50 protein-coding genes and 3 pseudogenes (2 of these 53 cut by a window edge) are annotated in these 55,092 nt (G+C 67.5%); 34 read left to right on the top strand and 19 right to left on the bottom strand.

Annotated features, from left to right (window positions below):
• Positions 1-401 carry the 5' portion of a substrate-binding periplasmic protein gene (locus AC1G9C_RS16770; protein ID WP_480408247.1) on the bottom strand. It extends 334 nt beyond the left edge of the window, so 401 of the gene's 735 nt are visible here — the first part of the coding sequence; it begins with the start codon at positions 399-401; its stop codon lies off the left edge, out of view.
• A 34-nt stretch (positions 402-435) separates the two neighbouring features.
• Here AC1G9C_RS16770 and AC1G9C_RS16765 point away from each other — a divergent pair, with 34 nt between their 5' ends.
• The 8 genes and pseudogenes from AC1G9C_RS16765 (at position 436) to AC1G9C_RS16730 (ending at position 12,005) form a co-directional block, all read left to right on the top strand.
• Positions 436-594: a hypothetical protein gene (locus tag AC1G9C_RS16765; protein ID WP_480408246.1), complete on the top strand. Its 159-nt coding sequence runs from the start codon at positions 436-438 to the stop codon at positions 592-594.
• Positions 584-2,272, top strand: a complete 1,689-nt coding sequence (gene fadD2 / locus AC1G9C_RS16760; RefSeq protein WP_021444431.1) for a long-chain-fatty-acid--CoA ligase FadD2 — start codon at positions 584-586, stop codon at positions 2,270-2,272. The genes AC1G9C_RS16765 and fadD2 overlap by 11 nt, the downstream gene beginning before the upstream one ends.
• A 403-nt stretch (positions 2,273-2,675) precedes the next feature.
• Positions 2,676-4,364, top strand: a complete 1,689-nt coding sequence (gene fadD1, locus AC1G9C_RS16755) for a long-chain-fatty-acid--CoA ligase FadD1 (RefSeq protein WP_021444432.1) — start codon at positions 2,676-2,678, stop codon at positions 4,362-4,364.
• Between the two features lie 97 nt (positions 4,365-4,461).
• Positions 4,462-5,184 (top strand): annotated as a pseudogene (locus AC1G9C_RS16750) (cache domain-containing protein); the annotation flags it as partial.
• Between the two features lie 162 nt (positions 5,185-5,346).
• Positions 5,347-6,339, top strand: a pseudogene (locus AC1G9C_RS16745) (methyl-accepting chemotaxis protein); the annotation flags it as partial.
• 97 nt (positions 6,340-6,436) lie between these two features.
• A complete protein-coding gene (hrpA, locus tag AC1G9C_RS16740; protein WP_480408245.1) occupies positions 6,437-10,474 on the top strand; it encodes an ATP-dependent RNA helicase HrpA in 4,038 nt (1,345 codons plus the stop codon).
• A gap of 47 nt (positions 10,475-10,521) precedes the next feature.
• Complete coding sequence (locus tag AC1G9C_RS16735; RefSeq protein WP_480408244.1) at positions 10,522-11,055, top strand: DUF3087 domain-containing protein; 534 nt, start codon at positions 10,522-10,524, stop codon at positions 11,053-11,055.
• A 149-nt stretch (positions 11,056-11,204) separates the two neighbouring features.
• Positions 11,205-12,005, top strand: a complete 801-nt coding sequence (locus AC1G9C_RS16730) for a substrate-binding periplasmic protein (RefSeq protein WP_480408243.1) — start codon at positions 11,205-11,207, stop codon at positions 12,003-12,005.
• 89 nt (positions 12,006-12,094) lie between these two features.
• Here AC1G9C_RS16730 and AC1G9C_RS16725 read toward each other — a convergent pair whose 3' ends face one another.
• On the bottom strand, positions 12,095-12,322 hold the full coding sequence (locus AC1G9C_RS16725; protein WP_021444438.1) for a DUF2798 domain-containing protein: 228 nt from the start codon (positions 12,320-12,322) through the stop codon (positions 12,095-12,097).
• Positions 12,323-12,384: 62 nt separating this feature from the next.
• A complete protein-coding gene (locus AC1G9C_RS16720) occupies positions 12,385-12,882 on the bottom strand; it encodes a DUF2938 domain-containing protein (protein ID WP_480408242.1) in 498 nt (165 codons plus the stop codon).
• An 82-nt stretch (positions 12,883-12,964) separates the two neighbouring features.
• On the opposite strand from AC1G9C_RS16720, the gene AC1G9C_RS16715 reads away from it, so the two are divergent.
• Positions 12,965-13,384 (top strand): helix-turn-helix domain-containing protein, encoded by a 420-nt coding sequence (locus AC1G9C_RS16715; protein WP_021444440.1) that lies wholly within the window; start codon positions 12,965-12,967, stop codon positions 13,382-13,384.
• Positions 13,385-13,450: 66 nt separating this feature from the next.
• On the opposite strand, the gene AC1G9C_RS16710 is transcribed toward AC1G9C_RS16715, so the two are convergent.
• From AC1G9C_RS16710 to AC1G9C_RS16695, 4 genes are all read right to left on the bottom strand, one after another.
• On the bottom strand, positions 13,451-13,918 hold the full coding sequence (locus AC1G9C_RS16710) for a hypothetical protein (protein WP_480408241.1): 468 nt from the start codon (positions 13,916-13,918) through the stop codon (positions 13,451-13,453).
• A 177-nt stretch (positions 13,919-14,095) separates the two neighbouring features.
• A complete protein-coding gene (locus AC1G9C_RS16705) occupies positions 14,096-14,653 on the bottom strand; it encodes a COG3904 family protein (RefSeq protein ID WP_122107494.1) in 558 nt (185 codons plus the stop codon).
• 66 nt (positions 14,654-14,719) lie between these two features.
• A complete protein-coding gene (locus AC1G9C_RS16700; protein WP_480408240.1) occupies positions 14,720-15,937 on the bottom strand; it encodes an MFS transporter in 1,218 nt (405 codons plus the stop codon).
• A gap of 110 nt (positions 15,938-16,047) precedes the next feature.
• Positions 16,048-16,752, bottom strand: coding sequence for a glutathione S-transferase N-terminal domain-containing protein (locus AC1G9C_RS16695; RefSeq protein WP_021441944.1), 705 nt, complete (start codon positions 16,750-16,752; stop codon positions 16,048-16,050).
• Positions 16,753-17,049: 297 nt separating this feature from the next.
• Between AC1G9C_RS16695 and AC1G9C_RS16690 the strand changes: the two genes are divergently transcribed.
• From AC1G9C_RS16690 to AC1G9C_RS16665, 6 genes are all read left to right on the top strand, one after another.
• Positions 17,050-17,487: an HIT family protein gene (locus tag AC1G9C_RS16690; protein ID WP_480408239.1), complete on the top strand. Its 438-nt coding sequence runs from the start codon at positions 17,050-17,052 to the stop codon at positions 17,485-17,487.
• A 103-nt stretch (positions 17,488-17,590) separates the two neighbouring features.
• Positions 17,591-18,109 (top strand): putative adhesin, encoded by a 519-nt coding sequence (locus AC1G9C_RS16685; RefSeq protein ID WP_480408238.1) that lies wholly within the window; start codon positions 17,591-17,593, stop codon positions 18,107-18,109.
• Positions 18,110-18,222: 113 nt separating this feature from the next.
• Complete coding sequence (locus tag AC1G9C_RS16680) at positions 18,223-18,648, top strand: 3-isopropylmalate dehydratase (protein ID WP_480408237.1); 426 nt, start codon at positions 18,223-18,225, stop codon at positions 18,646-18,648.
• A gap of 148 nt (positions 18,649-18,796) precedes the next feature.
• The gene (locus tag AC1G9C_RS16675; protein WP_480408236.1) at positions 18,797-19,684 is read left to right on the top strand and encodes a LysR substrate-binding domain-containing protein; all 888 of its coding nucleotides are present in this window, start codon (positions 18,797-18,799) and stop codon (positions 19,682-19,684) included.
• 95 nt (positions 19,685-19,779) lie between these two features.
• The gene (gene aguA / locus AC1G9C_RS16670; protein ID WP_480408235.1) at positions 19,780-20,898 is read left to right on the top strand and encodes an agmatine deiminase; all 1,119 of its coding nucleotides are present in this window, start codon (positions 19,780-19,782) and stop codon (positions 20,896-20,898) included.
• A gap of 2 nt (positions 20,899-20,900) precedes the next feature.
• Positions 20,901-21,986 (top strand): extracellular solute-binding protein, encoded by a 1,086-nt coding sequence (locus tag AC1G9C_RS16665; protein ID WP_480408234.1) that lies wholly within the window; start codon positions 20,901-20,903, stop codon positions 21,984-21,986.
• A gap of 7 nt (positions 21,987-21,993) precedes the next feature.
• Here the strand turns inward: AC1G9C_RS16665 and AC1G9C_RS16660 are convergent, their stop codons facing one another.
• Positions 21,994-22,605 (bottom strand): LysE family translocator, encoded by a 612-nt coding sequence (locus AC1G9C_RS16660; protein ID WP_480408233.1) that lies wholly within the window; start codon positions 22,603-22,605, stop codon positions 21,994-21,996.
• 200 nt (positions 22,606-22,805) lie between these two features.
• Between AC1G9C_RS16660 and AC1G9C_RS16655 the strand changes: the two genes are divergently transcribed.
• Entirely contained in the window at positions 22,806-24,344 is a 1,539-nt protein-coding gene (locus tag AC1G9C_RS16655; protein WP_480408232.1) for a methyl-accepting chemotaxis protein, read from the top strand.
• Positions 24,345-24,347: 3 nt separating this feature from the next.
• Here AC1G9C_RS16655 and AC1G9C_RS16650 read toward each other — a convergent pair whose 3' ends face one another.
• Both AC1G9C_RS16650 and AC1G9C_RS16645 read right to left on the bottom strand, forming a co-directional pair.
• A complete protein-coding gene (locus AC1G9C_RS16650; protein ID WP_480408231.1) occupies positions 24,348-25,958 on the bottom strand; it encodes an FMN-binding glutamate synthase family protein in 1,611 nt (536 codons plus the stop codon).
• 146 nt (positions 25,959-26,104) lie between these two features.
• Positions 26,105-27,178 (bottom strand): hypothetical protein, encoded by a 1,074-nt coding sequence (locus tag AC1G9C_RS16645; RefSeq protein WP_480408230.1) that lies wholly within the window; start codon positions 27,176-27,178, stop codon positions 26,105-26,107.
• A 322-nt stretch (positions 27,179-27,500) separates the two neighbouring features.
• Between AC1G9C_RS16645 and AC1G9C_RS16640 the strand changes: the two genes are divergently transcribed.
• From AC1G9C_RS16640 to AC1G9C_RS16630, 3 genes are read left to right on the top strand one after another with little or no spacing between them, the layout of a single operon-like run.
• Entirely contained in the window at positions 27,501-28,622 is a 1,122-nt protein-coding gene (locus tag AC1G9C_RS16640; RefSeq protein WP_031303016.1) for a beta-ketoacyl-ACP synthase III, read from the top strand.
• Positions 28,623-28,670: 48 nt separating this feature from the next.
• Positions 28,671-29,273, top strand: a complete 603-nt coding sequence (locus AC1G9C_RS16635; protein ID WP_021443647.1) for an RNA polymerase sigma factor — start codon at positions 28,671-28,673, stop codon at positions 29,271-29,273.
• Positions 29,267-29,500: an anti-sigma factor family protein gene (locus AC1G9C_RS16630; RefSeq protein ID WP_480408229.1), complete on the top strand. Its 234-nt coding sequence runs from the start codon at positions 29,267-29,269 to the stop codon at positions 29,498-29,500. Before AC1G9C_RS16635 ends, AC1G9C_RS16630 begins: the two co-directional genes overlap by 7 nt.
• A 25-nt stretch (positions 29,501-29,525) precedes the next feature.
• Here the strand turns inward: AC1G9C_RS16630 and AC1G9C_RS16625 are convergent, their stop codons facing one another.
• The 3 genes from AC1G9C_RS16625 to phhA form a co-directional block, all read right to left on the bottom strand.
• Positions 29,526-30,722: an amino acid aminotransferase gene (locus AC1G9C_RS16625; protein WP_480408228.1), complete on the bottom strand. Its 1,197-nt coding sequence runs from the start codon at positions 30,720-30,722 to the stop codon at positions 29,526-29,528.
• On the bottom strand, positions 30,719-31,072 hold the full coding sequence (locus AC1G9C_RS16620) for a 4a-hydroxytetrahydrobiopterin dehydratase (RefSeq protein WP_021443225.1): 354 nt from the start codon (positions 31,070-31,072) through the stop codon (positions 30,719-30,721). Before AC1G9C_RS16620 ends, AC1G9C_RS16625 begins: the two co-directional genes overlap by 4 nt.
• Positions 31,073-31,288: 216 nt before the next feature.
• On the bottom strand, positions 31,289-32,074 hold the full coding sequence (gene phhA, locus AC1G9C_RS16615; RefSeq protein ID WP_397496283.1) for a phenylalanine 4-monooxygenase: 786 nt from the start codon (positions 32,072-32,074) through the stop codon (positions 31,289-31,291).
• A gap of 258 nt (positions 32,075-32,332) precedes the next feature.
• Between phhA and AC1G9C_RS16610 the strand changes: the two genes are divergently transcribed.
• Positions 32,333-33,886, top strand: a complete 1,554-nt coding sequence (locus tag AC1G9C_RS16610; RefSeq protein ID WP_021443223.1) for a sigma-54-dependent phenylalanine hydroxylase transcriptional regulator PhhR — start codon at positions 32,333-32,335, stop codon at positions 33,884-33,886.
• Positions 33,887-33,997: 111 nt separating this feature from the next.
• Here the strand turns inward: AC1G9C_RS16610 and AC1G9C_RS16605 are convergent, their stop codons facing one another.
• Positions 33,998-34,558, bottom strand: a complete 561-nt coding sequence (locus AC1G9C_RS16605; RefSeq protein ID WP_480408227.1) for a nucleoside deaminase — start codon at positions 34,556-34,558, stop codon at positions 33,998-34,000.
• A 233-nt stretch (positions 34,559-34,791) separates the two neighbouring features.
• Entirely contained in the window at positions 34,792-35,679 is an 888-nt protein-coding gene (locus AC1G9C_RS16600) for a LysR family transcriptional regulator (RefSeq protein ID WP_480408226.1), read from the bottom strand.
• A 200-nt stretch (positions 35,680-35,879) separates the two neighbouring features.
• Between AC1G9C_RS16600 and AC1G9C_RS16595 the strand changes: the two genes are divergently transcribed.
• The 10 genes and pseudogenes from AC1G9C_RS16595 to AC1G9C_RS16550 all read left to right on the top strand — a co-directional run bounded on the left by AC1G9C_RS16595 (position 35,880) and on the right by AC1G9C_RS16550 (position 47,355).
• Positions 35,880-36,707 carry an HTD2 family dehydratase gene (locus AC1G9C_RS16595; RefSeq protein WP_397496364.1) on the top strand — a complete coding sequence of 276 codons (828 nt, stop codon included), beginning with the start codon at positions 35,880-35,882 and terminating at the stop codon, positions 36,705-36,707.
• Positions 36,708-36,757: 50 nt separating this feature from the next.
• On the top strand, positions 36,758-37,921 hold the full coding sequence (locus AC1G9C_RS16590) for an acyl-CoA dehydrogenase family protein (protein WP_480408225.1): 1,164 nt from the start codon (positions 36,758-36,760) through the stop codon (positions 37,919-37,921).
• A 10-nt stretch (positions 37,922-37,931) separates the two neighbouring features.
• Positions 37,932-39,284, top strand: coding sequence for an MmgE/PrpD family protein (locus tag AC1G9C_RS16585; RefSeq protein WP_480408224.1), 1,353 nt, complete (start codon positions 37,932-37,934; stop codon positions 39,282-39,284).
• A 14-nt stretch (positions 39,285-39,298) separates the two neighbouring features.
• Positions 39,299-40,501: a CaiB/BaiF CoA transferase family protein gene (locus tag AC1G9C_RS16580; RefSeq protein ID WP_480408223.1), complete on the top strand. Its 1,203-nt coding sequence runs from the start codon at positions 39,299-39,301 to the stop codon at positions 40,499-40,501.
• Positions 40,498-41,325, top strand: a complete 828-nt coding sequence (locus AC1G9C_RS16575; protein ID WP_397496368.1) for an HpcH/HpaI aldolase/citrate lyase family protein — start codon at positions 40,498-40,500, stop codon at positions 41,323-41,325. The genes AC1G9C_RS16580 and AC1G9C_RS16575 overlap by 4 nt, the downstream gene beginning before the upstream one ends.
• 74 nt (positions 41,326-41,399) lie before the next feature.
• On the top strand, positions 41,400-42,395 hold the full coding sequence (locus tag AC1G9C_RS16570; RefSeq protein ID WP_397496369.1) for a TRAP transporter substrate-binding protein: 996 nt from the start codon (positions 41,400-41,402) through the stop codon (positions 42,393-42,395).
• A gap of 123 nt (positions 42,396-42,518) precedes the next feature.
• Positions 42,519-44,480 (top strand): acetate--CoA ligase, encoded by a 1,962-nt coding sequence (gene acs, locus AC1G9C_RS16565; protein ID WP_480408222.1) that lies wholly within the window; start codon positions 42,519-42,521, stop codon positions 44,478-44,480.
• A 187-nt stretch (positions 44,481-44,667) separates the two neighbouring features.
• A pseudogene (locus tag AC1G9C_RS16560) lies at positions 44,668-45,525 on the top strand (CHASE3 domain-containing protein); the annotation flags it as partial.
• Positions 45,526-45,564: 39 nt separating this feature from the next.
• A complete protein-coding gene (locus AC1G9C_RS16555; protein ID WP_480410418.1) occupies positions 45,565-46,428 on the top strand; it encodes a methyl-accepting chemotaxis protein in 864 nt (287 codons plus the stop codon).
• A gap of 147 nt (positions 46,429-46,575) precedes the next feature.
• Positions 46,576-47,355 carry an EAL domain-containing protein gene (locus AC1G9C_RS16550; protein WP_397496371.1) on the top strand — a complete coding sequence of 260 codons (780 nt, stop codon included), beginning with the start codon at positions 46,576-46,578 and terminating at the stop codon, positions 47,353-47,355.
• Between the two features lie 67 nt (positions 47,356-47,422).
• Here AC1G9C_RS16550 and AC1G9C_RS16545 read toward each other — a convergent pair whose 3' ends face one another.
• On the bottom strand, positions 47,423-48,100 hold the full coding sequence (locus AC1G9C_RS16545) for a DUF4197 domain-containing protein (protein WP_480408221.1): 678 nt from the start codon (positions 48,098-48,100) through the stop codon (positions 47,423-47,425).
• Positions 48,101-48,159: 59 nt separating this feature from the next.
• Positions 48,160-48,552 carry a YbaY family lipoprotein gene (locus tag AC1G9C_RS16540; RefSeq protein WP_480408220.1) on the bottom strand — a complete coding sequence of 131 codons (393 nt, stop codon included), beginning with the start codon at positions 48,550-48,552 and terminating at the stop codon, positions 48,160-48,162.
• Between the two features lie 125 nt (positions 48,553-48,677).
• Between AC1G9C_RS16540 and AC1G9C_RS16535 the strand changes: the two genes are divergently transcribed.
• Entirely contained in the window at positions 48,678-49,079 is a 402-nt protein-coding gene (locus AC1G9C_RS16535; protein WP_021441952.1) for a hypothetical protein, read from the top strand.
• A gap of 225 nt (positions 49,080-49,304) precedes the next feature.
• The gene (locus AC1G9C_RS16530) at positions 49,305-49,958 is read left to right on the top strand and encodes a TIGR04211 family SH3 domain-containing protein (protein ID WP_480408219.1); all 654 of its coding nucleotides are present in this window, start codon (positions 49,305-49,307) and stop codon (positions 49,956-49,958) included.
• Between the two features lie 73 nt (positions 49,959-50,031).
• On the opposite strand, the gene mapR is transcribed toward AC1G9C_RS16530, so the two are convergent.
• Together mapR and ccoG are read right to left on the bottom strand one after the other, a co-directional pair.
• Positions 50,032-51,444, bottom strand: a complete 1,413-nt coding sequence (gene mapR / locus AC1G9C_RS16525; protein WP_480408218.1) for a GntR family transcriptional regulator MpaR — start codon at positions 51,442-51,444, stop codon at positions 50,032-50,034.
• Between the two features lie 204 nt (positions 51,445-51,648).
• Positions 51,649-53,061: a cytochrome c oxidase accessory protein CcoG gene (gene ccoG, locus AC1G9C_RS16520; protein ID WP_480408217.1), complete on the bottom strand. Its 1,413-nt coding sequence runs from the start codon at positions 53,059-53,061 to the stop codon at positions 51,649-51,651.
• A gap of 339 nt (positions 53,062-53,400) precedes the next feature.
• On the opposite strand from ccoG, the gene AC1G9C_RS16515 reads away from it, so the two are divergent.
• Together AC1G9C_RS16515 and AC1G9C_RS16510 are read left to right on the top strand one after the other, a co-directional pair.
• Positions 53,401-55,068, top strand: coding sequence for a nitrite/sulfite reductase (locus AC1G9C_RS16515; RefSeq protein WP_480408216.1), 1,668 nt, complete (start codon positions 53,401-53,403; stop codon positions 55,066-55,068).
• A protein-coding gene (locus AC1G9C_RS16510; RefSeq protein WP_397498199.1) for a DUF934 domain-containing protein crosses the window boundary here: on the top strand, positions 55,065-55,092 show its 5' end (the start). The gene runs 482 nt beyond the window's last position; only the first 28 of its 510 coding nucleotides appear in the window; its start codon is at positions 55,065-55,067; its stop codon lies beyond the right edge, outside the window. Before AC1G9C_RS16515 ends, AC1G9C_RS16510 begins: the two co-directional genes overlap by 4 nt.

The following is a 55,092-nucleotide window of genomic DNA, read 5'->3' as shown; positions in this document are numbered from 1 at the left end:
CCGCGGACGATGCCGAGCTTCTGCCCGGCCAGTTGCTGCAGGCGCTGGAAGCGCAGCTCGTGGCCCTGGCGGACGAACAGGCCGAGTTCGCTGTAGAACAGCGGGCGCGAGGCGATCAGGCCTTCTTCGCCGATCTCCCGGGGCCACAGCGCCAGCGCGCCCTGGTAGGTGCCGTTGCGCAGTTCGGCGCGCACCCGCGCCCAGGGCAAAAAATCGATGTGCGCCGCGTAGCCGCGCAGGGCGAAGGCGCGGCGGGTGAGGGCGACGATGCTGCCGCCGTCGTCCAGTTGCTGCGAGGCGTAGGGCGGGTACTCCAGGGTGGCCAGGCGCGGGCCGGGCTCGGCCTGGGCCAGGGCGCAGGTCAGCAGGAGCAGGCAGGCGAGTAGGGCGAGTGGCGGCATCGAGGTCGAGTTCGGGCTGGAGCGCTCATCATAGATGTTGCGCAACGAAAGTGCCGGGTGGGCTGCGAGATTCAGCCCATCAATGACGCCTTTGAGCTATTTGCGCAACGGCGCCGAGCTGCTACTTTCCGGGCAGTCCCGCAGCGCGGGCCAGACCATTTCAGGGGAAGAGGACAACAACAATGCAACCTGATTTCTGGAGCGACAAACGGCCGGCCGGCGTGCCCAACGACATCGACCTGGCCAGCTACAAGTCGGTCATCGAGGTGTTCGAGCGCTCGTGCAAGAGGTTCGCCGACCGCCCGGCGTTCAGCAACCTCGGTGTGACCCTGACCTACGCCGAGCTCGATCGCCTGTCCGCGGCCTTCGCCGCCTACCTGCAGAAGCACACCGACCTCAAGCCGGGCGAGCGCATCGCGGTGCAGATGCCCAACGTGCTGCAGTACCCCATCGCCGTGTTCGGCGCCATGCGCGCCGGGCTGATCGTGGTCAACACCAACCCCCTGTACACCGCGCGCGAGATGCGCCACCAGTTCAAGGACGCCGGCGTGCGTGCGCTGGTCTACCTCAACATGTTCGGCAAGCTGGTGCAGGAAGTGCTGCCGGACACCGAGATCGATTACCTGATCGAAGCCAAGATGGGCGACCTGCTGCCGAGCCTCAAGGGCTGGCTGGTCAACACCGTGGTGAAGAAGGTCAAGAAGATGGTGCCCGACTACCATCTGCCCCAGGCCATCGCCTTCAAGCAGGTGCTCAAGCAGGGCCACGGCCAGGCGCTGACCCCGGTCAAGGCCAGCCATGACGACATCGCCGTGCTGCAGTACACCGGCGGCACCACCGGGGTGGCCAAGGGCGCCATGCTCACCCACGGCAACCTGGTGGCCAACATGCTGCAGGTCGACGCCTGCCTGTCGCAGCTGGGCGACGACGGCAAGCCGCTGATGAAGCAGGGCCAGGAGATCATGATCGCGCCGCTGCCGCTATACCACATCTATGCCTTCACCGCGAACTGCATGTGCATGATGGTCAACGGCAACCACAACGTGCTGATCACCAACCCGCGCGACATTCCCGGCTTCGTCAAGGAACTGGGCAAGTGGAAGTTCTCCGCGCTGCTGGGGCTGAACACCCTGTTCGTCGCGCTGATGGATCACCCCGAGTTTAAGAACCTCGACTTCTCCAACCTCAAGGTCACCAACTCCGGCGGCACCGCCCTGGTCAAGGCCACCGCCGAGCGCTGGCAGGCGATGACCGGCTGCACCGTGGTGGAAGGTTACGGCCTCACCGAGACCTCGCCGGTGGCCAGCACCAACCCCTATGGCGACAAGGCGCGCCTGGGCACCGTGGGCATCCCGGTGCCGGGCACGGCGTTCAAGGTGATCGACGACGACGGCAACGAGATGCCGCTGGGCGAGCGCGGCGAGCTGTGCATCAAGGGCCCGCAGGTGATGAAGGGCTACTGGCAGCGCGAAGAAGCCACCGCCGAGGTGCTCGACGCCGAGGGCTGGTTCAAGACCGGCGACATCGCGGTGATCGACCCGGACGGCTTCGTGCGCATCGTCGACCGCAAGAAGGACATGATCATCGTCTCCGGCTTCAACGTGTACCCCAACGAGATCGAGGACGTGGTCATGGCCCACCCGAAAGTCGCCAGCTGCGCGGCCATCGGCGTGCCGGACGAGAAATCCGGCGAGGTGGTCAAGCTGTTCGTGGTGCCGCGCGACGGCGGCGTCACGGTCGAAGAGCTCAAGGCCTACTGCAAGGAAAACTTCACCGGCTACAAGGTGCCCAAGCACATCGTGCTCAAGGACGCCCTGCCGATGACCCCGGTGGGCAAGATCCTGCGTCGCGAACTGCGCGACATCGCCTGAGCCGCAAGCTCCTCCGTCGTTCCGGCGGAGGAGCTCCCGCCTTCCATGCCGTGACGGCATTCCATTTGTGGTGATTTGGTAACCGAGCGGATGAGGTTCGGACGCCTTTCATCGAGCGCAATCCCCCTTCGCGCCCGCCCAAGACATCGGCGATGTGCGCTGCAATAGGCGAGCTAGAGGCGCTGCCTGGTTTTCAGGCGGGGTGAACTGCTTGTGACCGGTCGGTCTATTTTAGTCACTTTTATAACTGTGCGGCCCAGGTTGGGTGCTGGTCGGCCTTTGGCAAAGCTGCTACTCTCGGCGCGCTTTCGGGGCGTCTGGCCCATGGAAAAGCGAGCTAAACACACAACAAACAACCGCCTGCGCGCGGTGAAGATCAGCTGTTGCTTAGGAGTGGGCTTCCATGACCGAAAACTTCTGGAAGGACAAGTATCCCGTTGGGGTTGCTGCCGAAATCAATCCCGACCAGTACCCGAACATCCTCGCGGTGCTGAAGGAGTCCTGCCAACGCTTCGCCGACAAGCCTGCTTTCAGCAACCTGGGCAAGACCATCACCTACGGCGAGATGTACCAGCTCTCCGGTGATTTCGCCGCCTACCTGCAAAAGCACACCGACCTCAAGCCCGGCGACCGCATCGCCGTGCAGCTGCCCAACGTGCTGCAGTACCCCGTGGTGGTGTTCGGCGCCATGCGCGCTGGCCTGGTGGTGGTCAACACCAACCCGCTGTACACCGCGCGGGAGATGGAACATCAGTTCAACGACTCCGGCGCCAAGGCGCTGATCTGCCTGGCCAACATGGCCCACCTGGCCGAGCAGGTGGTGCCCAAGACCGGCGTCAAGCACGTGATCGTCACCGAAGTCGGCGACATGCTGCCGACCTTCAAGCGCCTGCTGGTCAATGCCGTGATCAAGCACGTGAAGAAGATGGTGCCGGCCTACAACCTGCCGCAGGCGGTCAAGCTCAACGACGCCCTGGCCAAGGGCCGCGGCCAGAGCTTCAACGAAGCCAGCCCGAGCAACGCCGATATCGCCGTGCTGCAGTACACCGGCGGCACCACCGGCGTGGCCAAGGGCGCCATGCTCACCCACCGCAACCTGGTGGCCAACATGCTGCAGGTCAAGGCGCTGATGGGCGCCAACCTGGACGAAGGCTGCGAGGTGCTGATCGCGCCGCTGCCGCTGTACCACATCTACGCCTTCACCTTCCATTGCATGGCGATGATGCTGATCGGCGGCCACAACATCCTGCTGACCAATCCGCGCGACCTGCCGGCGGTGGTCAAGGACCTGGCCAAGTACCGTTTCACCGGTTTCGTTGGCCTCAACACCCTGTTCGTCGCCCTTTGCAATAACGAGGAGTTCCGCAAGCTGGACTTCTCCAGCCTGAAGGCCACCTTCTCCGGCGGCATGGCCCTGCAGCTGGCCACGGCCGAGCGCTGGAAGGAAGTCACCGGCTGCGCCATCTGCGAAGGCTTCGGCATGACCGAGACCAGCCCGGTGGCCACGGTCAACCCGTTCAGCGCCATCCAGCTCGGCACCATCGGCATTCCGCTGCCTTCGACCCTGTGCAAGATCATCAACGACGAGGGCCAGGAACTGGCCATCGGCGAGATCGGCGAGCTGTGCGTCAAGGGCCCGCAGGTGATGAAGGGCTACTGGCAGCGCCAGGAAGCCACCGACGAGATCCTCGACGCCGACGGCTGGCTGAAGACCGGCGACATCGGCCTGATCCAGGAAGACGGCTACCTGCGCATCGTCGACCGCAAGAAGGACATGATTCTGGTGTCCGGCTTCAACGTCTACCCGAACGAGCTGGAAGACGTGCTGGCGACCCTGCCGGGCGTGCTGCAGTGCGCCGCCATTGGCGTGCCGGACGAGAAATCCGGCGAGGCGATCAAGGTGTTCGTGGTGGTCAAACCGGGCGAGAGCCTGACCAAGGAGCAGGTGATGGAGCACATGCGCGCCAACCTCACCGGCTACAAGGTGCCCAAGGCCGTGGAGTTCCGCGACGTGCTGCCGACCACCAACGTCGGTAAGATCCTGCGCCGCGAGCTGCGCGACGAAGAGCTGAAGAAGCTGGGCAAGAAGTGATTCGCCCGAGCTGACCCGAAAAACCCGCTGCGGCGGGTTTTTTGTTGCCCGCCATCCCTGGCGCCCCCCTGCGAGACCGTCGCAGGCGACGCCAAAAATGGCTCCTGGCAATTGTTTGTTGCGCCCGGTAACGGCCATTCGAGGCGCGGTCACGCCGCGCCGACCTGAATCTTCCCCGACGACTTTACGGCTGGTCCGACCAGTTTTTGTGTTTCTCTATTTTTCTGACGTCAGAATATCGGCAATATGCCACTCCCTTAACCCCCTGATGTTGCAAGGTGCCGTGACCATGCTCGCCCGACTGCGTTTGCGCTCCAAAGTCCTGCTGTTGGCCCTCGGCCCTATCTGCCTGCTGACCCTGCTGCTCTCCAGCATCGCCATGGTGGTGCTCGACAACCTGGCCGCCCAGCAGGAGGCGCAGACTCGCGCCAAGCTGGTGGAGGATCGCAAGAGCGAGATCAAGCAGTACGTCGAGCTGGCACTGAATGCCATCGCCCCGCTGTACCAGGCCTCGGCCGACGGCGACCTGGCGGCTCGCGACGAGGCGGTGCAGGTGCTCAAGCGCCTGTCCTACGGCGTCGACGGCTACTTCTGGGGCTACGACACCGGCACCCGCCGGGTGCTGCAGGGCAACACCGACGACAAGATCGGCGAGGACTTCAGCGGCTACCGCGACCCCAATGGCATCTACGCCATCCGCGAGCTGGTGCGGGCGGGCATGGATAACAGCCACTACGTCGACTACAGCTTCGTGCTCGGCGACAGCCAGGAACTGGTGGCCAAGGTGGGCTATGCCCATTACCTGCCGAAGTGGAAGCTGGTGTTCGGCACCTCGGTCAACCTCGATGGCGTCGAGCGCGACGTGCAACTGGCCCGCGACGAGTTCCAGCGCAGCACCGACCGCCTGTTGCTGGTGATGATCGGCTCGGCCGTCGGCCTGCTGCTGGTGCTGACGCTACTGGCCCTGCCGCTGGCGGCGTCGATCGCCCGGCCGGTGCAGCTGATCAAGGCCAACCTCGACGACATGGCCGCCGGCGACGGCAACCTGACCCATCGCTTGCCGGTCGCCAGTCGCGACGAGCTGGGCGAGCTGTCCGCCTCGTTCAACCGCTTCGTCGAGAAGATTCACCTGCTGGTGCAACAGGTGGCCGGCACCACCGGCAGCCTGTCCGGACTGGTCGGCGCCGTGGCCAGCCAGGCGCAGCGCTCCGAGCAGGCCATGGAGCGGCAACGCCACGAGACCGATCAGGTCGCCACGGCGATCAACGAGATGTCCGCCGCTGCCCATGAAGTGGCGCAGAGCGCCCAGCGCGCGGCCGAGGCGGCGCGCGATACCGACGCCGAAGGCCAGTCGGCCAAGCGCGTGGTCGATCAGAGCGTGCAGTCCATCCATCATCTGGTGGGCGAGGTACGCGCCAGCAGCGAATCGCTGGAAACCCTGCGCCAGGACGTACAGGGCATCGTCAGCGTGCTCGAAGTGATCCGCGCCATCGCCGACCAGACCAACCTGCTGGCGCTCAATGCCGCCATCGAAGCCGCCCGCGCTGGTGAGGCGGGGCGCGGTTTCGCCGTGGTCGCCGACGAGGTGCGCGCCCTGGCCAGTCGCACCCAGCAGAGTACGGGTGAGATCCAGGGCATGATCGACCGCCTGCAGAACACCACCGACGAGGCCGTGACCACCATGCAGCGCGCCACCCAGATGGGCGACAGCACCCGCGAGCAGGCCACTCGCGCCGGCACCTCGCTGGATGCCATCGCCCAGTTGATCGGCACCATCAACTCGATGAACGCGCAGATCGCCAGTGCCGCCGAGGAGCAGACCGCGGTGGTCGAGGAGATCAACCGCAGCGTGCACCAGATCGCCGTGGCGGTGGACGGCGTGGCCAACGACGCCGTTGAGGGCGCGCAGACCTCCCGCGACCTCAACGGCCTGGGCGAACGCCTGCGGCGCCTGGTGGGGCAGTTCCAGATCTGACGCGGCTGTCCGTGGCGTCGACGGCGGTCGTCTTGGCCGGGGCAAATCTGCGACAATCCGCGGCTGCCTCCCAGACGACTCGCCCAGCACGGCCCCCATGACCGACGCCAGCCCCAGCTTCGACCAACTGCACAAAAATCTCGATCAGGCCCTGCAGGCCGACCGCCATCGCCTGCGCCGGCAACTGCACGAGCTGCAGAAAAAACCGGACGAGGCCAAGCTGGCGCAGTGGCTGGAGCGCTTCCAGGCCTCCTGCGCCAAGGTGCTGGCGCGCCAGCGGAGCGTGCCGCCGATGCGCTACGACGACGCGCTGCCGATCGCCGCCAAGCGCGACGAGATCAAGGCCGCGCTGGAAAAGAGCCAGGTGGTGGTGATCGCCGGCGAGACCGGCTCGGGCAAGACCACCCAGTTGCCGAAGATCTGCCTGGAGCTGGGCCGCGGCGTGCACGGCCTGATCGGTCACACCCAACCGCGGCGCCTGGCCGCGCGCAGCGTGGCGACAAGGGTGGCCGAGGAGATCGGCACCAAGCTGGGCGAGCTGGTCGGCTACCAGGTGCGCTTCGAGGATCAGAGCAGCGACAGCACGCTGATCAAGCTGATGACCGACGGCATCCTGCTGGCCGAGACCCAGCACGACCGCTTTCTGGAAAAGTACGACACCCTCATCGTCGACGAGGCGCACGAGCGCAGCCTCAACATCGACTTCCTCCTCGGCTATCTGAAGACCCTGCTGCCGCGTCGCCCGGATCTGAAGCTGATCATCACCTCGGCGACCATCGACCTGGAGCGCTTCTCCAAGCATTTCAACGACGCGCCGATCATCGAGGTGTCCGGCCGCACCTACCCGGTGGACACCTGGTACCGGCCGCTGGCGGCCGAGGTGGACGAGGAGGGCGAGCGCCTGCTCGACGACCTCTCCATCGACCAGGGCATCCTCGCCGCGCTGGACGAGATCGCCGCCCATGAGCGCGAGGTCGGCAAGCGCCCCGGCGACGTGCTGGTGTTCCTGCCCGGCGAGCGCGAGATCCGCGAGGCCGCCGAAGTGCTGCGCAAGGCCAACCTGCGCCACACCGAGGTGCTGCCGCTGTACGCGCGGCTGACCCCGGCCGAGCAGCAGAAGATCTTCGTGCCGATGCCGGGGCGCAAGATAGTGCTGGCCACCAACGTCGCCGAGACCTCCCTGACCGTGCCGGGCATCCGCTATGTGATCGACAGCGGCACCGCGCGTATCAGCCGCTACAGCTACCGCGCCAAGGTGCAGCGCCTGCCCATCGAACCGGTGTCGCAGGCCAGCGCCAACCAGCGCAAGGGCCGCTGCGGGCGGGTCGAGCCGGGCATCTGCATTCGCCTGTACAGCGAGGAGGATTTCCTAGGCCGCCCGGAATTCACCGACCCGGAAATCCTCCGCACCAACCTGGCGGCGGTGATCCTGCAGATGCTGCACCTGCGCCTGGGCAGCATCGAGGACTTCCCCTTTATCGAGCCGCCAGACGGCAAGGCCATCAGCGACGGCTTCAACCTCTTGCAGGAGCTGTCGGCGGTCAATCGCGAAAGCCAGCTCACGCCCATCGGCCGCCAGCTGGCGCGCCTGCCCATCGACCCGCGCCTGGGCCGCATGGTGCTCGAAGGCGCCAGGCAGGGCAGCCTGGAGGAGATCCTCATAGTCGCAAGCGCTCTATCGGTGCAGGATCCGCGCGAACGGCCGATGGACCGCCAGCAGGCCGCCGACCAGGCGCATGCGCAGTGGAAGGACGTGGACTCGGATTTCGCCGCGCTGATCAACCTCTGGCGCGGTTTCGAGGAGCAGCGTCAGGCGCTGGGCGCCAACCCGCTGCGCAGCTGGTGCAAGAAGAACTTCCTCAACTACATGCGCCTGCGCGAATGGCGCGATGCGCACCGCCAGCTGGTGCTGATCGTCCGCGAGCTGAAGCTCGAAGGCGAACGCGGCATCGGTCGGAGCGGCCTCGGCCGCGAACCACAGCCGGCGGACAGCAAGGCCCCGCAACCGACCAAGGACACCCGCGTCAACGCCATCGCCCGCCAGCAGGCCGAGGTCAGCGAGGCGGCGGTGCGGGCGAAGAACTACGCCGCCGTGCACAAGGCCATCCTCGCCGGCCTGCTCAGCCAGATCGGCCAGAAGACCGAGGACGGCGACTACCTCGGCGCGCGCCAGCGGCGCTTCTGGATTCACCCGTCCAGTGTGATCGGGCGCAAGAAGCCCAACTGGGTGATGGCCGCCGAGCTGGTGGAAACCACCAAGCTGTTCGCCCGCATGGTGGCCAAGATCGAGCCGGACTGGATCGAGCCGCTGGCTGGCCATCTGGTGAAGAAGAACTATCTGGAGCCGCACTGGGAGAAGAAGCGCGGCCAGGTGGTGGCCTTCGAGCAGGTCACTTTGTACGGCATGATCGTGGTCGCTCGCCGCCCGGTGCACTACGGCCCCATCGACCCGCAGGTTTCGCGTGAGCTGTTTATCCGCGAGGGCCTGGTGCGCGGCGAGATTAACAGCCGGGTGCGCTGCCTGACCGCCAACCGCCAGTTGCTCGAACGCCTCGACGAGCTGGAGGCCAAGTCGCGCCGCCGCGACATCCTCGCCGATGAAGAGACCTTGTTCGGCTACTACGACGCGCGCATCCCACAGGACATCTACCAGACCGCCAGTTTCGAGGCCTGGTACAAGAAGGGCAGCGCCGCCGACGCCGGGCTGCTGATCATGCGCGAGGAAGACGCCCTGGCGCGCGACGCCAAGGACGTCACCGCCGCGCAGTACCCGGACAATTTGCGCATCGGCGAGCTGCAACTGCCGCTGAGCTACCACTTCGAGCCCAACCATCCGCGCGACGGCGTGACCCTGCGCGTGCCGGCGCCGCTGCTGCCACAACTGCAACCCGAGCGCCTCGAATGGCTGGTGCCGGGGCTGCTGGAAGCCAAGTGCATCGCCCTGGTGCGCGGCCTGCCCAAGGCGCTGCGCAAGAACTTCGTGCCGGTGCCGGACTTCGTCGGCGCGGCGCTGGACAAGCTGGTGTTCGGCCAGGGCTCGCTGCCGCAGGCGCTGGGCCAGGAGCTGCTGCGCATGACCGGCGTGCGGGTCTCCGACGAGGCCTGGGCCGAGGCCGCTGCCGGGCTGGAAAACCACCTGAAGATGAACATCGAGGTGGTCGACGCCCACGGCAAGTTCCTCGGCGAAGGCCGCGACCTGGCCGAGTTGACCGCGCGTTTCGCCGAGGCCAGCCAGGCCGCGCTGGCTATCCCGCAGCAGAGCGACAAGCCGAAAGCGGTGGAGGCCAAGGCCTTCGCCGAGGTCGCCGAGAAGGCACAGCAGAAGATCGCCGGCCTCTCCATGACCGTCTATCCGGCGCTGGTGGAGGAGGCGGGTGTGGTCAAGGAAGGGCGCTTCCCGACCCAGGCCGAGGCGGATTTTCAGCATCGTCGGGCCCTGCAACGGCTGCTGCTGCAGCAACTGGCCGAGCAGGCCAAGTTCCTCCGCGGCAAGCTGCCGGGGTTGACCGAACTGGGCCTGCTTTACCGCGAGATCGGCCGCGTCGAGGCGCTGGTCGAAGACATCCTGCTGGCCAGCCTGGACGCCTGCATCCTCGACGGCGAAGCCAGCCTGCCGCGTGACGGTGCCGCCCTGGCGCAACTGGCCGAGCGCAAGCGCGGCGACTGGACCGCCCACGCCGAACGCATCGCCCGCCAGGTGCTGGAGATACTCAAGCTGCACCATGGCCTGCAGAAGCGCTTCAAGGGCAAGATCGACCTGGCCCAGGCCATGGCGCTCAACGACATCAAGCAGCAGCTGGCGAACCTGGTCTATGCCGGTTTCGTGCGCGAGACGCCGGGCGAGTGGCTCAAGGAAATCCCGCGTTACCTCAAGGCCATCGAACAGCGCCTGGACAAGGTCGGCGCCCAGGTGCAGCGCGACCGCGTATGGACCGGCGAGCTGAGCGGCTACTGGCAGCAGTACCAGGCGCGTGCGGCCAAGCACGCCCAGGAGGGCAAGCGCGACCCCGAGCTGACGCTGTATCGCTGGATGCTGGAGGAATACCGCGTGTCGCTGTTCGCCCAGCAGCTGGGCACCAAGATGGCGGTGTCGGACAAGCGCCTGAGCAAGCAGTGGAGTCAGGTCGAGGCCTGATGCCGAGAGGGCAGAGCCCGCCCAATCACAGTCGAGAATTGTCTGTCATGTTCGAAATCACCCCCATCAATCCCGAGCACTACCGCCAGCAGACCCGCCGCAGCACGCTGCTGATCGCGGTCATCTTCCTGGCGCTGGCCATGCTCTGCGCCACCGCCAGCACCCAGCTGTTCGGCACGCCCGGCGGCGACAATTTCCGCTGGAACCTGCTCGGGGTGCTGGCCGGCCTGGGCCTGACCGTCGCCTTGGTGCGCCTGCAGCTGTGGTCGCGGCCCTTGATGGCGGCGGCGGTGTACGGTTGGCGGCTCAAGCGCAGCCTGATGCGCGTGACCAATGTCATGCACCACGTAAAAGCCGGCGTGGCCCAGGGCGACGCCAGCGCGATGAAGCTGCTGCGCTTCTATCACCTGGGTCTGACCCAGATGCACCAGCTCGACGGCAACTCCAGCGAGCTGAGCCAGATGGTGCGCGAGATCGACGCGCACTGCGAAGCCATGCAGGCGCAGGGGCTGGAACTGGAGCAGAACCGCCTCGACCCGGCCTGGCTGGAGCGGGTAAAGGGCTTCGCGGCCACGCGCTAAGAGCCGCTACGGGCGTTATCCCCAGGTTCAGCCTGACGCGACGACGTCTCGTCGGCGTCGTCGCACGCGCTGGCCATGGCGCTTTGCCATCCACCCGCGCTTTCCCTAGACTCGGGCATATCGGTCCCCTGTAGTCCCGAGAGTCGCCTTTGACGCTATCTGCAGTTCGTCCCCCGCTGGCTCGCCCAGGTGCCCTGCGCCGCTTCCTGCTGCTGCTTACGCTGTTGCCGGGGCTGGCCGGGGCGAACTGCGAACTGTCGCTGCGCTGGGATCACGACCCGCCCTTCAGCATGGAGCTGGAGGACGGCTCGGTCGGCGGCATCTATATCGACCTCAATCGCGCGGTGTTCGCCCGCCTGGGCTGCCAGGCGCGCTTGGTACGCCTGCCCTGGGCCAGGGCGCTGCTGGAGCTGGAGCAGGGCCGCCTCGACGTCCTGCCCGGCACCTTCCGCAAGCCGGAACGCGAGGCCTACGCGCACTTCTCCGGCGTCATTCTCCAGCCGTCGCGCAATATCCTCTTCCTGCGCCGCGATGCGGCGCAGCGCTGGCCGCTGGATAACCTGCTGCAACTGCGCGACACGCCGCTGCGCCTCGGCGCGCAGATCGGCGTGTCCTACGGGGCGGACTACCAGACGCTGATGGCCGACGAGGCCTTCGCCAGCCGCGTGGTGCTCAACGCCACTCGTCTGAACCTATGGCAGATGGTCGCCCGGCGACGCATCGACGGCCTGATCGCCGACGAACATTCTGGCCGTTTCGAACTGCAGAGCCTGGGGCTGAGCGAGCATATCCGCCCGACCGCCGTGGTGGTGTCCAGCGACGCGGCGGAGGTGGCCTTCAGCAGGAAGAGTGTGCAGCCCGAGTTCGTGCAGAACTACGCCGCCGCCCTGCGCGGGCTGGTGGAGGACGGCAGCTACGCCCGCATCGAACGGCGCTACCTGGGCCCCTGAGTGCGCGCGGCCATCGGCGCTGCCCTGTCGGGCATGGCCCGATAAGGGCGATCACGACATCTGGCGCCGACTCTCCCGGGCGCAACCGGCTATTTGCTGGTCACCAGCACCCTGACCAGCCTCTGGGTCAGCGGCGCCACCAGCAGCACGGTAGGGAAGGCGAACAGCCAGGCCGTCAGCCAGGCGCTCAGCCAGAGTGTTGCGAACTGCGGCGCCAGTCCTGTGGCGCGCAGGGTGGCGATGCCCGAGACCAGCAGCGACATCAGGCCGGAAAGGATCAGGGCGAACAGCAGGGGGGCGTATTTCGGCGAAATCATCGAATGTTCTCCAGTGGTGGTGCCGGCACGCAGGCTCGGCGGGGTTGGGGCGAAGGTGTGGCTCAGGCTGGTAGCGCGGCCAGCAGACTGGCGCTCAGGTACAGGCCGAGGCCGAACACGCCATGGGTGGCCAGGCTTTTCAGGCAGTTCTTCAGCGGCGTCGGCGTGTGGCGCGAAACGATGCCGGCGCCCATCGCCGGCTGGATCAGCAGCAGCGGCACGGCCACGGTGACCAGGCCCAGCGCCAGGGCCGGCAGTAGTGAGGGACGCGCAGCCCAGCCCGGACCGGTGAGAATCAGCAGCAGGGCGGCGAAGACGATGCCGGTGGCGTAGTGGACGAGCCAGCCCAGCGCCAGTTCGCCGCGAACCGGCGCCGTCCTGGCGATGGCGGTGTGACGGACCCGGCCGCGCAGCAGGTGGCCGACCCAGCGACCGACCAGGGCGAAACTCAGGGTGGCGATGCCCAGGCGCCGCAGGAGCAGCAACCAGGCGTCCATCACCAGGGTGGCGCCGGCGCCTATGGCGAATATCGGCAAGAGATCGTGCAGTAACGGGTTCATTTTGGGGCCTCACTCGGGTTGACCATTGCTGGCTTCGATGTGAGGCTACAAGTTCAAGTGAACTTGAAGTCAAGGGGTGTGCATGGATATCGCCGAAGTCGCCAGGCGTTCCGGTCTGCCAGCATCGACGCTGCGTTTCTACGAGGAGAAGGGCTTGCTGCGGGTGCTCAACCGGCAGGGCGAGCGGCGCCGTTTCGCCGCGCAGGTATTGGATCAGCTGGCGCTGATCTCCCTCGGCCAGTCCGCCGGGTTCAGCTTGGACGAGATCCGCAACATGCTGACCAGCCATGGCGAACCGCAAATCGATCGCCAGGCGCTACTGGCCAAGGCCGACGAGATAGACGCCAGCATCAAGCGTCTGCGCGCCATGAGCCGGGGGCTGCGGCATGCCGCGGCCTGCCCGGCGCCGAGCCACGCCGAGTGCCCGACCTTCCAGCGCCTGCTCAAGGCTGCCGCCGCCGGCGCCCATGCGCGCAAGACCGGTAGGAAGAAAGCACGCTAGTGCGTTGTCTGCGCTGCGTCGCAGCCATGACCCCGGCGCGCCGGGCCTGGGCGTAGCGGGGCCAGCCTAGGCCGGCCCCCACAGGCTGATCTTGCTCGAGCCGGCGATGCTGCTGCCGTAGTTGCTGTCGGTTTTCTCCGAGTTGTTGGCGGCGGTGCCCCAGCTGCCGTGTTTGACGATGGCGAAGGCATGGCCGATGCCGGTGCCGCCGAAGTTGTTGGCCCCCGAGTTGACGGCGAAGTAGCGGCCATCCGCCAGCGTGCTCAGGCGTGGCTTGAGCGACAGCCAGGACTCGTCCAGGGCGACGTTGGCCAGCGGCAGCTGCGCGACGATGGTGGCGATGGCGTTGTCGTACTGCAGGGCGCTGGCGCTGCCCACCCAGCCGTTGGCGATGAACAGGTTGACCGCCGCGTTGACGCCGATGCCGAGGGTGCGGGAGAAGGCCATGGCCACGCAGTTCTGGTGGTAGGGCAGCATGCCGCCGGCCGGCGAATGGTTGTTGAGGGCGACGTTCTGAATCAGGGCTGAAACCATCGCGGGTACCTCCTTGTAGGGGGGACGGAGACAGGGCATGGGCCCGTCATGCAGCCTAGTCGCTGTCCGCGCGTTGCTCCCGGCGTGGCGATATGCGGCAGTGCGCCTCGCCTGTCCCGTCGCTGCTGGAGCGGGGCGAGTGGTCTCCCGGCCTGGGCGGCAGTGGTTTTGGGCGCCTCAGTGCAACCTGTAGCGCGCCAGGTCGTCCCTGCTCAGCAGGCGCAACTGGCCGGGGGCGGCGCGGTAGATGTCTTCGGCCAGGCCGATATCGACACCCATCTCGCGCAAGTAAGCGGCCGGGCTGAACGGCTGACTGCCGTGGGCGGCCTGCGCCTGGGCCGAGTCGCCGGCGGCGAAGGGCGGGCGACGCAGGGCGACGTGACCCTTGACGATCTTGCGCTTGCCGGCCGCCAGCAGGTAGACGCAGCTGCCCTGGCAGACCCCATCGGACGGCACCAGCGCCTCGAAGCCGGTCTCGCGCAGCAGGCGGCCCATGCGCATCGCCTCCGGGGCGCTGCCGCCGATGCTGTCGAGCAGGACGATCTTGCGGCTGTAGCTGCCCGGATGGGCACGCAGGCCCTGCAGCAGTTTCTCGTAGTCGCCGGGGGCGATCTCTTCGGAAATCTTCGCCGCCAGCAGGCCGTCCCGCGCCTCGACCTCGACCCGGGCCTGCGCGCCGAGCGCGGCGAGGGCGAGGCTGCAGAGGAGGAGGGGGCGAAGCAGGCGCGGATTCATGGGCGACTCGATGGGCAAGGGCGGTTGGCGTTGGCGACAGAAGATACCTGCCGCTGGCGCGCCGTGCTAGCTCGCCGCCGGCTCGGCGGGCGCCGTCGCGACCCGCTGCACCTGCCAGGCCCAGGCGAACAGGCCGAGGCCGAGCACGGCGGTGGCCGCGCCGATATAGCCGGTGACCGTCCAGCCCAGGCCGGCGCCGATGGCCAGGCCGCCGAGCCAGGGGCCGAGGGCGTTGGCGATGTTGAAGGCGGCGTGGTTGGAGGCCGCGGCCAGGGTCTGCGCGCCGGTGGCCACGTCCATCAGGTGGGTCTGCAGCGCCGGGCCGAGGGCGATCATGGTGCCCAGGGCGAAGATCGCCGGGGCCACGCTCCACACCGATTGCGCCGCCAGCGGCATCAACAGAAGCACCAGCGCGCTCCACAGCAGAATCCAGGCCACCGCCTTGAAGCGCAGGCGGTCGAACAGCCAGCCGCCGGCGCTGTTGCCGACGATGCAGCCGGCGCCGAAGAGCGCCATCGCCAGCGGAATCCAGCCCGGTTGCACGCCGGTCACCTGCAGCAGGGTGGGCGCCATGTAGGCGAACACGCAGAACATCCCGGCGAAGCCGATCGAACCGATGGCCATGGCCAGCCAGATCGGCGCGCGGTTGAAGGCACGCAGCTCGCCGATCGGGCTGGAGCGTTGCTCGTTGCGATCGGTCGGCAGGAAGATCGCCACCATGGCGATGGTGGTGATGGCGATCACCCCGACCAGGGCGAAGGCGTAACGCCAGCTCAGGCCCTGGCCGAGCCAGGTGGCCAGCGGGTTGCCGATCAGGATGGCGACGGTGAGACCGGCCAGCACCCGGCTCACCGCCTTGGCCCGCTTGTGCGGCGGCGCCATGTTCGCCGCCACCAGCATGGCGATGCCGAAGTAGGCGCCATGCGGCAGGCCGGCGACGAAGCGGAACAGCATCAGCGACAGGTAGTCCGGGGCCAGGGCGCTGGCGAAGTTGCCGAGGGCGAAGCAGCCCATCAGCAGCAACAGCAGGATGCGCCTGGGCAGGCGCGCACCGAGCAGGGCGAGGATCGGCGCGCCGACCATCACGCCGAGGGCGTAGGCGCTGATCACGTGGCCGACCTGCGGCTCGCTGATGCCCAGGTCGGCGGCGACGTTGGGCATCAGGCCCATGATGGCGAATTCGCCGGTGCCGATGGCGAAGCCGCCGAGGGCCAGGGCGAGTTGAATGAGAAGGATCGCGCCAGGCGACAGGTTGGTCGCGGCGCTGGCGGCGTGGTCGTTCATGAATAACCTTGGGCGGGGAGGGCAAACGGCCGGCGCATTATAGGCCCCCGACAGCGCGTCGGGGGATTGGCAATGGCTCTAGATCGGCGCTTTCGTCGAACTCGGGGGCGTCAGCCGCGCGCGGGGATGTTCAGGCCGCGCTGCACGGCGGGGCGGGCGAGGAAGGCCTCGAGCACGCGGCGCACGTTGGCGAAGCGCTCGAACTCGACCAGCTCGCCGGCCTCGTAGAAGCCCACCAGGTTGCGTATCCAGGGAAAGGTGGCGATATCGGCGATGCTGTATTCGCTGCCCATGATCCAGTCGCGGCCTTCGAGGTGCTGGTCGAGCACGCCGAGCAGGCGCTTGCTCTCCGCCACGTAGCGGTCGCGCGGACGCTTGTCCTCGTAGTCGCGGCCGGCGAAGCGGTGGAAGAAGCCGAGCTGGCCGAACATCGGGCCGACGCCGCCCATCTGCCACATCAGCCACTGGATCGCCTGATAGCGCGCACCGGCAGCCTGCGGCAGCAGCTGGCCGGTCTTCTCCGCCAGGTAGAGCAGGATGGCGCCGGACTCGAACAATGCCAGCGGCTCGCCGTTCGGACCAACGGGGTCGAGGATGGCGGGAATCTTGTTGTTCGGGTTGAGCGAGAGAAACGCTTCGCTGAACTGGTCGTTGCTGTCGAAGCTGACCAGATGCGGCTCATAGGCCAGGCCGGTTTCCTCCAGCATGATCGACACCTTGACCCCGTTGGGCGTGGGCAGCGAGTAGAGCTGTAGGCGCTCGGGGTGCTGGGCGGGCCATTTGCGGGTGATGGGGAACTGGGCGAGGTCGGTCATGTGAACTCCATGGCGGATGGGACGGCGACGGGATGCGGGCGATCAGAACACGCGGGGTGCGGGCGAGGGAAATCGATCCTGCTGCTAATGCCCATCGACCCGGGCGATGCCGGCAGGTTCCCGATGCTCGGGCCGGGTATGGGCGCCAGCGTTGCGCCGGTCAACCGCCGGTTTCCTAAGCGCCGGCGAGGCGGGACATGGGGACGCGAGCCATACGGCGGTGAAGCGCCGGTTTCCTGGGAGCGGGCTAGGCGGTATGGTGCGAGCTTTCCTCCACCCGGCACGGAGCCCATCGGCATGAGTCTGCACGGTACCTACGATCCCCAGAACATCTTCGCCCAGATCATTCGCGGCGAAGCGCCCTGCTACAAGCTCTACGAAGACGACGAGGTGCTGGCCTTCCTCGACCTGTTCCCGCAGTCCTACGGCCACAGCCTGGTGATTCCCAAGCGCGCCGCCGCGCGCAATATCCTCGAGATCGACGAGGCCAGCCTGGCCAAGGTGATGGCCGTGGTGCAGAAGCTCACCCGCGCCCTGGTCGAGGAGCTGGAGCCGGCCGGGGTGCAGGTGGCGCAGTTCAACGGCGCGCCGGCCGGGCAGACGGTGTTCCATATCCATATGCACGTGATCCCGCGCTTCCCCGGCGAGCAACTGGGCATCCACGCGGCGAACAAGGCCGATCCGGCTGAGCTGGAAGCGCTGCAGGCGCGGCTGGTCAGGCGCTTGCACGGCTGAGGCGACGGCCTGCGTGGCGCGCAGGGGAGTGGACTGCTAGCTTGACCCGGTCGCTTGCGACTGGGTTCAAGCAGTGTCATCCACTTCTTCGAGGGACCGAGCCATGAAACTGGCGGAAATGCACGACGACGTGTTCCTGCGCAACATCATGGTTTTCGCCGGACACGGCGGTTATTGCAGGGTCTACAAGCAACGGCCGAAACACATCCGGGTGCCGGAGGGCACCACCATCACCTTCTGGTGCTCGGACGGTCACGCCCAGTTCCAGGGGCTGGACACCCTGGACAACGATATCGGCAAGCTGGTCGACGTCACCAATGGCCTGTCCGGCATGTGCAAATCCATGCGTGACAAGCAACTGGCGTTGCCCGAAACCTACGAGGCGGGCGACCAGGTGCGCAACTACGTGCTGCTCGCTCCGGACAACCTGAAGCTGGGCGAGGCGCGAGCCCTGTCGCGGCTGGCCACGGTCAAGCAACCCGGCCTGGGCCAGACCAAGGGCGTGTTTCTCGAGGACCTGCTGTACAACTACCGCGGCAGGAACTGCCACTGGGCAGCCTGCCGCAACGTGATCCATATGGCCGATACGCTGCTGGACGGTGGCGAACTGCTGAGCGACTAGCCGCCGCGGTGCGGTGCCTGCCGGCGAGTAGCGGTGAGCGGGTTTTGGCACTTGAGCTGCCGCCTGCCTGCGCCAATACTCAGGCGGCATCCACCGCGCCCATGGAGGGCCTCATGCGTTCGCTTCTTATCGCTCTGCCGTTGTTGCTGCTGGCCGGCTGCTCGTCCTTTCGCGGCGACCCGGAACATGTCCGCCCGGTGCCGGCCGAGCGCCTGCTGGCCTTTCAGGAGGCCCGCGCGGGCAGCGCGCAGATCGTGGTCAATCGCGACTTCGGCATGCTGGGCGGCGGCTGCTACGTGGCCATCGAAGTGGATCGCCAGGTCGCCGCGCGCATCGGCGTCGGCGAGGTGGCGACCTTCCAGGTACGGCCCGGCACCCGCGTGGTGGGCATCACTTTGGACAAGCAGGACGACACCCTGTGCAGCATGGGCCGCCTGCTGCGCGAGCTGGCGGTGCCGGTCAAGGCCGGCGAAAGCCATGCCTTCCGTATCGTCAGCCAGAACAAGGGCGGCTTCGATATCCGCCCGGATGCGCCCTGACGGCGCTTGCGCGGGCGTGTGCATGTCGTCATCCTGGCCGCTGCTTGGGTAGGGTGCGCCCCGGGCATCGCCGCGGCTCCGCTGCGCATGGCTTGTCGGCTGTGCGCGCCTGAGCCAGGATGCCGCTTTTGCCGGAACCGGGATCGCCATGCGCCGCCTGCCTTCGCTCACCGCCCTGCGCACCTTCGAGGCCGCCGCGCGGCATGCCCATTTCGGTCGCGCCGCCGCCGAGCTGTGCGTCACCGACAGCGCGGTGAGCCACCAGATTCGCCAGCTGGAAGAGCAGCTCGGTACCGCGCTGTTCCAGCGCGAGGGCCGTCAGGTGCGGCCGACGCCGCAGGCGCGGCGTCTCTTGCACAGCCTGCAGCAGGCCTTCGAGCTGATCGGTGAGGCCTGCGACGAACTGCGCGACCCCGGCTCGCAGGCGCAGCTGCGCATCGCGGTGACCGTGGAGCTGGCGCAGAAGTGGTTGGTCGGGCGCCTGGCCGATTTCGCCGAACGCCACCCGCAGATCACCCTGCACCTGCACGAGCAGCCACTGGAGGCGTCGTTGCCCGGTGCCGAGATCGACCTGGCGATCACCTACGGCACCGGCCCCGAGGACGCCAGCGCCTACTTCGTGCGGCCGCTGCCGACCCTGCAGTTCTTCCCTGTGTGCAGCCCCGGCCTGTTCAACCAGCTGCCGCTCAAGCACCCGCGCGATCTCGCCCGCCACTGCCTGCTGCACGACGACCAGGACGGCAAGACCTGGACCGCCTGGCTGACCACCCACGCCGGCGACATCCAGCCGGCGCGCCATCTCTACCTGGGTCATGCCGGGCTGACCATGGAAGCCGCGGCGCGCGGCCAGGGCGTGGCCATCGGCGACAACCTGACCAGTGCCGAGGACCTGGCCAGCGGCCGCCTGGTGCGCCCGTTTGCCGCCCAGGTGGCCTCGCTGGGGCAGTACGCGCTGGTCTGCGAACGCCTGCGTCTGGATAAACCGGCGGTGGCCAGCTTCATCGAATGGTTCACCGATCAGCTGGTCGACCTGTGAACTGAATTCAGCTATCCCGCGATAATGGTCATTGGTCGCGGCCGCTCTGCCGCGGGTACTGTCGGGGCACTTCCAGCCAATGAGAGACCCGCACCATGGCCCGTACCCTGACCTCCCTGCCCAAGGCCGACGGCTTCCGCCTGCCCGGCGAATTCGAACCCAAGGCCCGCTGCTGGCTCGGCTGGCCGGAGCGCCCGGACGTGTGGCGCAACGGCGGCAAGCCGGCGCAGAAGGTCTGGGTGGAGATCGTCAGCGCCATCGCCAGCAGCGAGCCGGTCACCGTGTGCGCCTCGGCGGCGCAGTACGCCAACGCCCGCCGCCAGTTGCCGGCCCAGGTGCGGGTGGTCGAGATGACCTGCAACGACACCTGGTTCCGCGACAGCGGCCCGGCCTTCCTGGTCAACGACGAGTCCGGCGAAGTGCGCGGTGTGGACTTCGAGTTCAACGCCTACGGCGGCCTCGACGGCGGCCTCTACTACCCCTGGGACAAGGACGACCAGATCGCCCAGAAGATCCTCGAGATCGAAGGCCTCGAGCGCTACCGCGCGCCCTTTATCGCCGAGATGGGCGGCATCCAGAGCGACGGCCAGCGCACCCTGCTGACCACCGAGCAGTGCCTGCTCAACCGCAACCGCAACGCCCACCTGGGCAAGGACGAGATGACCCGGCGCCTGCAGAACTACCTGGGCGCCGAGCAGGTGATCTGGCTGCCGCGCGGCTGCAAGTTCGATGAAACCGACGGCCATATCGACGACCTGGCCTGCTTCGTCCGCCCCGGCGTGGTGGTGATGCAGTGGACCGACGACCGCCGCGACCCGCAGTGGGAAATCTACCAGGAGGCCTACGACATCCTGCGCAGCACCCGCGACGCCCGTGGCCGCGCGCTGGAGGTGCACAAGCTGCCGCAGCCGCGCGTACTGGAATGGACGGCGGCCGAGGCCGAGGGCCTGGACCAGGACGACGCCACCCACACCCGCCAGGCCGGCACGCAGATCTGCGCCTCCTACATCAACTACTACGCCGGCAACTCGGCCATCGTCCTGCCGCTGTTCGGCGATGCCAACGACCGCATCGCCCAGGCCACCCTGGCCGAGCTGTTCCCCAGGCACCGCATCCTCGGCATCGACAACTCGCGGGAAATCCTCCTCGGCGGCGGCAACGTGGCCTGCATCACCATGCCGCAATACGCCGCGCCCCAGCGCCAGGAGGTATAGCCATGCGTCTGTCCGCACTCTGCATTGCCCTCGGCTTGTCCGCCGCCGCGCAGGCGGCGGAGCCCGCCAAGCAGGTCAATCTGTATATCTGGAACGAGTACCTGGCGCCGGACACCCTGGCGTCCTTCGAGGCCAAGACCGGCATCCGCGTGGTGGTCGATCACTTCGATTCGCTGGAAACCGTGGAAACCAAGCTGCTCACCGGCGGCAGCGGCTACGACCTGGTGCTGACCGCCGGCCAGCACCTGAGCCGGGCCATCGCCAGCGGCGCGCTGCAGGAGCTGGACAAGTCGCGCCTGCCGCACTTCGCCGGGCTGGATGCGGAGTTCACCGCGCACATGGCCGCGTTCGATCCGGGCAACCGTTACGCCGGGCTGTACGTCTGGGGCACCACCGGCTTCGGCTACCAGCAGGAGGCCATCGCCGCGCGCATGAGCGACGCGCCGACCGGCAGCTGGGCGATGTTGATGGACCCGGCCGTGGTGGCGCGCTTCGCCGACTGCGGGGTGAGCTTGCTCAACGACCCCAACGAGGTGTTCGCCGCCGCCTTCCGCTACCTGGGGCTGGATATCAACCGGCAGAACCTCGACGACCTCAAGGCCGCCGAGGCCCACCTGGCCAAGGTCAGGCCGCATATCCGCTACTTCGACAACGACCGCAATATCAGCGACCTGGCCAACGGCAACACCTGCCTGGCGATGGCCTGGAACGGCAACGTCGCCATCGCTGCGGCGCAGGCCGAGCAGGCCGGCAAGGACTACCGACTGAGCTACCGCATCCCCCGCGAGGGCGCGCTGATCTGGTTCGACGCCATGGTCATCCCGGCGGACGCACCGCACCCCGAGGCCGGCCTGGCGCTGATGGACCACCTGATGAGCCCCGAGGTGATCGGCGCCATCAGCAACAGCATCTACTACGCCAACGCGGTGCCGGCGGCCGACGCCTTCGTCGACCCGGCGCTGCTCGCCGACCCCGGCACCTACCCGCCGGCCGAGCTGCGCGCCACGCTGTACAGCAAGAACGACAACGGCCGCGAGTTCAACCGCGCCCTGACCCGCGCCTTCAGTCGGCTGAAATCGGGCAAGTAGCGGCCCCTCAGCGGCTCAGCGGCAGGGCGGCGCCCATCAGCGCGAACAGGCCGCCGCAGCCGCGATTGAAGCCGCGGCCGCTGCGCTCCAGCCAGGGACGGATGCGCTGCGCCATGCGCGCCAGCAGGTATTCCACCAGGCCTTCGACCAGGGCGAAGGTCAGCGCCATCACCGCGAACTGCTGCCACAGGCTGCGCGCCGGGTCGAGGAACTGCGGCAGGAAGGCGCCGAAGAACAGGATCACCTTGGGGTTGGACAGCGCCGCCAGCAGGCCCTGGCGAAACAGTGCGGCGGCAGGTTTCTGCGCGCCCTGGCCGGCGACCGTCAGGTGCAGCGCCGGCGCCCGCCAGAGCTGGATGCCGAGCCAGATCAGGTAGACGCCGCCGATCCACTTGAGCACCAGCAGGGCATCGGCCGAGGCCTTGAGCAGGGCGGCCAGGCCGAACATCGACAGGGCCATCAGCAGGGCGAAGCCGAGCACGCCGCCGAACACCGTCCAGCTGGCCTTGCGGTGACCGTAGAGCGCGCCGTGGGTCAGCGCCAGCAGGCCGTTGGGACCGGGCGTCAGCGACAGGCCGATCACGGCGACGAGAAACAGCAACCAGGTATGCAGGGCCATGATGCGATCCAGGGCGGCGGGAGGGTGCTGCGAGTCTGGCTCAGCGCGCGTAGCGGGTAAAGGGAGGGCGGCGGTGCGTGAAGGTTTGCTGTAATGGCACTTTGCTCGTGTCTATCGTCGCTTTATTGCACAAGCGTGCTAGATTTCAGTCGCCAATAAGAACAAATCGCCCCATTCGCGTGCCTGCCAGGGAGGCTTCTATGTTCAGCCAATTCCATCTGCAAGCCGACCGCCTGATGCTCGGGGTGCTCTGGCTCATCACCCTGTATGCCTTCGGCCTGGCCTTCTGGCACGACACCTGGGCCGCCGCGCTGGTGATCGGCGGCGGCACGGCCTCGAGCCTGAGCCTGCTGTACCGGCTGATCGGCGGCAGCCGCGCTTACCGCTGCCTGATGGGCGTGGCCTTCATGGTGCTGGCCGCGCTGCATATCCAGCAGAGCCACGGCATGCTGGAGATGCACTTCAGCGTCTTCGTGCTGCTGGCCTTTCTGCTCTATTACCGCGACTGGCTGCCGATTCTCTGTGCGGCCGCGGTCATCGCCGTGCATCACGTGGCGTTCTTCGCCCTGCAGCAGGGCGGCGCCGGGGTCTGGGTGGTGCGCGGCGACGGCGGCTGGCCGGTGATCTTCATCCACGCCGCCTACGTGGTGGCGGAAACCCTGGTGCTGCTGGTACTGGCCGTGCACGGTGCACGCGAGGCGGCGGCCAGCGAGGACCTGCAGCGCACCTCGGCGCACCTGCTGCGCGAGGGCGAGCCGGTCGACCTGGCCTACCGCAGCGGCGCCGGCAATCGCCTGGCGCAGCGCTTCAACCGCTTTCTCGGTTTGCTCGATCAACTGGTCAGCCGGGTGGTCGCCGCCGGCGGCGAGTTGCACGACACCAGCCGTCACCTGAGCCGCTCCACCGCCGAGCTGAACCAGTGCGCCGAGGCCCTGCTGGGGGCCACCGCGCAGATGGGCGGCGCCATCGAACAGCTGACCCAGGCCGTGGTGCAGGTCTCGGCGGATGCTGAGCAGGCCGCGCACACCGCGCAGCAGGCCGACCGCGACGCCAGCGCCGGGGCGCAGGCGATCGGCGCCACGCAGACCGGCATTCTCGAGCTGGAGCGCGACCTGCAGGGCGCCGCCGAGGTGGTGCAGGCCCTGGCCGACAGCAGCCAGCAGATCGGCCGGGTGCTCGAGGTGATCGGCGCGGTGGCGGAGCAGACCAACCTGCTGGCGCTCAACGCCGCCATCGAGGCGGCGCGCGCCGGCGAACAGGGCCGCGGTTTCGCCGTGGTCGCCGACGAGGTGCGCCAGCTGGCGCGGCGCACCCAGCAGGCCACCGGCGAGATTCGCGAGCTGATCGCCAGCCTGCAGCAGGGCAGCGCGCGGGCGGTGGCGGCGATGCAGGCCAGCCACGCCGGGGTGGCGCGCTGCGTCGGCTACACCGAGCAGACCGTCGACCTGCTGGGCAACGTGCACCGCTCGATCGAGGCCATCCAGTCCATCGGCGTGTCGACCCGCGAGCAACTGGCGGCGACCAGCGAGGTGGGGCGGCTGATTCAGCAGGTGCGCAGCATCGCCGACGACACCGCGCGCGATGCCCAGGAGGTGGCGCACGACAGCCAGCGCCTGGAGCAGCTGGCCGGCAACCTGGGCCAACTGTGCAGCGAATTCCATGTCAGCGGCGCGGCGCCGGTGGTCGCCGATGTCGAGGTGGTCGCCAGCGCCGAAGACTATCGCTTACAGCCGGCCTGAGCCTCAGGCCGGCGCCGGCTCGAAGCTGTCGGCCCGCGCCATCCGCCACATGCGTTCGTAGAACTCGCCGCCGATCTGCCCGCCGAGCAGCTCGCCGGGGGCGAGGAACACGTGCTGCTGGGAAAACAGCTTGATCTCGGTGGCGGACATGCGCTGCACCAGGTGCTTGGCGTCGATCTGCGCGGGGTGCTCGAGGCCGGCGGCGGCGAGCATCTCGGCCAGCGCCTTGAGCGTGTTGCGGTGGAAGTTGTGCACCCGCTGAGCCTTGTCCTCGACCACCAGGGCGCGCTGACGCAGCGGGTCCTGGGTGGCCACGCCGGTCGGGCACTTGTTGGTGTGGCAGCTCTGGCTCTGGATGCAGCCGATGGCGAACATGAAGCCGCGCGCCGAGTTGGCCCAGTCGGCGCCGATGGCCAGCACCCGGGCGATGTCGAAGGCGCTGACGATCTTGCCGCTGGCGCCGAGCTTGATCTGGTCGCGCAGCTTGCAGCCGACCAGGGTGTTGTGGACGAACAGCAGGCCCTCGCGCAGCGGCACCCCGAGGTGATCGGTGAACTCCAGCGGCGCCGCGCCGGTGCCGCCTTCCTTGCCGTCGACCACGATGAAGTCGGGCAGGATGCCGGTCTCCAGCATGGCCTTGGCGATGGCCATGAACTCCCAGGGATGGCCCAGGCAGAACTTGAAGCCCACCGGTTTGCCGCCGGAGAGTTCGCGCAGCCTGGCGATGAACTGCAGCAGCTCGATGGGGGTGGCAAAGGCGCTGTGGCGCGACGGCGAGATGCAGTCCTGGCCCATGGGCACGCCGCGGGTGCTGGCGATTTCCGCGGTGACCTTGTGCTTGGGCAGGATGCCGCCGTGGCCGGGCTTGGCGCCCTGGCTGAGCTTGATCTCGATCATCTTCACCTGCGGATCGCAGGCTTGGGCGGCGAAGCGTTCGGGGTCGAACTGGCCGTCGTCGGTGCGGCAGCCGAAGTAGCCGCTACCGAGCTCCCACACCAGGTCGCCGCCGTGCTCGCGGTGGTAGGGGCTGATGCTGCCTTCGCCGGTGTCGTGGTAGAAGTTGCCGAGCCTGGCGCCCTGGTTCAGCGCGCGGATGGCATTGGCGCTGAGCGAGCCGAAGCTCATCGCCGAGACGTTGAACAGCGAGGCCGAGTACGGCTGGCGGCACTGCCGCCCGCCGATCGGCACGCGAAAGCTGCAGGGGTCGCTCAACGGCGCCGGGCGCATGGAGTGGCTGATGAACTCGAAGCCGTTCTGGTACACGTCGCTCAAAGTGCCGAAGGGCTTGTCGGCACCCTCGTTCTTGGCCCGCGCGTAGACCAGCGAGCGCTGCGCGCGGGAGAACGGCAGCTGCTCGCTATCGCCTTCGAGCAGGTACTGGCGGATCTCCGGGCGGATGCCCTCGACCAGGTAGCGGATATTGCCCAGGATCGGGTAGTTGCGCCGCACCGCCTGGCGCGTCTGCAGCAGGTCGCCGATGCCGATCAGGCTGAGTGTGGCGGCGAGCAGGGTGAAGGGCCACAGCCATTCGTGCTGGAGAAAGGGCAGGCTGGCCAGGGTGAACAGCGCACAGAAGGCGAAAAAGGCGTAGCGGCTGAGTAGCGAGAGATTCATGTGGGCTCCGGCGTCCTGATGGCGCAAAGCTTCACTCTAGACGCCTGGCGCCAGTCCGGGTCAAGTCCGATGTGCATCGCGGTGGCTGCGCCGGGCCATCGCGCGCGTTCCTGGCAACCCCCTGCCTGTCGGCAGGGGGCGGGGGTTCAGCGGTTGACGCTCTTGAAGTTGTCGTCCGAAGGCTCCTTGGTATAGGCGCCGAGGTCGTGCACCAGCTTCGTGCTGCCGTTCATCAAGGTGCCGATGCGGCTGTCGGCGGTGCGCGCCGAGGCGGCCTGGTTGCTGCTGCCGCTGATCGGCGGCGGGTTGAAGCTGAATGACCAGAGGTAGTGCCAGACGGCGGCATTGTGCTTCTCGGTCTGCTGGGTGGCGTTGAAGTACCAGGGCTTGAGTTCGGTGAACGCGGTCATGTTCATCAGGCCGGTATTGGCGTCGCCGACGAACACCGTGCTGGTCACCGCCGAGGTGCGGTACGCCTCGAAGATCACCCCCTTGCCTTTCAGTTCGCTGACGTAGCTGCGGCACACTTCTCCGACCCAGCGATTGTTCAGCCAGCTCTTGGCCTGATTGGAATAGAAGGGATCGAGCAGGGCCACGCGCTTCGGCAGCAGGTGGCTGTTGAGGCTGCCGGCACTGACCGCATCGCTGATTTTCTTGGTCAGGACGATGGCCAGCTGGTTGCCCAGCGAGTGGCCGAGCAGGCGGATGTTGTTGCCGCTGTAGCTGGCCAGGTTGGCCTTGTAGTGATCGAACAGCAGGTCGCCGGCCGACTTGTTCGGACCGCTGCTGTAGACCCCGCTGCTGTTGCGCCAGCGCATGCCGCGCGGGCCGCTGGCGCTCCAGATCTTGGCTTCGGCGTCCTTCACCTCGCCCTCGTCGGCGAACTGGTTCCAGTACAGGATGCCGACATTGTAGCCGGCGACGAGCCAGGCATGGGCCAGGTCCAGATCCGGGCCGCCGGCATCCTTGCGGTTGAAGGTTTCGCGGTTTTTCCTCTGGGTAGCGCCGTTCTGCCAGCCGTGGATGTAGATGACGGTGGGTTTGCTGTTGCTGAAATAGGCATTGCTCTGGCCGGGCACGGCTTTCTGCCAGCTGTCGCCGTAGCCGAACCAGTACAGACCATGATCGAGGTTCTGGAAGGTGCTGTCGGGGAAGACGCCGACGGCGGCCTGGGTCAGGGAAGAGAAGCCCAGTACGAGCAGCAAGAGGAACTGGCGCATGGCGGGACCTTTTATTGTTATGAGGTGCCAGCAGCCTATAGATTGTCGGACAATTTCGAATCGCCCAAACGGGTGAGCGCTCCGCGCTTGGCGCCGCTGTGTGCGCCATGGCCCGTTGTGCTCATCTTTGCCTCAATAGCCGTTCTATTGTCCGCTAAACGCTTGTCAGCAGAGCGGACGAAGGCCCTGTGCCTGTGGCAAACTCAGCGGCCAGTAGCAGAACGTGGCAGCGTTCGGCCAGCCTTTTTACCACTTGGCCCTGTTGGCCAAGGTTCAGCGCATAACCGGCCGCTGCTTGCGGTCGAGAACAAGAGGAATGACCGTGCATAACGTCGTGATCAGTGGTACCGGCCTGTACACCCCGGCCAACAGCATTTCCAACGACGAACTGGTGGCATCCTTCAATGCCTACGTGCAGCAATTCAATGCCGACAACGCCGAGGCCATCGCCCGCGGCGAGGTCGAGGCGCTGACCGAGTCGAGCAGTGCCTTCATCGAGAAGGCCTCCGGGATCAAGAGCCGTTTCGTCATCGACAAGGCCGGCATCCTCGACCCGCAACGCATGGTGCCGCGCATCCCCGAGCGTTCCAACGAAGACTGGGGCATCCTCTGCGAGATGTCCGTGGCCGCGGCCAAGCAGGCGCTGGAGCGCGCCGGCAAGACCGTCGCCGACATCGACGGGGTGATAGTCGCCTGCTCCAACCTGCAGCGCGCCTACCCGGCGGTAGCCATCGAAGTGCAGGCCGCGCTCGGCATCGACGGCTGGGGCTACGACATGAACGTCGCCTGCAGCTCGGCCACCTTCGGCATCCAGGCCGCCACCAACGCTGTGCAGACCGGCCAGGCGCGGGCCATCCTGATGGTCAACCCGGAAATCTGCACCGGCCACCTGAACTTCCGCGACCGCGACAGCCACTTCATCTTCGGCGACGCCGCCACCGCGGTGATCATCGAGCGGGCCGACCTGGCCACCTCCCCGTATCAGTGGGACATCCTCGGCACCAAGCTGCTGACCCAGTTTTCCAACAACATCCGCAACAACTTCGGCTTCCTCAACCGCGCCGCGGAAGAGGGCGTGGGTGCCCGCGACAAGCTGTTCGTCCAGGAAGGCCGCAAGGTGTTCAAGGACGTCTGCCCGATGGTCGCCGAGCTGATCGCCGCGCACCTGGCGGAAAACCAGCTCAACGTCGGCGACGTCAAGCGCTTCTGGCTGCACCAGGCCAACCTCAACATGAACCTGCTGATCGCGCGCAAGCTGCTCGGCCGCGACGCCGAGCCCCACGAGGCGCCGGTGATCCTCGACACCTACGCCAACACCAGCTCGGCCGGTTCGGTGATCGCCCTGCACAAGCATCAGGACGACCTGGCCAGCGGCAGCCTCGGCGTGCTCAGCTCGTTCGGCGCCGGTTATTCCATCGGCAGCGTGATCCTGCGCAAGCGCTGATCCTGCCAACGCGGCTGCGGTGCGCGCGGCGCACCCTCGGGGAGAGCCATGACGGACGGCGATCTGCTGGAGCGTCTACTGGCCGGCGAGCAGCAGGCCTATCGCGAGCTGGTCGCCACCTACCAGGGGGCGATGCGTGCGGTGGCCTACGCCATAGTCGGCAGTCGCCATGCCGACGAGGTGGTGCAGGACGCCTGGCTCGCCGTGGTGCGCAGCCTGGAGGGCTTCCAGGGCCGTGCCAGCCTGAAGACCTGGCTGCTGACCATCACCGCCAACACCGCCAAGACCCGCCTCAAGCACAATCGTCGCGAGGTGCTGCTCGACGACCTGCCGGGCCCGCACGGCAGCGTCGGCGAGGAGCGTTTCTCCGATGACGGTCACTGGCTGCTGGCGCCGCATGCCTGGCACCAGGACAGCCCGGAGGCCCTGCTGACCGAGCGCGAGCTGCGCGAGTGCCTGGACAAGACCCTGGCCAGCCTGTCCGAACTGCAGGCCAGCGTGCTGGTGCTGCGCGAGCGTCAGGGCCTGGAGCTGGAGGCGATCTGTAATCTTCTCGACATCTCGCTCTCCAATGTCCGCGTGCTGCTGCATCGTGCGCGCCTGAAAGTCTTCGCCACCCTGGAGCATTTCGAGGAGACCGGGCAATGCTGAACTGCAAGGAACTGGTGGCCCAGTCCAGCGATTTTCTCGACGGCCAGCTGAGCCTGCGCCAGCGCCTGGCGGTGCGCGCGCACCTGGCCATGTGCGTGCGCTGCCGGCGTTTCATTCGCCAGCTGAAACTGACCCAGGCGGTGCTGCGCCAGCTGCCCGAGGCTGCCGTGCCCGAACTGGAGGCCCTGGCCGCGCGTCTGGCCGAGGCGCGGCGCAGAGGCGACTGAGGGCGCTAGGCCCGCGTACCTGTGCTCAGCTGCAGACCTGCGCGATGGCGCTGGCCAACTGCTCCAGGCGGCCGGCATCCAGCCCGGCGACGTTGGCGCGCCCGCTGCCGACCATATAGACGCTGAATTCCTCGCGCAGGCGCTGCACCTGCACGGGCGTCAGGCCGGTGTAGGAGAACATGCCGCGCTGCTCGGCGATATGCGCGAAGCGCTCGCTCAACCCGTGCGGCGCCAGCGCCTCCACCAGACCGCGGCGCAGGCTGGCCACGCGCAGGCGCATGCCTTCCAGTTCGTCCTGCCACAGCTTCCTGAGCTCGGCGTCGCCGAGAATCTCCGCCACCACCGCGGCGCCGTGGGCCGGCGGCGTCGACCACAGGTTGCGGGCGAGATAGGCCAGTTGGCTGCGGATATCGACGAGCTTGCCGGCATCGCCAGCGCAGACGATCAGCGCGCCGGTGCGCTCGCGGTACAGACCGAAGTTCTTCGAGCAGGAGCTGGTGATCAGCAGCTCCGGCAGTTCGGCGGCGAACAGGCGCACCGCCCAGGCGTCCTGCTCCAGGCCGTCGCCGAAGCCCTGGTAGGCGAAGTCGATCAAGGGCAGCAGCTCGCGCGCCTTGACCACCTCCAGCACGCGCTTGAAGTCGCGCGGGCCGAGGTCGAAGCCGGTGGGGTTGTGGCAGCAGGCGTGCAGCAGCACCACGTCGCCCTTGGGCAGGTGGGCCAGCGCCGCGATCATCGCCTCCACGTCCAGGCGGTTGTCGGCGCCGACGTAGGGGTAGTGGCCGACCTTGAGCCCGGCCTCGGCGAACAGCGTCTCGTGGATCGGCCAGGTCGGGTCGCTCAGCCAGATACCGCGTCCCGGCAGGCAGTGGCGGATGAAATCGCCGGCCAGGCGCAGGGCGCCGGTGCCGCCAGGCGTCTGCGTGGCGCCGGCGCGCTGGCCGGCCAGCAGCGGCGAGTCCGTGCCCAGCACCAGCCGGCTGAGGCGCTCGCCGAAGGCCGCATCGCCATGGCCGCCGACATAGGTCTTGGTCTGTTCGCTGTCGAGCAGGCGCTGCTCGGCCAGCGTGACCGCACGCGGAATCGGCGTCAGGCCCTGGGCGTCCTTGTACACGCCGACGCCCAGGTCCAGCTTGGCCGCGTTGCGGTCCTGGCGATAGGCCTCCATCAGGCTCAGGATCGGGTCGCCCGGCACCCGGGCGACGCTGGCGAAATGGCTCACTTGCGACCCTCGGCAGCGGCGGCCAGCAGGTCGGTGCGCGCGGCCATGATGAAGTCGTTGCGGTGCAGGCCACGCATCTCGTGGCTCCACCAGGTGACGGTGACCTTGCCCCATTCGGTGAGCAGGGCCGGGTGATGGCCGACTTCCTCGGCGATGGCGCCGACCGCGTTGGTGAAGGCCAGGGCGTGGCGGAAGTTCTTGAACAGGTACACGCGCTCCAGCTCCATATGGTCGCCGCGTACCTCGATGTTCCAGTCCGGAATCTCGCGGATCAGTTCGGCCAGTTCTTCATCGGACACCTTCGGCGCATCGGCGCGGCAGGCTTCGCATTGGGCTTGGGCAAGGCTCATGGGTTTTCTCCTGATTTTTTGTAGCCCGGATGAAATCCGGGGTCATGTCTGCGGGCGATCCCGGATTTCATCCGGGCTACTCGCCCCAGAGTTCCAGGGTGAGCGTAGGTTGGGTTGAGCTTGCGAAGCCCAACAGGGAGCGCGTAGCGCTCCGCTCGACATTGCTCGGCTAACGCAATGTTGGGCTTCGCCGGCTCAACCCAACCTACAGGATGGTCAGGCCGCCTTGGGCGGAAACTTCGGCGCGTGCAGGCCCATCCGCATGGCCTGGTGCACCAGCGCCATGATGTCCTGGTGGGCCAGCTCGAACAGGCGCTTGAGCTCGGGCAGGACGAAATACAGCGGCTGCAGGATGTCGATGCGGTAGGGCGTGCGCATCGCCTCCAGCGGGTCGAAGGCCTGGTGCTCGGGCGCGTCGGACAGGGCGTAGAGGGTCTCCTTCGGCGAGGAGAGGATGCCGCCGCCGTAGATGCGCCGGCCGGCCGGGGTGTCGACCAGGCCGAACTCGATGGTCAGCCAGTACAGCCGCGCCAGGTACACGCGCTCTTCCTTGCTCGCCTGCAGGCCGAGCTTGCCGTAGGTGTGGGTGAATTCGGCGAACCAGGGGTTGGTCAGCAGCGGGCAGTGGCCGAAGATCTCGTGGAAGATGTCCGGCTCCTGCAGGTAGTCCAATTCTTCCGGGGTGCGGATAAAGGTGGCCACCGGAAACTGCTTGCTGGCCAGCAGCTCGAAGAAGGTCTGGAACGGGATCAGCGCCGGCACCCGCGCCACCCGCCAGCCGGTGCTGGCCTCGAGCACCCGGTTGATCTCGCCGAGCTGGGGGATGCGCTCCAGCGGCAGGCCGAGCTGTTCGATGCCGTCCAGGTATTCCTGGCAGGCGCGGCCTTCGATCACCTTCAACTGGCGGGTGATCAGGGTGTTCCACACCTGGTGCTCGGCGTCGGGGTAGTGGATAAAACCGCTGTCGTCCGGTTCCCGGGCCAGGTACTGCGTGCCTTTCATCGATGCCTCCTGCGGGGGCTGTTGTTCTTGTCTTGGACAAAGAAGTAACCCGAGTGCGTGGACAGGGGCAGGGGCGGGCAGGGGGAGGGGCGGCAGTGGAACGGGCTAACCCGTAAAGAATGGATTACGGTGTCGGCGAAATCGCCGACTATCGCCTTGTCGCTGCGCTAGGCTGTCACATATTCTTGACGAAAATTACGCCGCCCGCGTCGATTTTCTCGCGGGGCGGCCCATAACAAGACAGACACGAGCCTTGCCATGCGTATCAAAGTCCACTGCCAGAACCGCGTCGGCATCCTGCGCGACATCCTCAACCTGCTGGTCGACTACGGCATAAACGTCGCCCGTGGCGAGGTCGGCGGCGAGCAGGGCAACGCCATCTACCTGCACTGCCCGAACCTGATCAACCTGCAGTTCCAGTCGCTGCGGCCCAAATTCGAGGCCATCCCCGGGGTGTTCGGCGTCAAGCGCGTCGGCCTGATGCCCAGCGAACGGCGCCACCTGGAGCTCAATGCGCTGCTCGGCGCGCTGGATTTTCCGGTGCTGTCGATCGACATGGCCGGCAGCATAGTGGCGGCCAACCGCAGCGCCGCCCAACTGCTCGGCGTGCGCGTCGACGAGGTGCCGGGCATGGCGTTGTCACGCTACGCCGAGGACTTCGACCTGCCCGAGCTGGTGCGCGCCAACAAGGCGCGGATCAACGGCCTGCGGGTGAAGATCAAGGGCGACGTGTTCCTCGCCGATATCGCCCCGCTGCAGAACGAGCACGACGACAGCGAGGCGCTGGCCGGCGCGGTGCTGACCCTGCACCGCGCCGACCGGGTCGGCGAGCGCATCTACCACGTGCGCAAGCAGGAGCTGCGCGGCTTCGACAGCATCTTCCAGAGCTCGAAGGTGATGGCCGCGGTGGTCAAGGAGGCGCGGCGCATGGCGCCGCTGGACGCGCCGCTGCTGATCGAGGGCGAGACCGGCACCGGCAAGGAGCTCTTGGCCCGTGCCTGCCACCTGGCCAGCCCGCGCGGCCAGTCGCCCTTTATGGCGCTCAACTGCGCCGGGCTGCCGGAGTCCATGGCCGAGACCGAGCTGTTCGGCTACGGCCCCGGCGCCTTCGAGGGCGCGCGCCCGGAAGGCAAGCTCGGCCTGCTGGAGCTGACCGCCGGCGGCACGCTGTTTCTCGACGGTGTCGGCGAGATGAGCCCGCGCCTGCAGGCCAAGCTGCTGCGCTTTCTGCAGGACGGCTGCTTCCGCCGCGTCGGCAGCGACGAGGAGGTCTATCTGGACGTGCGGGTGATCTGCGCCACCCAGGTCGACCTGTCCGAGCTGTGCGCCCGCGGCGAGTTTCGCCAGGACCTCTATCACCGCTTGAACGTTCTCTCGCTGCATATTCCGCCGCTGCGCGAATGCCTGGATGGGCTGACGCCGCTGGTGGAGCACTTCCTCGACCAGGCCAGCCGGCAGATCGGCTGCGCGCTGCCCAAGCTGGCGCCGGCGGTGCTGGACAAGCTGGCTCACTACCATTGGCCGGGCAACGTGCGGCAGCTGGAGAACGTGCTGTTCCAGGCGGTGTCGCTGTGCGACGGTGGCACGGTCAAGGCCGAGCACATCCGCCTGCCGGACTACGGCGCGCCGCAGCCCCTGGGCGAGTTCTCGGTGGAAGGCAGCCTCGACGACATCCTCGGGCGCTTCGAGAAGGCGGTGCTGGAGCGGCTGTACCACGATCATCCGAGCAGCCGCCAACTGGGCAAGCGCCTCGGCGTGTCGCACACCACCATCGCCAACAAGCTGCGCCAGCATGGGTTGGGCAAGGAGTAGGGGGAAGGGGCGTAGGGTGCGCCGCGCGCACCGACATCCCACTGGTCCGGTGGGTGCCCACGGCTTTGGTGCGCACGGCGCACCCTACGATGTCGCGACAGCGATACGCGTCTAATCCACCCGGCCGCCGCGCCAGGCCGCGACCACGCGCTCGCGCATGGCCCGGCGGTCCTGCAGGCGATCGATCATCCGTTCCGCCAACTCGATCCAGTAAGGGGCCGCTGCGGCCTGTGCCACGCACAGGCGCGAGGCCAGATTGGCCCAGGCACGCGGCAGGCGCGGCGGGCGTGCGGCGAAACCACCGTCGCGGTCGCGCGCCAGGTAGCGCACGCGGCGGATGCCAGCCAGCAGGATGCGGCCATGGCACATCAGGCAGGGCTCGAGGCTGACGTAGAGGGTCAGGCCGCTGCGGTCGAGCTGCGGGTGCTCGGCTTCGAGCTGATCGAGCACCTGCATCTCGGCATGCGCGGCGCTGGCGTAATGCCCGGCGAACACCTGATTGCGGCCGCTGCACAGCAGTTCACCGGCGTCATCGACCAGCACTGCGCCGACCGCGTAACAGCCTTCTTCCAATGCCAGCAGCGCCTGCTCGCAGCACAGTCTGGCCCAGGTATCGTCGGCACGGGTAACCGCTGGCGCCTGCTGCAGCAGGGCGAGATGCTCTGGCTTCATGGGGCTTTTCCTCGCAATTCGACGGACATTATGGCCGCCCCCAAGGTCGCTGCTGCCCTACGACCTTGGTGCAATAGGCGCCACTGCCCGCTGCGGCGACACTGCGCTCGTCCCGATCATCCTGCGTGATTTGGGTGCAAGCGTTTCCGCATTCCTTTCGAGGAATGCCTTGAATGGGCGGGCGACCTCAGGGTCGCCCTTTTTTTATCCCAGATCCGCTCGCTGATCCGGTTCTAGACGCCCTGATTCAGGCGATCGATCAGCGCCCGCACGCTGCCCGGCAGGGCATCCAGCTCGCGCACCAGCATGCTGCGCTCGCGCACCGCCCAGGCTTCGTCCAGCTGCAGGATGGCCAGTCGCATGGTGCGGCTGTGCCGGCGTGCGGCCGACTCGGGGATGATGCCGATGCCGACGCCGCCCTCGATCATCCGGCAGATCGCCTCGAAGCTCGATACCTGGATACGCAGCGCCAGCGTGCCGCCGAGTCTTTCCACCTGTTCACGCAGGAAGCTCAGCAAGGTGCTGCCCTCGTGCAGGCCGATATGCTGGTAGGCGAGGGTGTCGCCGAGGTTGACCGTCTGCCGCTCGGCCAGCGGGTGGCCCAGCGGCACCGTCAGCACCAGACGGTCGGTGCTGAAGTGCAGCACCTGCAGACCCGGCGCCTGCACGGGGCCGGCGATGATGCCGAGATCCGCCGCGCCATCCAGCACGCCACGCACGATGTCGCGGCTCAGGCGCTCCTGCAGGTCGACGGTGACGCCGGGGCGTTCGGCGAGAAAACCGGCCAGCACCTCGGGGAGGAATTCGGTCACCGCCGTGGTGTTGGCGAAGATGCGGATATGCCCGGCGGCGTCGGTACCGTATTCGGTGAACTCGCTTTTCAGGTAGTCCACCTGGCGCATGATCAGCCGCGCATGCTGCAGCAGGCGCTGGCCGGCCGGGGTCAGCTCGACGCCGCGGCTGTCACGATAGAGCAGGCGGCTGCCGAGCTGGCTTTCCAGCGCCTTGATCCGCGCGCTGGCGGCGGCCGGCGAAAGGAAGGCCTTGCGCGCGCCCTGGGTCAGGCTGGGCGACTCGGCGATATGGATGAATAGGCGCAGGTCGGGCAGATCGAAATGCATGGTGGCCATTTCCTGAGGTCATTCGTAGGAGCCTGCTTGCGGGCGATCACTGGCGATCTGTAAAGCATCGCCCGCAAGCGGGCTCCTACAGGATTGGCGTTAAGCATATCCGAACGCTGGTTTAAATAAATGCGGATTCTCTGAACGCAGGCGGCGTCGCATGCTCCAGCTCACACAAGAACCGAGCTGGAACCTGCCCCATGAGTGACTCTGCTTTCTCTGCCTGGATCGGCCGTAGCGAAGAGGCCCACGATCAACTCAGCCGCAACCTGGTCAAGCGCATTGCCGCCACCCTCGGCGAGGCCACGCCGGCCCATGGCGAGGCGCTGCCGCCGCTGTGGCACTGGGCCTTCTTCCAGGAGCCCATTGCCGAGAGCGGCCTGGGTGAGGACGGCCACCCGGCGCGCGGCGGCTTTCTGCCGCCGGCCGACAACCGCAATCGTATGTGGGCCGGCGGCCGCGTCGAGTTCATCCAGCCGCTGCGCGTCGGTGGCGAAGCCAGCCGGGTGTCGACCATCAAGCACATCGAGGAAAAGCACGGCCGTACCGGCGCGCTGCTGTTCGTCACTGTGCAGCACGACTACCTGCAGGACGGCGAGCTGGCCATCCGCGAGGAGCAGGACATCGTCTACCGCGAGCCGAGCCCGCCCAAGGCCAGCAGTGGCGAGCCGCTGGTGGCCGGCGATTGGCGCGAGGCGGTGACCCCCAGCAGCACCCTGCTGTTTCGTTACAGCGCGGTGACCTTCAACGGCCACCGCATCCACTACGACTGGCCCTATGTCACCGAGACCGAAGGCTACGGCGGCCTGGTGGTGCACGGCCCGCTGATCGCCACGCTCAACCTGCGCGCCTTCTGCCGTGCCAACCCGCAGGCGCGTCTGCGCCGCTTCGCCTACCGCGGCCTGCGCCCGCTTATTTCGCCGCAGCCGTTCGAGGTCGGTGGGCGTATCGGCGCGGCCGGCCAGGCCGAGCTGTGGGCGGGTGACCAGGCCGGCCTGGCGCAGCGCGCGGAAGTGCAATTCGACTGATTTCGTCTGGCCCGAATGTGAAGCGGGCCATGGCTGACCGAGGACCTGAGATGAACCCCAACCACAACGAAGAACTCAACGCCATCCGTGAAGGCGTACGCGCCCTCTGTGCGCAATTCCCTGCCGAGTACTGGCGCAAGATCGACGAGGAGAAGGGCTTTCCCGAGGCCTTCGTCAGCGCCATGACCGAGGCCGGCTGGCTGTCGGCGATGATCCCGGAAGAGTACGGCGGTTCGGGCCTGGGCCTGGCCGAGGCCTCGGTGATCCTCGAGGAGGTCAATCACTGCGGCGGCAACTCCGGCACCATCCACGGGCAGATGTACAACATGTTCACCCTGCTGCGTAACGGCAGCGAGGAGCAGAAGCGCCACTACCTGCCCAAACTCGCCAGCGGCGAACTGCGCCTGCAATCGATGGGCGTGACCGAGCCGACCACCGGCACCGACACCACCAAGATCAAGACCACCGCCGTGCGCCAGGGCGACAAGTACGTGATCAACGGCCAGAAGGTGTGGATCTCGCGCGTGCAGCATTCCGACCTGATGATCCTGCTGGCGCGCACCACGCCGCTGGCCGAGGTGCAGCGCAAGTCCGAAGGCATGTCGATCTTCCTGGTCGACCTGCGTGAAGCCATCGGCAACGGCCTGACCGTGCAGCCGATCGCCAACATGGTCAACCACGAGACCAACGAGTTGTTCTTCGACAACCTGGAGATTCCCGCCAGCAGCCTGATCGGCGAGGAGGGCAAGGGTTTCCGCTATATCCTCGACGGCCTCAACGCCGAGCGCACACTGATCGCCGCCGAGTGCATCGGCGATGGCCGCTGGTTCATCGAGAAGTCCGCGCAGTACGCCCGCGACCGCGTGGTGTTCGGCCGGCCCATCGGCCAGAACCAGGGCGTGCAGTTCCCCATCGCCGAGGCGCATATCGAGATCGAGGCCGCCGACCTGATGCGCTGGCGCGCCTGCGAGGAATACGACGCCGGGCGCAACGCCGGGGCGGCGGCCAACATGGCCAAGTACCTGGCGGCCAAGGCCAGCTGGGAGGCGGCCAACGCCTGCCTGCAGACCCACGGCGGCTTCGGTTTCGCCAACGAATACGACGTCGAGCGCAAGTTCCGCGAAACCCGCCTGTACCAGGTGGCGCCGATCTCCACCAACCTGATCCTGTCGTACGTGGCCGAGCACCTGCTCGAGCTGCCGCGCAGCTTCTGAGGAGCAAGTTATGAGCGCAGATACTCAGAAGCTTGCGGCCTTTCTTGCCGACCTCTCTTACGAGCAGATCCCCGCGCACGTGCTGGATCGCAGCGAAGACCTGTTCCTCGACTGGCTGGGTTCGGCCCTGGCCAGCGAGGGCGCCCGGCCCATTCCGCTGTTCGAGGCCTATGCGCAGCAGATGGGCCCGGCCGATGGCCCGGCGCGCATCCTGGTCAATGGCCGGGGCACCTCGGCGTACTTCGCCGCGCTGGTCAACGGCGCCTCGTCGCACCTGGTGGAGCAGGACGACCTGCACAACAGCTCGGTGCTGCACCCGGCTACCGTGGTGTTCCCGGCCGCCCTGGCGGCGGCGCAGGACCTGGGCAAGTCCGGGCGTGAGCTGCTGCTGGCCTCGGTGGCCGGCTACGAGGCGGGCATCCGCATCGGCGAGTTTCTCGGCCGTTCGCACTACCGCATCTTCCACACCACGGCCACCGTCGGCACCCTGGCCGCCGCGGTGGCGGTCGGCAAGCTGCTGGACTTCGACCAGCAGCAGTTCGTCCATCTGCTCGGCAATGCCGGTACCCAGGCCGCCGGGCTGTGGGAATTCCTGCGCGACGCCGCCGATTCCAAGCAACTGCACACCGCCAAGGCCGCGGCCGATGGCCTGCTGGCGGCCTACTTCACCGAGCAGGGCCTGACCGGCGCGCAGAACATCCTCGAAGGCGAGCAGGGCATGGCCGCCGGCATGTCCCGCGACGCCGACCCAAGCAAGCTGTCGGATCGCCTCGGCCGGCGCTGGGCGCTGGTGGAAACCTCGTTCAAGTTTCACGCCTCCTGCCGCCACACCCATCCGGCGGCTGATGCGTTGCTCGACCTGATGCAGCGCGAAGGTTTGCGCCACCAGCAGATCGAGCGCGTCATCGCCCGCGTGCATCAGGGCGCCATCGATGTGCTCGGCCGCGTGGCCGTGCCGCAGACCGTGCACCAGGCCAAGTTCTCCATGGGCACCGTGCTCGGCCTGATCGCCGTGCATGGCAGCGCGCAACTGACCGAGTTCGAGAAGCTGTCGCTGACCGACGCCGACGTCGCGGCATTTCGCGACAAGGTGCAGATGCGCCTGGACCCAGAGGTGGATGTGGCCTACCCGCAGCGCTGGCTGGGCCGCGTCGAGGTGATCACCACGGATGGCCGCACCCTGCGCGGCGCCATCGACGAGCCCAAGGGCGACCCGGGCAACAGCCTCAGCCGCAGCGAGCTGGAAGACAAGTTCCGCCGCCTGCTGGCCTTCGCCGGCAAACGCAGCAGTGACGAGGCGGGTGTGCTGATCGAGCGGGTCTGGCGCCTGCGCGAGACCGATGACCTGAGCCAGCTGGCCTGACCGAGGACGCGCACATGAACAACGCACAACAACCCCGGCCACTGGATGGCATCACCGTGGTCAGCCTGGAACACGCCATCGCCGCGCCGTTCTGCACCCGTCAGCTCGCCGACCTCGGCGCGCGGGTGATCAAGGTCGAGCGTCCCGGCAGCGGCGACTTCGCCCGCGGCTACGACGAGCGGGTCAGCGGCCTGGCCTCGCACTTCGTCTGGACCAACCGCTCCAAGGAAAGCCTGACCCTCGACCTCAAGCAGGACGACGCCATGCAGGTGTTGGACAGCCTGCTGGCCGGCGCCGACGTGCTGGTGCAGAACCTCGCCCCCGGCGCCGCGGCGCGCATGGGCCTGGCGTTCGAGGCGCTGCACGAGCGCTTTCCCCAGCTGATCGTCTGCGACATCTCCGGCTACGGCGAGGGCGGCCCGTACGAGCAGAAGAAGGCCTACGACCTGCTGATCCAGAGCGAGGGCGGCTTTCTCTCCGTCACCGGCGGGCCGGGCGAGGAGGAGATGGCCAAGGCCGGCTGCTCCATCGCCGATATCGCCGCCGGCATGTACGCCTATACCGGCGTGCTCTCGGCATTGATGCTGCGCGGCAAGACCGGCGTCGGCAGCCGCGTTGACGTGTCGATGCTGGAAAGCCTGGTGGAGTGGATGGGCTACCCGCTGTACTACGCCTACGACGGCGCCACGCCACCGCCGCGCGCCGGCGCCGCGCACTCGACCATCTATCCCTACGGCCCGTTCCCGGCCGGCGACGGCGGCACGGTGATGCTCGGTCTGCAGAACGAGCGCGAGTGGCAGGCGTTCTGCGCCAAGGTGCTGGAGCAGCCGGCGCTGGCCGGTGACGAGCGCTTTTCCGCCAACTTCAAGCGTTCGGCCAACCGCGCCGAGCTGCGCGCCATCATCGTCGACGCCTTCTCCCGCCTGAGCGCGGCGCAGGTGATCGAACGCCTGGAGCAGGCGCAGATCGCCAATGCCCAGGTCAACGACATGGCTGGCGTCTGGGCCCATCCGCAGCTTAAGGCGCGCCAGCGCTGGCGCCAGGTCGACAGCCCCAGCGGCAGCCTGCCGGCCTTGCTGCCGCCGGGGCGCAACAGCGCCTTCGAACCGCGTATGGATGCCGTCCCGGCGCTGGGCCAGCACACCGATGCGCTGCTCGCCGAGCTGGGCTACGCCGCCGGTGATATCCAGCGCCTGCATCAGCGGGGGGCCGTATGAGCCATTCCGTTATCCGCAGCGCCCTGTTCGTGCCGGCGAGCCGCCCGGAGCGCATCCCCAAGGCGCTGGCCGTGGGTGCCGACGCGGTCATCGTCGATCTGGAAGACGCCGTGCAGGAGAGCCTGAAGGTCGAGGCGCGGGCCCATCTCGAAGCCTTCCTCACGGCCAACCCTGAAGCGCGGATGCTGGTGCGGATCAACGCCCCCGAACATGCCGGGCACGGCGCCGATATCGAACTCTGCGGCCGTCATGCCGGTGTCGTCGGCGTGCTGTTGCCCAAGGTGGAAAGTGCCGCCCAGGTCGCACGGGTGGTGGCCTGCGGCAAGCCGGTGTGGCCGATCATCGAGAGTGCGGCGGGGTTGCTGGCGCTGGCGGAAATCGCCCGCGGCGAGGGCGTCGAGCGCCTGTCCTTCGGCGCCCTCGACCTGGGCCTGGATCTCGGGCTCGCCAGCGGCAGCGCCGGTGCCGAACGCATCCTCGACCAGGCCCGTTATGCCTTGCTGCTGCATTCGCGCACGGCAGGCCTGGCCGCGCCGCTCGACAGCGTATTTCCCGCCATCGAGGACCGCGACGGCCTGGCCCGCACCGCGCGCGATGCCCGCGACATGGGCTTCGACGGTTTGCTGTGCATCCACCCGACCCAGGTGGCGATCGTCCACGACGCCTTGCGCCCGACGGACCAGGAGCTGGCCTGGGCCCGTCGCCTGATGGCAGCGGCCAGCAGCGGCGAAGGCGTGTTCGTGGTCGACGGCCAGATGGTCGACGCCCCGGTGCTGGGCCGTGCCCGTCGTCTGCTGCAACGCGCCGGCGAGAGCCCGGCCTGAACACCGGTCGGCGGCGCTGCGTCGCCGGCCCCTTCGTCCCACGTACCGACCTACAACAACAACGAGGTAACGTCATGTTCAAACTCACCGCCAAGGCGCTCGTCTGCGCTGCCATCCTCTCCTGTGCCGGGCTGGTTCAGGCTGCCGAGGAACCCATCCTCATCAAGTTCGCCCATGTGGTGGCGGACAACACGCCCAAGGGCCAGGGCGCGCTGCTGTTCAAACAGCTGGCCGAAGAGCGCCTGCCGGGCCGGGTCAAGGTGGAGGTCTACCCCAATTCCTCGCTGTTCGGCGACGGCAAGGAAATGGAGGCGCTGCTGCTCGGCGACGTGCAGCTGCTGGCGCCGTCCCTGGCCAAGTTCGAGCAGTACGCCAAGCCGGTGCAGATCTTCGACCTGCCGTTTCTGTTCGACGACATGGCCGCGGTCGATCGCTTCCAGGGCGGCCCGGCCGGCCGTGCGCTGCTGACCTCCATGGAGGACAAGAACATCACCGGCCTTGCCTATTGGCATAACGGTCTGAAGATCATGTCCGCCAACAAGCCGCTGCATGAGCCGAAGGATGCCCGCGGTCTGAAGTTCCGCGTGCAGGCATCGGCAGTGCTCGAGGAGCAGTTCAAGGCGGTGCGCGCCAACCCGCGCAAGATGAGCTTCGCCGAGGTCTACCAGGGCCTGCAGACCGGCGTGGTCAATGGCACCGAGAACACCTGGTCGAACTACCAGAGCCAGAAGGTGCACGAGGTGCAGAAGTACATGACCGAGTCCGACCATGGCCTGATCGACTACATGGTGATCACCAACACCCGTTTCTGGAAGGGCCTGCCCGATGACGTGCGCGGCGAGCTGGAGGCGATCATGGCCGAGGTCACCGTCGAGGTGAACCGCCAGGCCGATGCGCTGAACCAGAGCGCCAAGCAGGCCATCGCCGCGGCCGGCACCACCGAGATCATCGAGCTGACCCCGGCGCAGCGCGCGCAGTGGCGCGAGGCCATGCGCCCGGTGTGGAAGAAGTTCGAGGGCGAGATCGGCGCCGAGCTGATCCAGGCTGCCGAGGCGTCGAACCGCCCCTGACACCTGAAAAACTGCCGCAAGACCATGGTCTTAGAGCGGTAAGACCATGGTCGAATGGCCACACGAAGGGTCGGGGGATACAAAAGGCAGCATAAAAAAACAACTCGCCATCGAGGTATATCCATGAGTGCTGCGTCTCTTTATCCCGTGAGCCCGGAAGCGGCCGCCAGGACCCTGACCGACGAGGCCACCTACAAGGCCATGTACCAACAGTCGGTGGTCAACCCCGACGGTTTCTGGCGCGAGCAGGGCAAACGCCTCGACTGGATCAAGCCCTACACCAAGGTCAAGCAGACCTCCTTCGACGATCACCACGTCGACATCAAGTGGTTCGCCGACGGCACCCTCAACGTCTCCTACAACTGCCTGGACCGTCACCTGGAAGAGCGGGGCGATCAGGTGGCGATCATCTGGGAAGGCGACGACCCGGCCGAGCACCAGGAAATCACCTACCGCCAGCTGCACGAGCAGGTGTGCAAGTTCGCCAACGCCCTGCGTGGCCAGGACGTGCACCGCGGCGACGTGGTGACCATCTACATGCCGATGATCCCCGAGGCGGCGGTGGCCATGCTGGCCTGCGCACGCATCGGCGCCATCCACTCGGTGGTGTTCGGCGGCTTCTCGCCGGAGGCCCTGGCCGGGCGCATCATCGACTGTAAGTCGAAGGTGGTGATCACCGCCGACGAAGGCGTGCGCGGCGGCAAGAAGGTGCCGCTGAAAGCCAACGTCGACGACGCGCTGACCAACCCGGAAACCCACAGCGTGCAGAAGGTCATCGTGGCCAAGCGCACCGGCTCGGCGATCAAGTGGAACCAGCACCGCGACATCTGGTACGAAGACCTGATGAAGGTCGCCGGCAGCGTCTGTGCGCCGAAGGAAATGGGCGCCGAGGAGCCGCTGTTCATCCTCTATACCTCCGGCTCCACCGGCAAGCCCAAGGGCGTGCTGCACACCACCGGTGGCTACCTGGTGTATGCCTCGCTGACCCACGAGCGGGTGTTCGACTACCGCCCGGGCGAGGTGTTCTGGTGCACCGCCGACATCGGCTGGGTCACCGGCCACACCTACCTGATCTACGGCCCGCTGGCCAACGGCGCCACCACCCTGATGTTCGAGGGTGTGCCGAACTACCCGGACGTCACCCGCGTGGCTAAGATCATCGACAAGCACAAGGTCAACATCCTCTACACCGCGCCGACCGCGATCCGCGCCATGATGGCCGAGGGCAAGGCCGCCGTGGCCGGCGCCGACGGCTCCAGCCTGCGCCTGCTCGGTTCGGTCGGCGAGCCGATCAACCCCGAGGCCTGGCACTGGTACTACGAGAACGTCGGCCAGAGCCGCTGCCCGATCGTCGATACCTGGTGGCAGACCGAAACCGGCGCCTGCCTGATGACCCCGCTGCCAGGTGCCCACGCGATGAAGCCGGGCTCCGCCGCGCGGCCGTTCTTCGGCGTGCAGCCGGCTCTGGTGGACAACCTGGGCAACATCATCGAAGGGCCGGCCGAAGGCAACCTGGTGATCATCGACTCCTGGCCGGGCCAGGCGCGCACCCTGTACGGCGACCACGACCGCTTCGTCGACACCTACTTCAACACGTTCAAGGGCATGTACTTCACCGGCGACGGCGCGCGCCGCGACGAGGACGGCTACTGGTGGATCACCGGCCGGGTCGACGACGTGCTCAACGTCTCGGGGCACCGCATGGGCACCGCCGAGGTGGAAAGCGCCATGGTCGCCCACCCGAAAGTCGCCGAGGCCGCCGTGGTCGGCGTGCCGCACGACATCAAGGGCCAGGGCATCTACGTCTACGTCACCCTCAACGCCGGCGAGGAGGCCAGCGAGCAGCTGCGTCAGGAGCTGCGCAACTGGGTGCGCAAGGAAATCGGCCCGATCGCCACCCCGGACGTGATCCAGTGGGCACCGGGCCTGCCCAAGACCCGCTCGGGCAAGATCATGCGCCGTATCCTGCGCAAGATCGCCACCGCCGAATACGATGCTCTCGGCGACATCTCCACGCTGGCCGATCCCGGCGTGGTGCAGCACCTCATCGACACGCATCGGCAGATGCAAGCCGCCTGCGCCTGATCGGCTACGGCAACCCGAAAGCCCCGCCCGGCCACAAGCCCGGCGGGGCTTTCGTTTTGGGCGGGGTTGGCCTTCGCCAGCGGCTTTGGCAGGGGGGGGCGAAGGCTTGGTGCTGACTTGCCAGGGGGCGTGATAGATAAGGGCTAAGTTGTACATAGAGAATATCTTGTACAATTATTGTATCGATATGCATAATGGCGCTGTGCCATTTTTGCGCTGGCCATCGCCATGGATGCCGTTTCTGTCGGCGCTCCGAGCATTGCCGAGGGCCGTTAGCCCCGGCGCACTGTCTGCCCCTTGCGACTCAGAGGTCTCCATGTTTGCCAATCTCAGCATTTCCCAGAAGCTGTATGCGGGTTTCGGCGTCGTCCTGCTGATCATCCTGATTCTGGTGTTGTCGACCTGGCGCGGTTTTGCCGAGGTCGACAGCACGGTCAAGCGCAATATCCACACCTACGATGTGCTCAACGCGTCGGCCTCGCTGCTGACCAGCCTGATCAATATCGAGACCGGCATGCGCGGTTTCGCCATCACCGGCGGCGAGCAGTTTCTCGCACCGCTGAACGAGGGCGAGCGCAGCTTTCAGCAACACCTCGCGCAACTGCGCCGTCTGACCGCCGACAACCCCAAGCAGCAGCAGCGCCTGAGCCAGTTGCAGGCCCTGCACGATCAGTGGGCGCGCGAGGATATCCACGGCAACGTCGAGCTACGCCGCCAGGTGGTGGCCGGTGCGCAGTCGATGGAGGCGGTTATCGCGCAGATCAGCGCGGGGCGCGACAAGGCCAAGATGGACGCCATGCGCCAGCTGCTGGCCGATCTGCAGGCCGAGGAGAACGGTCTGCTCGCGCAGCGCAACCTCGCCATGCAGGCGGCCAAGTCGTCGTCGCTGGTAACTCTGCTGAGCGGTGGGCTGATTGCTGCGGTGCTCGCCATCAGCGTCGCCTTCGCCCTGTCGCGCAGCATCGCCGGACGCCTGCAGCCGGTCGTCGACGTGGCGCGCAGCATCGCCGAGGGGCGTCTCGATGCGCGTATCGAGCGCGCCGGCCGCGACGAGATCGGTGTGCTGCTGGACGCCTTCGCCACCATGCAGGAGCGCCTGCGCGAGATGATCGGGCAGATCCGCAGCGGCGCCGAGCAGCTGGTCGGCGCCGCGCAGAACATCTCCAGCGCCGCCAGCCAGTTGTCGGTGTCCACTCAGGAGCAGTCCCACGCGGCGTCCAGCATGGCCGCCACGGTGGAGGAGCTGACCGTCAGCATCAACCATGTCGCTGACAACGCCAACGAGGCCCACAGCCTGTCCAGCGAGTCGGGCCGGCAGTCGTCGGAAGGCGGTACGGTGATCCAGCACACCCTGTCGAGCATGCGGCGCATCGCCGACACCGTGCAGGGCGCGGCCGCGCAGATCGGCGAGCTGGGCCAGCACTCGGACCAGATTTCCTCCATCGTCAACGTGATCAAGGCGATCGCCGACCAGACCAACCTGCTGGCGCTCAACGCGGCCATCGAGGCGGCACGGGCCGGCGAGCAGGGGCGCGGTTTCGCCGTGGTGGCCGACGAGGTACGCCTGCTGGCGCAACGCACGGCCAATTCCACCCAGGAGATCACCGAGATGATCAAGAAGATCCAGAACGGCACGCGCAATGCGGTGGGCAACATGGAGGTCGGCGTGCAGCAGGTCAGCAGCGGAGTGGAGCAGGCCAGCCAGGCCGGCGACGCCATCGTCAGCATCCGCGAAGCTTCGGGGCGCGTGGTCGGCGTGGTCGATCAGATTTCCCTGGCGCTGCGCGAACAGACGGTGGCCAGCCAGGACGTGGCGCGCAACGTCGAGCGCATCGCGCAGATGTCGCAGCAGAACAGCGAGGCGGTGGCGGATACCTCGCGTACTGCCCAGGCCCTTCAGCAGTTGGCGCTGTCTCTGGAAAAACAGGTAGCCTTCTTCCGGCTCTGATGGCGCGGAGCAGGCTATCCTCCGTCTGTCGGTCGCGGCGGTGCGCCATCCGGGCCGAGGCGTTGTGCTTTTGTCAGTTACGAAGTGCCGGGCTTCAGCGACGGGCCCGCGCCAACAGTGGTCTTCGCCCCTGACCAGGATGCTCCCATGAACAGTGACAGCCAGAGTTTCTTCCCCCAACCCTTTCGCCCGCTCGGCTGCGCCGAGTGCCGCAACCCCGAGGCGCTGGGGTTCGACTTCACCATGGCCTTTCAGCTGATTCTGGATGTCGAGGAGCGGCGCCCCTTCGCCTATGAGGCGCTGGTGCGCGGCGTCAACGGCGAGTCGGCGGGGGAGATTCTCGGGCGGGTCAACGATGGCAACCGCTATCGCTTCGACCAGGCCTGCCGGGTCAAGGCCATCGAGCAGGCGGCTCGTCTCGGCCTGCACGAAATCCCCGATTGCCTGCTCAGCATCAACTTCCTGCCCAATGCGGTGTACCGCGCCGAGACCTGCATCCGCGCGACGCTGGAGGCGGCCAGGCGTTTCGAATTCCCCCGCGAGCGGCTGATGTTCGAGGTCACCGAGGGCGAGCAGATCCACGATGCCGAGCACCTCAAGCGGATCTTCGCCGAATACGGCCGGCAGGGCTTCACCACCGCCATCGACGACTTCGGCGCCGGCTACTCCGGGCTCAACCTGCTGGCCACCTTCCAGCCGCACGTGCTCAAGCTGGACATGGTGCTGACCCGTGGCATCGACCAGGACCCGGTGCGCCAGGCGATAGTCGCCGGCATCGTCCTGGTGGCGCGGCGGCTGGGCATCCGCATCATCGCCGAAGGCATCGAAAGCGCCGGCGAGCGCGACGCGCTGATCGAACTGGGCATCCGCTACATGCAGGGCTACCTGTTTGCCCGGCCGCAGCTCGGCGCGCTCAGCCGGCCCTGAGCTGGGCACCAGGTAAAACGCCCCGCCGGCCGGGGGCCGAGCGGGGCGTTGTCGCGGCAGGCGGCGATCAGAGCGCGCCGAATACCTTCTTCGCCAGGCTGGTGGCGGCGCCGGCCGGGTTCTGGCGGATGTTCGCTTCCTGCACGGCAATCATCTCGAACAGGCCGTTGAGCGCCTGCTCGGTGACGTAACCTTCCACCGTGCTGCTCTTGGCGTCGACCACGCCGAAGGCCGCGGCCTGGCCAGCGAAGGCGTTGTACTGCTGGGCCAGACCGACCTGGTCGGTGGCCTGCTTGACGATGGGCAGGAACTTGGCGCGGATCTGCTCGCGACTGCTCTGGTTCAGGTACTGAGTGGCGGAGTCTGCGGGGCCGGCGAGAATCGCCTTGGCATCGGTCAGGGTCATCTTCTTCACGGCGTCTACCAGCAGCGCCTGGGCCTGCGGCACGGCGGCTTCGGCGGCCTTGTTCATGCTCGCCTCCAGCTGCTCGACCTGGGCGCCCATGCCCATCATCTTCATGGTCTTGGCGGCCTTGCCGAGGTGGCCCGGCAGCTCGATGCGCACATCCGGGTTGTCGCTGAAGCCGCCGGGCGTGCCGAGCTGCTTGACCGCCACCTGGGCACCCTGGGTCAACGCGTCCTTGAGGCCGCCGCTGGCGTCCTGCTGGCTCAGGTCGGAGAGGGACAGGGCGAAGGCGCTGGCCGAGAGCAGCAGGGCGGCGGCGACTGTGGTGAGGCGAAGCATGGTGGTCTTCCTTGTGCGGGTGAGAGTGGGGCCAGCTTAACGGCTGCTGCAGGGCCTGCTCAATGCAGGGCGTCGACGCGGATGCGCAGCGGCTGCGGGTCGCTGCCGTCGAGCGCGACGCCGTGCTGTTCGGTGGTGATGAACAGCAGCCGACCGTCCGCCTCGATGCGCGCGCTGACCGCGTAGCGATGGCCGGGCTGCAGCTGCGTCGGGTCGTAGGCGAGGCTGAAGGGTAGCGGTACCTGGCCGGCCACCGGCCCGGCCTGACGGGCCAGCACCTTGGCCGGTGCGTCGGCTAGCGACACGTCGAGCAGGCTGACCTCCAGGGTGGCCTGCGGCGGCAGGGCGCTGCGCTGCAGGTAGAAGACTTCGCCGCTGAGGCGGTGCATCTCGGCGCTGCTGCTGCAGGCGGCGAGCAGGGCGCTGCAGAGCAGCAGGGATAGGCGTTGCATGGTGGCTCCTTGGTTGATCAGGGCTGTCAGACCCCGGCGACGGCGAGAGGTTGCCTGGCCCGGCCATCGCCCTGCACGACGCGGCAGTGGGCAACGGCATTCGCGGCTGGCTATGATCCTAGCCCATGACTTCCCTGCCACCGCTTCGTCATCCCTGCCCAGCGGGCGTCTGCGACTGTCGGCGCGAACAGTTGCTGGACGCGCCGGGCGCCGACACGCGCATCCTGCTGCTCACCCGTCAGGAGGAGCAGCGCCTGCTCGAGCGCCTGGAAAATCTGCAGAGTCTGGAGGAGCTCGAGCGCTTGCAGCAGCGCATGTTCGAGCAGCTCGGCATTGGCCTGCATATCGCCCCCGGCCATGGCGAGGTGCGCAGCATGCGCGGCATCGGCTTTCGCTTCGACGAGCAGCCGGGCCTGTGCCGCAAGACCCGCCAGGCGATCCCGGCGGCGATCCGCCGCGCCCTGGAGAAGCGTCCGGAGATCGCCTGGCGCCTGCTCGATGCGCACGATCTGTTTCGCGACAGCTGAGGCCACCCGTCTCGCCTCCAGGCGCGCGAGTGAACTCACGGCGCTCGCCCCGGTCTTTCTCCTGTCGGCCCGCCGGGGCGGCGTGGGTGGCCATTGGCCGGCTGGCTGAAGGCCTCCTCAGCGCGGCCCCGGTGCCTCCGCTGCAGCCCATGGCGCTGCCTGTGGCCGACCTCGCACCGCGCCCGCCCGGCGGGCTTCGTTTTCGTCGCCACGTGAAGATCGCCCATGCCCTTATTCCGTCATTTCCCCGTTATTCCGACTCGACCCTTCGCCGCCTGCCTGTTCGGCGGTGTGCTGGCGCTCGCCCCTGCGGCACAGGCCGAGGAGGCCGGCAATGCGCGCTGGGTCAGCGACAGCCTGAACACCTACGTGCGCAGCGGGCCGACCGACGGTTACCGCATCGTCGGCACGCTGAGTTCCGGGCAGAAGGTCGAGCTGCTGCGCAGCCAGGGCGATTACAGCCAGGTGCGTGCGGAGAACGGCAACGCCGTGTGGATTCCCAGCCGCGACCTGCAGGCCGTGCCCGGCCAGGCCGAGCGCCTGCCGCAGCTGGAGCAGCAGGTGGCCGAGTTGTCCGCTGAGCTGAAAGGCATCGACGACGCCTGGAAGGCCCGCGTGCAGGGCATGCAGGAGACCCTGGACTCGCGCAAGCAACTGATCGACGAGCTGCAGGCGGCCCGCAGCGCGCTGGACAGCGAGCTGACCACGGCCCGCGCCGAGTTGCGCGATGCCCAGGCGCAGCTGGGCGAGGAGCAGCAGCAGGTGCTGATGCGCTACATGGTCTACGGCGGCGGCATCGCCGGCGCCGGGCTGCTGCTCGGGCTGATCCTGCCGACCATGCTGCGGGTCAAGCGCAAGCGCAACGATCAGTGGTTCTGAGCCCGGCTCAAGTGCCGGGCGATTGCCCGGAGCGCTCCCGGATTGCATCCGGGCTACGGAACATGGTCGCTTGTTAGAGCAACCCCGCTACCAGTCGGCCGAGCACCTCCATGGCCTGTTCGCTGCGCGCGTCCCAGGGGTGGCCGTGGTTCAGGCGGGCGCAGTGACGAAAGCCCTGGCTGGCGGAGAAGATCGGTCCCGGCGCCAGGCTGATGCCCTGGGCCAGCGCCAGGCGCAGCAGTTGCAGGGAGTCCAGCCGTTCGGGGAATTCGAACCAGAGAAAATAACCGCCGGCCGGCCGCGTCACCCGCGTGCTGGCGGGAAAATACCGGGCGGCGGAGGCGAGCATGGCGCCCTGCTGCATTTCCAGGGCGTGGCGCAGCTTGCGCAGGTGGCGGTCGTAGCCGCCGTGCTGCAGGTAGTCGGCAATGGCCGCCTGGGCCGGCACCGAGGGCGAGATGGTGGTCATCAGCTTGAGCCGGGCGATCTGCTCGGCGTAGCGCCCGCCGGCCACCCAGCCGACCCGGTAGCCGGGTGCCAGGCTCTTGGAGAAGGAGCCACAGTGCATCACCAGGCCTTCGCGGTCGAAGCTCTTCACCGGCTTGGGCGGCTGGCTGGCGAAGTACAGCTCGGCGTAGACGTCGTCCTCGATCAGCGGCACCTGGTGGCGCACCAGCAGCTCGTACAGCGCCTGTTTCTTCGCCTCGCTCATGCTCGCGCCGAGCGGGTTCTGCAGGCTGCTCATGAACCAGCAGGCCTTGATCGGCAGGCGCTGCAGGCTGTCGGCCAGCGCCGCCAGGTCGATGCCTTCGCGCGGGTGCACGGGAATTTCCACCGCCTTGAGCTTGAGCCGCTCCAGCACCTGCAGGCAGGCGTAGAAGGCCGGCGACTCGATGGCCACCAGGTCGCCCGGCTGGGTGACGCACTGCAGGCAGAGGTTGAGCGCCTCCATGGCGCCGTTGCTGATCACCAGCTCCTCCATCGGCAGCATCACCCCGCTGACCATGTAGCGCAGGGCGATCTGCCGACGCAGGTCGGGGTTGCCGGCGGTCATGTCGGCGATCACCGCGTGCGGCGACAGCTCGCGCAGGGCGTGTGCCATGCTGCGCGCCAGGCGCGGCAGGGGGAACAGGTCGGGGCTGGGGAAGGCCGAACCGAAGGGCACGGTGTCAGGGTCTTTCAGCGAGGCGAGCACGGAGAACACCAGTTCGCTGACGTCCACCTCGGTGGTCTGCGCGGCGCGTACGGCCGCTTCCGGCTCGTGCAGCGGGCGCTGCGCGTGCTCGCGGACGAAGTAGCCGGAGCGGGCGCGGGCCTGGATCAGGCCGCGATCCTCCAGCAGGTAGTAGGCCTGGAACACGGTGGACGGGCTGACCCCGTAGGTGCGGCTGGCGTGGCGCACCGAGGGCACCTTCTCGCCTGGGGCGAGCACGCCGCTGCGGATCAGCTCGGCGATCTCGTCGGCGAATTTCTCGTAGCGTTTCATCCTGTCCTGGTTCACCGGTGCAAGGGGTACGGGCGAACACTTTACGGGGTGAACGGCGGACATGGCAGGGCCTCGTGAGTCGTTCGGGCGGGACCGTCGGGCGTGCTGGGCGAATCGCGGATCAAACCGCGCCTACAGGGTAGGTGTAGCCCGGGTGCCATCCGCGCAGCGGACGGCCCCGGATGGCATCCGGGCTAGAAGGTTTCAGCGCAGCGGGGCGAGGAAGGTGCTGCGGGTGGCGACGCGGCTGTCCGGCTCGGCTTGGTCGGTCACCTCGAATTGCAGGTGCTGCGGGCCGGCGCCATTGCGCGTGGCGGTCAGGGCGACGCTGACCGGCAGGTCGCGGATCTCGCCGGGGGCCAGATGCAGCGTGCTCGGCCCATGCAGCTCGAAGTCGCCCGGTTCGACCAGGGCGATGCTGTAGCTGCGCGCCTGCTGGGTCTTGTTGATGATCTTCAGGCTGTAGATGTTCTCGATCTGGCCCAGGGCGTTCTCGCGGTACAGGCCGCGGTCGCGGGTCACGTCCAGCGACAGCAGCGGGCGCTCGGCCAGGGCCCAGGCGAAGGCGCCGATCATCAGCGCCAGCATCGCCGCATGGCCGACCAGGTTGGGCCTCAGCCAGCGGGTCTTGCCGCCGGCCAGCTCGCGCTCGGAGCCGTAACGCACCAGGCCGCGAGCATAGCCGAGCTTGTCCATCACGCTGTCGCAGGCGTCGATGCAGGCGCCGCAGCCGATGCAGTCCAGTTGCAGGCCGTCGCGGATGTCGATGCCGGTGGGGCAGACCTGTACGCACATGGTGCAGTCGATGCAGTCGCCCAGACCTTCGGTCTTGTAGTCGGCGTCCTTGCGGCGCGGCCCGCGGTTCTCGCCGCGGGCGGCGTCGTAGGAGACGATCAGCGTGTCGCGGTCGAACATCACGCTCTGAAAGCGCGAGTAGGGGCACATGTCGCGGCACACCTTCTCGCGCAGCCAGCCGGCGTTGATATAGGTGGCGGCGGTGAAGAACAGCACCCAGAAGGCCGTGGTGGCGCCGACCTCGAGGGTCGCCAGGTCCAGGGTCAGCTGGCGAATCGGGGTGAAGTAGCCGACGAAGGCCAGCGCGGTGACCAGGCTCACCGCCAGCCACAGGCCGTGCTTGGCGCCGCGACGCAGGACCTTGTGCAGCGACCAGGGTGCGGCGTCGAGCTTGATGCGCTGGCCGCGGTCGCCTTCGGTGAGCTGCTCCACGCGCATGAAGATCCAGGTCCACACGCTCTGTGGGCAGGCGTAGCCGCACCAGACGCGTCCGGCCAGCACGGTGATGAAGAACAGGCCGAAGGCGGCGATGATCAGGATGGCCGAGAGCAGGATGAAATCCTGCGGCCAGTAGGTGGCGCCGAAGATATGGAACTGACGCGCTCCCAGATCCCAGAGCACGGCCTGGCGGTCGTTCCAGTCGATCCAGGCGGTGCCGAAGAACAGCAGGAACAGCAGGCCGGCGCCGAGCAGGCGCAGGTTGCGAAAGCGCCCGGTGAAGCTGCGGGTGTGGATCGGCCCACCGGCCTGGGCCGGCGTCAGGCGGATGGGTTTGGCAGGGTCGATGCTCTCGACGGCCCGCACGGGGATCAGCTCGGTCATGGCGTTGCCCTCATCAGGCGTTAATCAGGCTGGCGCCATGATCCGAGGCGAACTGTTTGCGAAACAGTCTCAGGTTTTCGTAAAAAAAGCGGATCAGATGCGGCCGGTGGGCGCCGGGAAAACTGCCTGACAGGTCTCCAGGCCACGCCATCTCTGGCTGCTGTGGATTTCAGCCTGAGCGCTACAGGCATCGGCCTGCGACATCGCGCCGCGCCAATCTCCGGTAAGCCACAGCCTTCTTTCGCTTATCTGATCTGGTTTTTTTAGGCTTTTCTGGCGCTGTTTTCGAAACACGCCCGGCAGGCATAGTCGACGCCCGTGATCAGGAGGCCTGCCGGCATGTACCAATACGACGATTTTGACCGTGCGCTGGTGCGCGAGCGCGTCGCCCAGTTCCGCGACCAGGTACAGCGGCGCCTGGAAGGCGAGCTGAGCGAAGAGGAGTTCCTGCCGCTGCGCCTGCAGAACGGCCTGTACCTGCAGAAGCATGCCTACATGCTGCGGGTGGCGATCCCCTACGGCACCCTGTCGGCCAGCCAGATGCGCGCGCTGGCGCATATCGCCCGCGCGTACGACCGGGGCTATGGCCACTTCACCACGCGGCAGAACATCCAGTTCAACTGGATCGAGCTCGAGCGCGTGGCGGACATCCTCGACTGGCTGGCCGAGCACGACATGCATGCCATCCAGACCTCCGGCAACTGCGTGCGCAACATCACCACCGAAGCCTTCGCCGGCGTTGCCGCCGACGAGTACCTCGACCCGCGTCCGCTGGCCGAGATCCTCCGCCAGTGGTCGACGGTCAACCCGGAATTCCTGTTCCTGCCGCGCAAGTTCAAGATCGCCCTGTGCGCCGCCGCCGAGGATCGCGCGGCGATCCAGGTGCACGATATCGGCCTGCAGCTGCATCGCGACGAGGCCGGCGCGTTGCGCCTGCGGGTGCTGGTCGGCGGTGGCCTGGGGCGCACGCCGATCATCGCCCAGCCCCTGCGCGAGGGGCTGCACTGGCAGGACTGCCTGTCCTACGTCGAGGCCATCCTGCGCGTGTACAACCGCCACGGCCGGCGCGACAACAAGTACAAGGCGCGGATCAAAATCCTGGTCAAGGCGCTCGGCATCGAGGCCTTCGCCGCCGAGGTGGAGCGCGAGTGGCAGTCGATCAAGGACGGCCCGGCGCGGCTCACCGATGAGGAATACCGGCGCGTCGCCGCCTCCTTCCACAAGCCGGCCTATGCCGAGCTGGCCGATGCCGATATCGACTTCGGCACCCAGCTGGCGCGCGACGCGGACTTCGCCCGCTGGGTGTCGCGCAACGTCATGGCGCATCAGGTGCCCGGTTACGCTAGCGTGGTGCTGTCGACCAAACCCGGCATCAGCGCGCCGCCCGGCGACGTCAGCGCCGAGCAGATGGAGGCGCTGGCCGACTGGAGCGAGCGCTACGGTTTCGGCGAGATTCGCGTGGCCCACGAACAGAACCTGGTGCTGCCCGACGTGCGCAAGCGCGACCTCCATGCGCTATGGACCGAAGCCCGGGCGGCCGGGCTGGGCACGGCCAACGCCGGCCTGCTCACCGACATCATCGCCTGCCCGGGCGGTGACTTCTGCTCGCTGGCCAACGCCAAGTCGATCCCCATCGCCCAGGCCATCCAGCAGCGCTTCGACGACCTCGACTACCTGCACGACCTGGGCGATATCAGCCTGAACATCTCCGGCTGCATGAACGCCTGCGGCCACCACCATATCGGCAACGTCGGCATCCTCGGCGTCGACAAGAACGGCAGCGAGTGGTACCAGCTCACCCTCGGCGGCAGCCAGGGCTGGCAGGCGGCGCTGGGCAAGGTGATCGGCCCGGCGTTCGCCGCCGAGCAGGTGCCCGAGGTGATCGAGCGCATCGTGCAGACCTACGTCGACTACCGCGAGCTGAACGAAGGTTTTCTCGACACCTTCCAGCGCATCGGCCTGGAGCCGTTCAAGGAGCGCGTCTACGCCCGGGAGGCGGTGGCATGAACAATCTGATCCGCCTGGTCGAGG

Source organism: Pseudomonas sp. ABa2 (genome assembly GCF_056676075.1).
This window is presented reverse-complemented; position numbering and strand designations above follow the sequence as displayed.

What these genes read in the sequence shown, in the direction of transcription:
- AC1G9C_RS16735 (WP_480408244.1), top strand. Translation starts at nt 10,522, where the DNA reads ATGTTCGAAATCACCCCCATCAATCCCGAGCACTACCGCCAGCAGACC.
- mapR (WP_480408218.1), bottom strand. Translation starts at nt 51,444, where the DNA reads ATGAAACGCTACGAGAAATTCGCCGACGAGATCGCCGAGCTGATCCGC.
- AC1G9C_RS16620 (WP_021443225.1), bottom strand. Translation starts at nt 31,072, where the DNA reads ATGAGCCTTGCCCAAGCCCAATGCGAAGCCTGCCGCGCCGATGCGCCG.
- AC1G9C_RS16590 (WP_480408225.1), top strand. Translation starts at nt 36,758, where the DNA reads ATGAACCCCAACCACAACGAAGAACTCAACGCCATCCGTGAAGGCGTA.
- phhA (WP_397496283.1), bottom strand. Translation starts at nt 32,074, where the DNA reads ATGAAAGGCACGCAGTACCTGGCCCGGGAACCGGACGACAGCGGTTTT.
- AC1G9C_RS16685 (WP_480408238.1), top strand. Translation starts at nt 17,591, where the DNA reads ATGAAACTGGCGGAAATGCACGACGACGTGTTCCTGCGCAACATCATG.
- AC1G9C_RS16550 (WP_397496371.1), top strand. Translation starts at nt 46,576, where the DNA reads ATGAACAGTGACAGCCAGAGTTTCTTCCCCCAACCCTTTCGCCCGCTC.
- AC1G9C_RS16515 (WP_480408216.1), top strand. Translation starts at nt 53,401, where the DNA reads ATGTACCAATACGACGATTTTGACCGTGCGCTGGTGCGCGAGCGCGTC.
- AC1G9C_RS16650 (WP_480408231.1), bottom strand. Translation starts at nt 25,958, where the DNA reads ATGAATCTCTCGCTACTCAGCCGCTACGCCTTTTTCGCCTTCTGTGCG.
- AC1G9C_RS16710 (WP_480408241.1), bottom strand. Translation starts at nt 13,918, where the DNA reads ATGGTTTCAGCCCTGATTCAGAACGTCGCCCTCAACAACCATTCGCCG.
- fadD2 (WP_021444431.1), top strand. Translation starts at nt 584, where the DNA reads ATGCAACCTGATTTCTGGAGCGACAAACGGCCGGCCGGCGTGCCCAAC.
- ccoG (WP_480408217.1), bottom strand. Translation starts at nt 53,061, where the DNA reads ATGACCGAGCTGATCCCCGTGCGGGCCGTCGAGAGCATCGACCCTGCC.
- AC1G9C_RS16680 (WP_480408237.1), top strand. Translation starts at nt 18,223, where the DNA reads ATGCGTTCGCTTCTTATCGCTCTGCCGTTGTTGCTGCTGGCCGGCTGC.
- AC1G9C_RS16720 (WP_480408242.1), bottom strand. Translation starts at nt 12,882, where the DNA reads ATGAACCCGTTACTGCACGATCTCTTGCCGATATTCGCCATAGGCGCC.
- AC1G9C_RS16725 (WP_021444438.1), bottom strand. Translation starts at nt 12,322, where the DNA reads ATGATTTCGCCGAAATACGCCCCCCTGCTGTTCGCCCTGATCCTTTCC.
- acs (WP_480408222.1), top strand. Translation starts at nt 42,519, where the DNA reads ATGAGTGCTGCGTCTCTTTATCCCGTGAGCCCGGAAGCGGCCGCCAGG.
- hrpA (WP_480408245.1), top strand. Translation starts at nt 6,437, where the DNA reads ATGACCGACGCCAGCCCCAGCTTCGACCAACTGCACAAAAATCTCGAT.
- AC1G9C_RS16715 (WP_021444440.1), top strand. Translation starts at nt 12,965, where the DNA reads ATGGATATCGCCGAAGTCGCCAGGCGTTCCGGTCTGCCAGCATCGACG.
- AC1G9C_RS16570 (WP_397496369.1), top strand. Translation starts at nt 41,400, where the DNA reads ATGTTCAAACTCACCGCCAAGGCGCTCGTCTGCGCTGCCATCCTCTCC.
- AC1G9C_RS16645 (WP_480408230.1), bottom strand. Translation starts at nt 27,178, where the DNA reads ATGCGCCAGTTCCTCTTGCTGCTCGTACTGGGCTTCTCTTCCCTGACC.
- AC1G9C_RS16610 (WP_021443223.1), top strand. Translation starts at nt 32,333, where the DNA reads ATGCGTATCAAAGTCCACTGCCAGAACCGCGTCGGCATCCTGCGCGAC.
- AC1G9C_RS16600 (WP_480408226.1), bottom strand. Translation starts at nt 35,679, where the DNA reads ATGCATTTCGATCTGCCCGACCTGCGCCTATTCATCCATATCGCCGAG.
- AC1G9C_RS16675 (WP_480408236.1), top strand. Translation starts at nt 18,797, where the DNA reads ATGCGCCGCCTGCCTTCGCTCACCGCCCTGCGCACCTTCGAGGCCGCC.
- fadD1 (WP_021444432.1), top strand. Translation starts at nt 2,676, where the DNA reads ATGACCGAAAACTTCTGGAAGGACAAGTATCCCGTTGGGGTTGCTGCC.
- AC1G9C_RS16635 (WP_021443647.1), top strand. Translation starts at nt 28,671, where the DNA reads ATGACGGACGGCGATCTGCTGGAGCGTCTACTGGCCGGCGAGCAGCAG.
- AC1G9C_RS16585 (WP_480408224.1), top strand. Translation starts at nt 37,932, where the DNA reads ATGAGCGCAGATACTCAGAAGCTTGCGGCCTTTCTTGCCGACCTCTCT.
- AC1G9C_RS16705 (WP_122107494.1), bottom strand. Translation starts at nt 14,653, where the DNA reads ATGAATCCGCGCCTGCTTCGCCCCCTCCTCCTCTGCAGCCTCGCCCTC.
- AC1G9C_RS16630 (WP_480408229.1), top strand. Translation starts at nt 29,267, where the DNA reads ATGCTGAACTGCAAGGAACTGGTGGCCCAGTCCAGCGATTTTCTCGAC.
- AC1G9C_RS16660 (WP_480408233.1), bottom strand. Translation starts at nt 22,605, where the DNA reads ATGGCCCTGCATACCTGGTTGCTGTTTCTCGTCGCCGTGATCGGCCTG.
- AC1G9C_RS16665 (WP_480408234.1), top strand. Translation starts at nt 20,901, where the DNA reads ATGCGTCTGTCCGCACTCTGCATTGCCCTCGGCTTGTCCGCCGCCGCG.
- AC1G9C_RS16580 (WP_480408223.1), top strand. Translation starts at nt 39,299, where the DNA reads ATGAACAACGCACAACAACCCCGGCCACTGGATGGCATCACCGTGGTC.
- AC1G9C_RS16700 (WP_480408240.1), bottom strand. Translation starts at nt 15,937, where the DNA reads ATGAACGACCACGCCGCCAGCGCCGCGACCAACCTGTCGCCTGGCGCG.
- AC1G9C_RS16540 (WP_480408220.1), bottom strand. Translation starts at nt 48,552, where the DNA reads ATGCAACGCCTATCCCTGCTGCTCTGCAGCGCCCTGCTCGCCGCCTGC.
- AC1G9C_RS16690 (WP_480408239.1), top strand. Translation starts at nt 17,050, where the DNA reads ATGAGTCTGCACGGTACCTACGATCCCCAGAACATCTTCGCCCAGATC.
- AC1G9C_RS16605 (WP_480408227.1), bottom strand. Translation starts at nt 34,558, where the DNA reads ATGAAGCCAGAGCATCTCGCCCTGCTGCAGCAGGCGCCAGCGGTTACC.
- AC1G9C_RS16530 (WP_480408219.1), top strand. Translation starts at nt 49,305, where the DNA reads ATGCCCTTATTCCGTCATTTCCCCGTTATTCCGACTCGACCCTTCGCC.
- AC1G9C_RS16555 (WP_480410418.1), top strand. Translation starts at nt 45,565, where the DNA reads ATGCAGGAGCGCCTGCGCGAGATGATCGGGCAGATCCGCAGCGGCGCC.
- AC1G9C_RS16765 (WP_480408246.1), top strand. Translation starts at nt 436, where the DNA reads ATGTTGCGCAACGAAAGTGCCGGGTGGGCTGCGAGATTCAGCCCATCA.
- AC1G9C_RS16545 (WP_480408221.1), bottom strand. Translation starts at nt 48,100, where the DNA reads ATGCTTCGCCTCACCACAGTCGCCGCCGCCCTGCTGCTCTCGGCCAGC.
- AC1G9C_RS16655 (WP_480408232.1), top strand. Translation starts at nt 22,806, where the DNA reads ATGTTCAGCCAATTCCATCTGCAAGCCGACCGCCTGATGCTCGGGGTG.
- AC1G9C_RS16535 (WP_021441952.1), top strand. Translation starts at nt 48,678, where the DNA reads ATGACTTCCCTGCCACCGCTTCGTCATCCCTGCCCAGCGGGCGTCTGC.
- AC1G9C_RS16575 (WP_397496368.1), top strand. Translation starts at nt 40,498, where the DNA reads ATGAGCCATTCCGTTATCCGCAGCGCCCTGTTCGTGCCGGCGAGCCGC.
- aguA (WP_480408235.1), top strand. Translation starts at nt 19,780, where the DNA reads ATGGCCCGTACCCTGACCTCCCTGCCCAAGGCCGACGGCTTCCGCCTG.
- AC1G9C_RS16695 (WP_021441944.1), bottom strand. Translation starts at nt 16,752, where the DNA reads ATGACCGACCTCGCCCAGTTCCCCATCACCCGCAAATGGCCCGCCCAG.
- AC1G9C_RS16595 (WP_397496364.1), top strand. Translation starts at nt 35,880, where the DNA reads ATGAGTGACTCTGCTTTCTCTGCCTGGATCGGCCGTAGCGAAGAGGCC.